Here is a 57,671-nt window from a genome sequence, read left to right as displayed (position 1 = left end):
ACTGAAATAAATGAAGCTAAATAGCTGTTAGCTCTATCATTAGATTTTTGTGATAGAAATCACAGCAATGGTAGATACTTTTGGTTGATGGAGTTTTGATGCGTTTTTGAAGGCTAAAGGCTACACCCTTATTTGCCGATATCCTCATTCCAGAGCTGGGGTTTGGCTTGAATAAAGTCACTCATGAGTTTTTTGCATTCCTCCAGAGCTAAATCGAGAACTTCAACACCCTGGGATTCCATAAATTCTCTGGCACCTGGAAATGTTTTTGACTCACCAGCAACGACCTTTTTGATACCAAATTGAACAACGGCACCCGCACAGAGGTAGCAAGGCATCAAGGTTGAATAAAGAGTCGTATCTTTATAGTTACCGATTCTGCCTGCATTGCGCAGGCAATCTATTTCAGCATGGGTAACGGGGTCGTTATCTTGGACGCGCTTGTTGTATCCCCTACCAACAATTTTACCGTTTTTGACCAGTACTGAACCGATGGGAATCCCACCTTCACGAAGTCCCTGTTGGGCTTGTGCGATCGCTGCTGCCATAAACTCATCCATCGTCAAAAACCCCCCTAGAGACTTGTGCTCAGTACCTCATAAAATAAAGGTAACAGGTGAAGGGTGTGAAGGACTTTTGGGCGGTGGCTAACTTACTGCACAATCTCACGCATATACTGACTCCACAATTGCGCTGCCTGACCGCTACTTCCCCGTGTGGGAGAATTATCATCATTCCCCAACCAGATACCTGTCACAACCTGACGGGCTGGAATATAACCAATAAACCAGAGGTCAACATTCCGGTCAGTCGTACCCGTTTTGCCCGCTTCTCCATAGCCAATTGCAGCCCCACGACCTGTACCACCTTGTACAACACCCCGCAGCATAGTCGTCATGGTTTTAGCAACAGCAGGGGAGACAGCTTGAATGTTCTGTTCCCCATCCTCCTCGAATGTATAGATCACCCGGCAGGTGTTGGGGTCGTTGTTGTCGGCACAATCCCCGCTATCGAGAATCCTGGAAATAGCATGGGGACGGTTCCAGACTCCATTATTAGCGATCGCTCCGTAGGAACCCGTAATTTCCAAGACATTAACTTCACTTTGCCCAATCGCTAAACGCGGCACTGCCCTGAGTTTCGAGTCGATGCCCAGCCGTCGCGCCACTTCAATAACATTATTCAAACCCGCATCTTGCGCCACCCGAACAGCAATGATGTTTTCAGACTGCGCTAAACCTGTGTACATATTCGCCGCACCCCCTGTCCGTTCGCACCCCCGTAACCCATAGGCGGGGGCGCAGGAGTAGGTTTTTCCGGGTGAGATGCCTTGTTGCAAGGCAGCGGTGTAGTCAAAGAGTTTGAACGTCGAACCAGGTTGTCGCTGGGCTTGGGTAGCGCGGTTAAACTGGCTTTGTTGGTAGTCAACACCACCCACCATGGCGCGAATGGCACCGTTGCTGGTGTCGAGGGTAGCGATCGCTCCTTGGGAGAATCTCAATTGAGAGCCAGTTGTGTTGACAAAGTTACGCAGGGCTGATTCTGCCTTGGCTTGCGTCTGAAGATCGAGAGACGTTTCGACGATAAAATTCCCTTCTTGAGCCAGTTCAGTGCCGAGTAAATACCGGAGTTCTTCAAAAACGTAATTGTAGAAATAAGGAGCTTTGGTACTGTTGAGGAATTCACGGGCTTGGGGACTAACTTCAATGCGCGATCGCCTTGCCCGCGCCGCTTCTTGGTCGCTAATCATCCCCAATGCCCGCATCCGATAGATGACACGGTTGCGCAGTTGCAGAGCCGTATCGTAATCCTGAATGGGGTTGTAGCTATTGGGGGCAGGCAAAATTGCCGCCAGTGTCGCGGCTTCTGAGAGGGTTAGATCCTTTGCGGGTTTGTCAAAATAAAACTGGGCGGCATCTTCAAACCCAAACGCCTCAACTCCCAGGTAAATGCGATTCAAATAAGCTTTTAATATTTCATCCTTACTGTAAAGGGTTTCTAATTTCAGGGCGACAACCGCTTCTCTTAGTTTACGAGCGGCACTATTGTCCCTACCGACATACTCAGGAAACAAACTGCGAGCCACCTGTTGGGTAATCGTACTCGCTCCTTCCCGAATCGTTCCACCTTGAATATTCCGGACAAATGCTCGGGCAATCCCATAGGGATCTACTCCAAAGTGCCAGTAGTAGCGGCTGTCTTCTGAGGCAATTAGGGCGTTGGGGAGGTAGGGAGAAAAATCTGAGAGTTGCTTCAGTTCTCGGTGAACTTCTGTACGGGGTTGCCGCAATGCTGTTCCGTCACGGGACTTGACCACAAAAGGTCCTTGGACACCGGTTGGCAAGGGATAAACTGGCACTTTCAGCCATTCAATCCCAATCAATAAGGCGATGAAAGCGGTCACTCCACCGACGCCATAGAGACTGTAACGAAGTGCCAGAATGTACCAAGGCGGTGGATCGACGTATTGAAGCCGCACCGATGCTGCTAATTCTGGAGGTCCAATGGTGAGAATATCGCCGTGGCGCAGTACTAGGGATGAGAGTCGGCGCTTCCCTCGATAAATACCGTTGGTGGAATTTTCGTCTTTAATCAGGAAGGCTCTGCCAGAGCGCCCGTAGCGCTCTAAGGACAAGTGAATCTGGCTGACGACTGGGTTACGCACCACAATATCAGAAGATTTAGAACTTCGTCCCAGTAGATAGCGATCTCCGAGTAAGGGATAAACGTCAGCTTTATTGGCACCGGCATCTTGCACCCAAAGCTCCGGCACTTTTGCATTGGGTTTGAGGGCTAGTGCTTGAAAGTTAACTTTCGCTTGAATTGTCTGAACTGCCTGAGTTAGCTGACCGAGCAGCGTTTTCGGCGGTTGGGGGGGTTGGGGAGAACTCATGTTTTAGAAAACGAGTATCACCTTTGGCGCTCTTGCCTCATTGTACTCACAACCCTTGAGGAGTCGGCGCAACTAAGTGTCGCTCCCGGAAGTGGCATAGGTAAAGCATTTTACCGTCTCAATCTGTCTGGGGCAATTGAATTCGCACTCCTCCTTCTGGTGTAATGATAACGTTGCCACCGAGGGATTCAATTTGATTAATGGCAGTCTGGCGAGTGCGATCGTCAACGGCATTTTGCAGAATCATTGACCAAGCACTGACTTGAGCTGACTTGCTGGTGGGATTGCGGGTGAGAAATTGAGCGGTTTGCCGAGATATTGCAGCTACCTGCTGACTTTCTTCGTCTGGATAGGTACTTGCCCACTCTGCCGCGTTTTCAAAGGATTCTTGTGCTGCTTGGGCATCGCCTAAAAACAATAACTCGTCAATGCCCTTATAACGCCAGATGTAATAAGATTTGGGGGGAACTTCGGGGGAAAGCTGCTTTAGTCCTTCTTCCATTAGAGCGATAGAGCGTTCTGGCATTCCGGCGTATAAGGTCGTACTGCCGGAAAGGAACATATACGCCTGCAAGAATTTGGGGTCTTGCTTTAGGATGATTTCAAAGTACTCCGGACTAAGTTCGTAACCCGTCTCGGTGCGAGCTTGGTCGTCACCAAAGTATTGCAGAAAGTTTAAAAAGACCCAATCGGCTAGCAGATTATTAAAACCAAAGGTTGGGAGTTTTTGGAGCAGTTCGAGGCGGGCTTTTTCTGCCTCAACGTCTCGCTCAATATCGACTGTGGATGGGGTTTTGCCTCTGTCTGTTAGTTGGTTGAGTTGGGGAATTTGCAGCCATCCTACTGCGGCAACGCACAGAAAGGCGGTAAGGGAGGGTAGTAGCCATTGACTGAGGTTTTTAGGAGAGTGGGTAAGCATTTTTCAATGTTGAATACCTTGTTCCCTGGCTTGTTGCCGAGCCGCATCGAGTTGCTACCGATACAGTGGTTTTAATGACATAATTAACTCCCTTTCCGAGAATTCTTAGCCAGAGTTCGTCAGATGAGCGATCGCGAGTGGGGAATTGATGAGAATGAGAACAACCTGCGATCGCAGGTTTAATTTATTTGTTCGGGAAATCGAGTCAGGAGTTCATCACGGGATATCTGAGGAAGTTGTGAGAGTAATTGGATTAACTCTGGAGTCGGTAATTTTAAGAAAGAAGTGACAATTGCGGTAAGTTGAGTGTCCAATTGTCCAAAGTGAATTCTCAGCAAATTTTCGACAATGAAATGCTGTGCCTGTTGGACTGCTTGTTCAGTGTTTTCTAGTTGAGAGAATTGCAGTAGAAATGGGGTTAATTCCTGAGGGGGTAATGCTGATAAGGGAGTGATTAAAGCGGCGAGGGTGGGAGTTAGCTGTCCCAAACGAGTCTGGAGGAGGTTTTCGATAATCAGCCTTTGTCCTTGTTGTAGACCCTGTTGTAGACCCTGTTGCAGACCTTGCTGCAGACCCTGTTCTCTGGCTTGTTGCCGAGCGGCATCGAGTTGCTGCCGATAAAGGGGTGCTAATGCCATAATTAACTCCCTCTCCTCTGTTTCTAAGTTTTGATTGGCTTGTAGGTTAGCTTGCAAGTTATACAATAAATCTAGCGCAGATTCTCGAAGTGGGTGAGCGGCAGGTAATGTGGTTAATTCTTCAATGGCTTGCTGTTGCACTCTGCCTTTTCCGAGAATTCTTAACCACAGGGTTTCTGGGGTATGGGGAAGTTGGTGGATAACGACGATGGATGTTTTGAGAGATTCGAAATAGAGTCCACTTAACCAGTTTTCTTGATCAGGGAAGGCTCCAAATCCTTTGAGTAAGGGCATTGAGGCAGTGGGAGTCAGAATCCATAGTCGGGGGAGTTGAGCGTCGTTAATGGATGTATTTTCCCGTCTTGCTCGTCGTTCTAATTCAGCATAGAGGTCAAAAAGTTTACCCATACAACTGCGGATTTGACTGGGGGTGACGGCGTTGTTACTCGATGACTGGCTCATGCACCACTGTCTCAACTCTTTCAGCCTTGCCACTGTTACTCCACTGCTGCCGCTGACATCTCCCCTTTGACCTTGGCAATTCGTCGAGAAACGTGATTTTCATTCGGTTGAATCCGGCGCTATTTAAGGGTTTAAGCTCATTTAAACTACTAATATTACTATAACCAGTCTAGGAGAGCCTATTTGATATGGCATGATTACCACTGCGACGTAAACCCAAGCAACTCATTTCTTTGACATTAATAAAATTCAGTGCTTAACTTAGCTAACCAAAGCAACTGTAATCAGAAATCTAGAGATTTGGTTCATTAATCAAGAGCGATAATAAAAATCAAAATCTTCTATAAGTGTAGTAACTTTTAATCTTGTAGAATGATAGCCATACTCCATATATTTGACTACTTTATTCATTGCTTTTTTTGAAATTGAACCTTGAGGATTCTCAAGTGCTTTCTGAGCTTCAAAGTACATCTGTTTTGCATTAGAATCTGACTGACCTTTTGATATTCTCACTTTCTCTACTCTATCGTCAAAAAAGTCAATCCCGTTCATCACATCATGCCGGATTGGCAACCCCGCTTTGGCTGCAGCCAATCCAATTGCATAAGCTGGATGTTTGTGATGCCCATGCAATTCAGCATAAAGTGCTAGTTTTCCCCAATACTTCAGAAACTCTATTTCTTTACCTGAATCTCTTGTCACCACGAATAAAAATTCATAAATCCATATGATGGGATCCGTTTTTATATCCAACCCCAACTTTTTCGCCATCCTTTGGTAAAACTCAAACTGTCTAATTAAACTGGGTCTAGGTGGGTTAGTTTTATTTATACGCTGTTTAATGTGTTTGATCATACTAGTACAACTTCTGGCAGTTATTCCTGGTAACCATTGCATATCTTGTTGGACTGAATCGCATATTCGCACATCTGCATCAAGATATATACAAGAGTTAAAAATTGATAAGGCTTTAGCAATAACAAATCTACGTTCATGGTAACACAGAACCCCCTGCCGCTTGTGTCTAAAAACACTAACATTAATATGGTTACTAAAGTCACAAGGAAACGCTGCACATTATTCCTGACAACAGCTAGCTTACGGCGATTTAAAAATGCTTGCCTGCTCCAACTGGATGCTGTATACCAGCGTTCATGTAGTCTTTGGCATATTGTCACGAAACTGATTGTATTGGGGAGAGTAAAAATAAATCGGCGGTATATAGTTGGTCATGATATTTTAGCCATTTTTTAGTTTGTAGGGACTAAAACAAAAATACGAAGAACAAGCTCAAAACATGGCTTTGCTGAAACCCAGCATAAAATAGAAGATGCAGTCCCTGCTGTATCCTACTAAACCATGACCCTAACTTCCCCAGTAGACTTCCAAGACGCCTTCGATGTCATCGTTGTCGGTGCCGGACACGCCGGGTGTGAAGCGGCACTAGCATCAGCACGCCTCGGCTGTCGTACCCTCCTGCTTACTCTCAACCTCGACAAAATCGCGTGGCAACCCTGCAACCCAGCCGTCGGCGCACCCGCTAAGTCCCAACTTGCCCATGAGGTAGATGCCTTAGGGGGCGAAATTGGCAAAATGGCGGATCGCACCTATCTACAGAAACGGGTACTCAACAAATCACGGGGTCCGGCGGTTTGGGCATTGCGGGCGCAAACCGACAAGCGGGAATATGCAGCAGTGATGAAGGGGATTGTTGAGAATCAGGAAAATCTGACAATCCGTGAAGGCATGGTTACGGACTTGGTGCTGGGTGCCAACAATGAAGTTATTGGTGTTGAGACTTATTTTGGTGTGGCGTTCCAAGCACCCGCCGTTGTATTAACCACTGGCACTTTCTTAGGTGGACGCATCTGGGTAGGGAATAAGTCCATGTCAGCCGGACGTGCTGGGGAATTTGCGGCAGTGGGTTTGACAGAAACCCTGAATCGGTTGGGGTTTGAAACGGGACGGCTGAAGACAGGAACCCCGGCACGGGTGGATAAGCGGTCTGTCGATTATAGTAAAATGGAACCTCAGCCAGGGGATGAAGAGGTAAGCTGGTTCAGCTTTGACCCGAAGGTGTGGGTGGAACGGGAACAGATGAATTGCTATATTACCCGCACCACGGCTGAGACTCACCGACTGATTCGGGAAAATTTGCACTTATCCCCCGTGTATGGTGGTTGGGTGGATGCCAAGGGACCGCGTTACTGTCCTAGTATTGAAGATAAGATTGTCCGCTTTGCCGATAAGGACAGCCACCAAATCTTCATTGAACCAGAAGGACGGGAGATTCCTGAACTGTATATCCAGGGATTCTCTACCGGGTTGCCAGAAAATTTGCAATTGCAACTGTTGCGATCGCTACCCGGTCTAGAGAAGTGTACCATGCTGCGTCCAGCTTATGCGGTGGAGTATGATTATCTACCCGCAACCCAGTGTTTTCCCACGTTAATGACAAAAAAAATAGAAGGGCTATTTTGCGCCGGACAAATTAATGGGACAACGGGTTATGAAGAAGCCGCAGCACAAGGAATTGTCGCAGGGATTAATGCAGTACGCTATGTGCGGCATCAAGAGATGATTGTGTTCTCTCGTGAGGAAAGTTATCTCGGTACATTAGTTGATGATCTGTGTACCAAGGATTTGAGAGAACCGTACCGGATGCTAACTAGCCGTTCGGAATATCGGTTACTGCTGCGATCAGATAATGCAGATCGGCGTCTGACTCCCTTAGGGCGGGAAATCGGCTTAATTGATGACCGACGCTGGGAACTTTATACTCAGAAACAAGCCCATATTGCGGCGGAAAAAGAGCGACTCCAGACGGTACGGGTGAAGGAACATGAGGAAGTGGGAATTGCGATCGCATCGGATACCCAGCAGAAAATTAAAGGTTCCCTTACCCTAGCTGATTTGCTGCGCCGTCCCGGATTCCACTACGTCGATTTGAATCGCTACGGATTGGGTAATTCCAATCTTAATCAGGCTGAACGGGAAGGTGCAGAAATTGATATTAAATATGCTGGATATCTCCAGCGCCAGCAAAACCAAATCGACCAAGTTTCTCGCCAAACGCATCGACAACTCCCACCCGATTTGGATTACGATGCGATTGATACCCTGTCCAAAGAATCCCGTGAAAAACTATCGAAAGTAAGACCTTTAACGATTGGTCAAGCCTCTCGTATTGGTGGGGTTAACCCAGCCGATATTAATGCTTTGCTAGTCTATCTAGAAGTGCGATCGCTTAAGCGAAAATCATCAGTAAAATCGGGTGTCTTGACTTGATTAGAACAGCTTACCAAGGATTACCAATGATCGTAAAAGCACTCCAGTAGTAAGGATGGGCAAAGGTGCGATCGCTCAATTGGGCTAACTTGGGGGGTAAAGGGAAACGCTCATCCTCAACCACTAACTGTCCTCCCTCAATGCGCACGTCACCCCGGATCATCGCCACTTGTGCTTGACGCAGTGCCTCGGCTTTGATGGGAACGTCCTTCAATTTCTTATAAAAAGCTGTCATCAGGGCTAGGGTTCCTTCATCGCTGACGTACCACAAGCTGCCCATTGCCGACTTCACACCGGCTTGTACTGCCAATCCTGCAAAACCCAATTCCGCCTCTTCATTCCCTAGGGCTGTACGACAAGCGCTCAATACCAACAACTCCACCGGGGGTTTATCCAACTCCATTTGACGCAGTTGATCGAGTCGCAGCTTCTGCCCTCCCCACAACTCGATATAGGAATTACTGACTTTACCGGGTTGAAATTCTGCATGGGTGGCAAGATGAACTAAGCCGAACGGCTCTCGATTGCGGGCTTGCTTGAGATTTTCTAGGGTAAACTTTTCATTAAGATAGGATTCCCCTGACCAAAGCCGAGCAGCGATCGCTTCCAACTCTACCGGAACGGCGGGTAAAGGGCGTTGATCAGGAAAGTTGTCTGCCCCCATTGCCAACACCTGCGCGTTTCGCAAGTTGCCAGGAGTTGTATCTGTTAGGGCGAGACTGGGCATAATCCCCAGGCTATAGCGTTCTGCCAGAAACCCAGTGCCATCGTGGAGTGCGGCAATTGGCACGGAACGCAAACTCTTATCCATCAAGAAGGTAAGATTATCGATTTTTTGACCTTGGAATGTTTCCTCTAGGGGAGCAACCAACCACTCGTAGAGCTTTTGGGCGGGTTCTAAATACCCCTCCGGATTTCTGACATTAGTCACATTGCGGAAGAATTCTTGGGTCATCTCGCGAATTTGCTCTCGCGTTGCGCCCTCTATTTCCTTCCGAAGGGTTCTACCGTCAGCCGTAATCACCACTAATTCTAGCGGGTCATCCTCTGTTTCTGCTGGGTTCTGGGATTGCGCCTGCTTGTTTGCCGATTTAGAACCGGAAGCCGACGTGTTTGAGCCAAAAAACGAATAGACGATGGCAGGTTCTGCACCTGTAGATTGTTGGATCTGCCGCAAGTCAGAAAGGATGACGGAAAGGGGTTTAATGGGGATGTTGCTAAACCCCAGATACTCTTCAAAGTCATTGGTTAAACCGATCTCCCGTTGCCCCACTTGTTGCAAGGTTTGTAATTCCTCTTGAAAGGCTTCTACACCTGCTCCCATGGAAGGGAGTTCTGGCACTCGCAGTCCTTCTGCCACTGTTTGTTCTAAACGTTGACGTTCGGCTTGCAAGGTTTCGAGTTGAGTCTCTACTATTTGCCGTTCCTCCTGAGCAACCGTTAACTGCTGTTGAGATTGGCTGGCTTCAGCTTGCAGAGTGTCTAGGCGTTTCTCGGCGGCGGCGATTTCTTTTTGAATTGCCGCTAAACGCTGTTGAGATTGACGTAATTCCTCTTGTGTCGTTTGCAGTTGTTCTGTGGCTGCCTGAGTTTCAGCACGAATGTTCATCAGTCGTTCTTCAGCATCACTCAGTAATTGGTTGAGGTTGGCAAATCGTTGTTGTAAGATGCGTAACTCAGCTCTAGAGTCTTGAACAGTTTTGAGAATTTCAAGTAATCCGGCAACTTCGAGATCGTCCGGCTCTAATTGTTCGGCAGTTTCAAAGGATACTATTGCTTCGTCGTAGCGTTCCAAACGATACAGAGTAAACCCCCGCCGTTTCCAAGCCAGGGCATTTGTTTCGTCGAGTTCAATGGCTCGGTCATAATCTGCGATCGCACTTTGATACTGCTCAAGTTGATAGAAGGCGGTGCCTCGGTCTATCCAATGGGTGGCGGTGTCAGACTCTACTAAAAGGATTGGGTTGTAAAGGGCGATCGCTTCTTCATACCGTTGCAAATCATACAGCAACACACTAGCAATTCGCACGGGTAACGTTGTGCGGATGAGTTGTTGTTCGTACTCAGATGTCGATTGCAGAGATAGCACCTGCTGCCAAGCAGCGATTGCCTCCTCGTACTGTTGCAGTTGCTCAAAGGCATTGCCTTGCTCAAACCAGGCTACCAGATAATCGGGTTTAACTTGAACTGCTTCTGTGTAGGAGGCAATTGCTTCTTCGTACTGTCCCAAGCTACTGAAGCTATTACCCCGCCAGTACCAGGCTAAGAAAGAATTGGGTTCAAGTTGAAGAATTTGGTCGAGAATCGCGATCGCCTCCTCATACTGCCCCTGTCCGCGCCTCTCGCTGGCTTGTTGCCACAACTGGTCTAAGGGACTTGCTTGTGCCGTGAGAGTTTCAAGGGACAGAGTACGGCGATTGACATTCCCGCGATCGAGACGGGTTTGAGCATCACTACTGGCTATACCTGCTGTCATCAAAACAATCAGGGCTGTTCCTACTCGTAACAGAATCTTGTTCATTAGTTTAATAAAAAATCCTGCAATTTTGGGAAAGCGTCGGTGGCTTAGTCCCTCAGAAAAACCGCTAGCCGTTTGCGTCTAATCTCACAGGAAGGTGTGTGTGAGATATCTTGAGCTTCAACAATTGACTGGGAAAAGCCGCGAACACTGAAATTTTGGGTGACAAGCCACTATGCCGATTGGCTTTGTCAGCAACTTGTTTTTGAATAAAACTGGCAACCCTGACTGTTTGGTATGAAAGGATAGGATTGAGGCGACTACTCAATCCTGATTCCTATTTGTTATGCCACCGTATGACCCACAGCAACGATCATCTGTCGGATAGATTCTTCAGAAGCCTGACTTTCAACGCTGACTGTCTTGCCTTTTAGGTCAACATCCACCTTTGCTTCTGGCTCATGGGTGAGAATCTCTTCGGTAATGGTCTTAGCACAGCCTTCACAGACAATACTCGGAACATTGAATTGCATTGTTGACATCGTTAAAATCGAATAGGAGCGTTTTAAAGGAATAATTCCAGTTTTAATTGTAGCGAACACTACAGAGAACGCTAAAATTAATTCACAACCCCAATAAGGGGGCTTTTTTTATCAATAAACCTGACCCTTCCAGAGACAGCTCATGTTGCCTGCCCTACGGGGTTGCCATCAAAAATTTCTCGTGAGAAGTTAGGACACCCTCTCTGTCGGCTTCTTTCCCCACTCCCTACTCCCCATTCCCCACTCCCTGTTCCCTAATCCTCAAACTCAAAAGAATCACCGGCACAATCCCCACAACCACAATAGCGAGCGCTGGACCTGCGGCTTCTGCCAACCGTTCATCCGATGCTAAATTGTAAACTCGCACTGCTAGGGTATCAAAGTTAAAGGGGCGAATAATCAGCGTCGCTGAGAGTTCCTTCATAACATCGACAAACAGGAGCATTCCCGCCGTCAGCAACCCTCCCCACATCATGGGGGTATGCACTTTAACTAAGGTACTAGTCGGATTATGACCGAGAGAACGAGCGGCATCATCTAGACTGGGCTTAATTTTGCTCAGACTCGCTTCTACTGTATTAAAGGAAACAGCAAGAAAGCGGACGAGATAAGCAAAAACTAATGCTGTAATTGTGCCACTCAAGAGTAAACCCGTCGATATGCCAAAGGTGGCACGCATCCAAGCGTCGATCGCATTATCGAGCCTGCCAATAGGGATGAGGATGCCAACCGCGATCACTGAACCCGGTACAGCATAGCCCATTGAGGCAATACGGGTAGCAAAGCGCATGAGTGGGTTTGAGCGCAACCGCAGCCCATACGCCATAATAATGGCGATCGCTACTCCCAAACCTGCCGTAATAACTGCCAAGATAAAACTGTGACGGGCATAAGCCCAAAACTCTTTATCAATGATGGTCGTAGCATTTTTGAGGGTCATCTCTAGTAAGATGGCGGCGGGGAGTAAAAAACCAAAACTCAGGGGTAACAAACAAGCCAACCCAGCCCCAAACGCTCGCATTCCCTTTAACGGATAGCTGAAACGTGAACCATAGCGGTTTGTGCTTTGGTAGTATTGGGCACGACGACGGGACCAACGCTCTAGTAAGATTAACCAAAGAATGAATAACAATAAAAAAGCAGCCAGTTGAGCGGCGGCGACGCGATTCCCTAAACCAAACCAAGTGCGATAGATGCCTGTGGTAAAGGTATCAACGCCAAAATACTTGACTGTACCGAAATCATTGAGGGTTTCCATCAGTGCTAGTGCCATCCCTGCCGCTATTGCAGGGCGGGCTAAGGGCAATGCAACGGCAAAAAAACTGCGCCACGGACTACAGCCAAGACTGCGGCTGGCTTCTAGGGTGCAGACGGATTGTTCGAGAAAGGCGACGCGCACGAGTAGGTAAACGTAGGGATACAATACCAGGGTGAGCATAGCGATCGCGCCCCACAATGACCGAATATTAGGAAACCAATAGTCTCCATAGCTCCAGCCAAACAGGTTCCGCAGCGTCGTTTGGACGGGGCCAGAAAAATCTAAGAAGTCTGTATAGGTGTAAGCCAGCACGTAGGCAGGTGCCGCTAAGGGCAGTAATAGCGCCCATTCAAATAGCCGAGAACCGGGAAAACGGCACATCGTTACTAGCCATGCTGTTCCCACACCAATTACCGCTACTCCAAACCCGACGCCCAGCATTAACCAGAAGGAGTTGGCAATGTAGCGCCACAAAACCGTCTCAGCCAGATGCCGCCAAATCTCACCCGCGTCTGCGAAGATATTGCTCAAGACAAACAGTACCGGCGTTGACACCAAAACAGCGATTACCATAACGGCGGCAGTCCAGGCACTCAGACGGATGCGTTTAAATGTCAGTGCTTTTGGGGCAGTCAGGGCAGATCGAGTTGGTTTTTCCATCACGTCTTGAATTTTGTTGTTTGAGTTTGAAGGTTAGTGAACAGCAGGGAAAAACTGACTCCCTGTAAGATAATTAATGTATGAGTCAATGGTCATTTACCGCCGCCGACAGGGGATTCATTCTCTCAGCTTGACTTGAGATGAACATCAGCCAAAAATCCAGGAACCTAAGACTTGCAGTAGAAAGCGTTGAGGAAGCTTTCGAGCCATAAGAATCGGTAGATCAACGGGGTAATCAGACACTACTTTACTGGAAAGCGAGAATTGTTGCTAATTACTAGCAATAATTTTTTCGTCTCTATTTGCAATAACCACGAACATCCTTACGGAAAAAAGACATGATCCGAAAAGTTATCCGCACAGAAAACGCACCTGCACCCGTGGGACCTTACAATCAAGCGATCGCTGCCCAGGGTGAACTGATTTTTGTTGCCGGTCAAATTCCCCTCGATCCTCATACGGGTGAGATTGTGGGTGCCGATGATATTGTCAAGCAAACCGAACAGGTTATGGCAAATCTCGAAGCCGTGCTAGCAGCGGCAGGGGCGACAACTGAGGCGATCGTCAAAACCACAGTATTTCTGGCAAACATGGATGACTTCGCCGCCATGAACCAGGTTTATGCCCGCTACTTTGACGAAGCCTCTGCCCCAGCTCGTGCCTGTGTGGAAGTGTCTCGCCTGCCCAAAAACGTTTTGGTAGAAATTGATTGTATTGCTGTGGTATCTGTAAGTGACACCGATTGAGGCAGGTAAATGTTAGGGTTAAGACAAATACGGGTGCCTCATCAGTTCAAATGGCAATAACGTTCTGGTAGACTGGCATTTTTTCCGACGCATGAATTTAAATAATCAGTTACTAACAACTTTCCTGAAAAAACCATTCAGGAAATTTAACGCTGCACTCGTCTTGTTGATAATAGCAGGATACTTGGGTAACTATTTCAATTTGCCCCTCTTTTTTGGGGTGGATTTTCTGTTTGGCAGCATTGCTATTTTGATAGTGGTGTACTTTTATGGAGTCGTCTGGGGGATTATAGGCGCTGTCATTGCTAGCAGCTATACTTACCTCCTTTGGGGGCATCCTTACACTATTATTATCCTGACCTGCGAAGCCTTGTTTGTGGGGTGGCGATTGCGTCGTCACTCTCAAAACATGGTACTGCTTGACGGGATTTATTGGCTAGTCATTGGTATACCGCTAGTTGGCTTTTTTTATGGTGTAATTTTACAAGTCCCCCCTATTGCTACCTGGTTAATTGTTTTCAAACAGTCGGTTAATGGTATCTTTAATGCCTTAATATCCACACTAATTGTCAGTTATATTCCCATCAACAGACGGTTAGGAAGCCGACGATTGCACCGTCCTGTTTCCCTTCAGCAAACCTTATTTAATCTATTAGTAGCGTTTGTTTTTTTTCCAACATTAGCCCTAACCATTTTCAATGGACAGCAGGCACTGCAAACGATTGAATCTCAGATTCGGACTGAACTGCAAGCCACATCAACCTCTCTAGTTGCTAACCTACAGTTTTGGTATCAGCAACATTTTCAGGCGATTGAAGAACTCGCTCAGGTTGCCGCCCAATCGCCCCCTACTTCATCATCAAGGTTGCAACAAAGTACAGAATTTACGAAGCGAATTGTTCCCGATTTTTCCAAAGTTTACATCACGGATTCTAACGGCACCCTTGTGGCATCTGAACCCTTAACCAATGAACAAGGAGAGTCAGCTATTGGCTTGAGTATCCCTGAAAAATCCTTTCTAAAACAAGCAGCAACAAGTTTGCAGCCCCTCATTACAGAGGTTCACGTCGATCAAGCCTCCCTTGTTCCCCACGTTGGTTTAATTATTCCAGCGATCGCACAAAATAGTTTTCGGGGGATTGCCTATGGTTCTATTGATTTGAATTATATTGCTGAATTTTTAAACCAATCGAGTCTCAAGGAACAAGGGGTAAAAACCACAATCCTTGACAGTCAAAATCGGGTTATTGCCAGTACCCAGCCCGAACTCACCGTTATGGAACCCTTTAATCCGCGTCAGGGGGGAGAAATTCGCTCCCTTGATGCGGGAATTTTTCAGTGGTTGCCCGTTGCACCAGGGACACCAATTATGGTGCGCTGGAAGCGTTCGTTTTATATGCTGGAAATCCCTATTGATAATCGCCTTTCCTGGACATTACTGATCCAGATTCCCACAGCCCCTTATATTAACGACCTAGAAATTCTTTATCTCAAAAGTTTAGCTACTCTGCTGGCGATCGCTGTGCTGGCATCCCTGATTGCCATCCTCCTCAGCCGTCGATTAGTGGCTCCTCTCTCCAAGTTGGCACAAGTAACAACCAATTTACCCCAGAAAATTCTCGATCGCATGGCACCCGTCGATTTTCCTCATAGTCAGGTGAGGGAGTTCCAATCCCTAACCAGTAACTTTCAATCGATGGCGGTGGCTCTCAATCAAAAATTTCAGGAAATTCAACGTGCCAATGCCACCCTGGAAGAACGAGTCGAGGAACGCACTGGGGCATTATTGGCAATTACGGAAGAAGCCGAGCGAGCCAACCGCACCAAAAGTGAATTTCTGGCAACCATGAGCCATGAAATTCGCACGCCAATGAATGCCGTAATTGGTATGACGAGCTTGCTCCTCGATACCAGGCTTACATCCCAGCAGCGCGAGTTTATAGAAATTATTCGCAATAGTGGTGATACATTGCTCACGATTATTAATGACATCCTGGACTTCTCCAAGATGGAGTCTGGCAAGTTGAATTTAGAGAAACACCCCTTCAGCCTCCGAACCTGTATTGAGGAATCTCTTGACTTACTGGCTCCTAAGGCATCCGAGAAGGGCATTGAGCTGGCTTATCTGATGAACCCGCAAACTCCCGAAACCGTTGTGGGAGATATCACAAGAGTCCGCCAAATCTTGGTGAATTTGCTGAGTAATGCGGTGAAGTTTACAGGGGTTGGGGAAGTCGTGGTTTCGGTGAGCGTCCAAAGGATTGTAGAGACGCACCAACAACCCTATGAGTATCCGCCGATGGGAGCGTCGGTTAAGCGTCAGGAGTGGAAAGACAATCCCAATTCTCCAGTCTGTCTGCTATTTTCTGTCAGAGATACGGGAATTGGAATTCCACCCAACCGGATGGATAGCCTGTTTAAACCCTTCACCCAGGTGGATGCATCTACGACTCGCCAGTATGGGGGGACAGGGTTGGGCTTGGTGATTAGTCAGCGATTGACTCAGATGATGGGGGGTAGGATGTGGGTTGAGAGTCAGGTAGGAATTGGCTCCACGTTCTATTTCACGGCACTTTTCACGGCGATGCCTCACTCCTCCTTAGTCGATAGTCCTGTGTCTCACCCGTTACTCGCCCATAAACACCTGTTGATTGTCGATGATAATCTCACGCATCAGCGAGTTTTAACGCTACAAGCGCAGTCATTGGGGATGCGGGTGCGAGCGGCGAAGTCTGGCGCTGAAGCTCTGGCATGGCTCCAGCAGGGGCAGCCCTTTGACTTGGCAATTTTGGATCGGGAGATGTCTGGGATAAATGGCTTGACATTGGCAGAGCAAATTCGCAGGCAACCGAAGGGACAAAACTTACCGTTAGTTATGCTAACGGCTATCGGGCAGGGAGAATTGAGCCAGCCCAACGCCACGGCTAAGGTTACGGCTTATTTGAGCAAACCCATTAAACAATCTCAGCTTTACAATACCTTGATGGCGATTTTTGACAAGGAGGTTATCCCAGATACAGTCTTCCAGAATTCATCGGTATCTGATTCAGGGTTTGCCGAACAGCTCCCCCTCAAGATTCTGCTGGCGGAGGACAATGTGGTAAATCAGAAAGTGGCGGTTAATCTACTGAAACGGTTGGGGTATCGGGTTGATATTGCGGCGAATGGGTTAGAGGTATTGGCAGCCTTGCATCGTCAATCCTATGATGTGGTGTTGATGGATGTGCAAATGCCAGAAATGGACGGATTAACGGCGACTCGTCAGGTTTGTACCCAATGGTGTGCCTCTGAGCGTCCCCGGATTATTGCCATGACTGCCAATGCCATGCAGGGCGATCGCGAAGAGTGTCTAGAAGCAGGTATGGATGATTATATCAGTAAGCCAATTCGCATTGAGGTACTCAAGAGCGCATTGAGTCAGTGCAAATCCCCTTTGGTTTCCAAGGGCGAAGGGGCTCTCAATACGGTACATCATTCTATAGACTTGCAAGAGTTGAAGGATCGGGTGGGTGATGGGAGTGATGAGTTTGTTATTGAAATTATTGATAGTTATTTGGCAGAAACGCCAGAGCTTTTGCGATCGCTTCAGACAGCCATTGAGCAAGATGATGCTCGATTACTACAACGAACTGCTCATAGTTTGAAATCGAGTAGTGCGTTACTGCAAGCGCATACCCTGGCGCAACTGAGTTGGGAATTGGAGGCAATGGGAAAGGCGAGTAGTATGGGGGATGCCGTTGTGATTGTTTCCCAGGTGGTAGAGGAGTATCAACGGGTAGAGGTAGCCTTGCAGTTAGAGCGTCAATCTCTTTTACAGTTTGGGGAGAAACAGCGCTAAGACGGGGTAGAGCGACTTCTGGTGATATTGATCGTAATGGTGCCCCCAAAGTCGGGAATAGGGGCGGCGGGTTTGCTTAACTGCACCTGAACTTGCTGCACTTGCTCAAATTGGAGGATAGAATTAGCGATCGCTGTCGCTAATTTTTCCACGAGGGCAAATTTTGAGGTTTTCACAAGTTGCTTAACAGTTTCAATGGCTTGACGGTAATCCAGAGTATCGGTAATGTCATCGCTTTGTCCGGCGGGTGCTAAATCTAGCCATAGGGTTAAGTCAATTTCAAACCATTGTCCCAGTACCTGTTCTTCGGGTAAGTAGCCGGTATAGCCGTAGCAGCGAATTCCTGTTAAGTGAATACAATCCATGGGCTGTTTTAGAACACGGGTTAGGGTAAAAGCACTCAGTACCAAGATTGTAGTAGAAACCCGGTTTCTGAAACCCATTTATTCAGCAAATTTATCAACCAACCTATCTGGAGTCAGAATTTCTATGGATTGAAAAGGATTTAACACCAATAAATCCAAATCGCCCGTAATTATGATATTAGCATTACCACTAACAGCCAATTCTAAAAATTTATTGTCTTTTTCATCTCGACAAACAGGGATTGTTTCTGTAATCTTGACGAATTGGATCGATGACAAATCTATTCGTCATTGTCATCCGCTAAAATATCTTGTAAAATCTCTGGTGTTAAGCCTCGTTGTTGTGCTTTGTCTGAAATTTATGCCATCACCTCAGTTAAACGCTTGTCGTATAACTTTTCTCGTAAAAATAACTGAATAATATTACTTAACTGTTTCTGAATTTCAGGGTTAGCCTGTTCAAATGCTGATTTAATCTCTTCATCAACTTGAACAATAATACTAGCCATAGTTTTATTTTTACTTGGCAATTTATGGTTTGACCAAATTATAGCACCACATCACCCCCCCAAGGTTTTGATATTACGGACACAAATTTAGATAAGTCATGGCATTTTGTGATGAAGTAACGGTTTTGCGCAAGGGGCAATTTTCGGGTCATGGCTTAGTGAAAAATTTAGAAGTTTATAGAGCAACCCGAACTCAGATGTATAAACATAAGGTTTTTGCCTTGCCGGAAGAACCCCTGCGTAATGCTTGTGTCTCTCATATGAGTGTGGCAGAAAACATGGCGCTGCGAACCTTTGATCGTCCACCTCAAGTCAAATCAGGCTTTTTACTTATCCTTCAGGCAATTCGACAGATGGCAGAAGGGTTAATTCATGAGTTTTCTGTGAAAACCCCTTCACCAGACACGCCAGTTGGCAATCTTTCTGGGGGCAACGTACAGCACACGGTACTAGCGCGGGAACTTTCTGGCGATCGCATCAACCTACTGATTGCTGCCAATCCCTGTTTTGGTCTAGATTTTGCCGCTGTGGAGTTCATTCACGGACAAATCTTAGAAGCCCGAAACCAAGGCGTAATAGAAAAGGCTTAAGCATTTATGCCTAAGCCTTTCTAGATTAATACGAGTCACTAAGACTGATTGAAATCACTCGTTAACTACCCTGCATTTGTCACCAAAGCAAGACTAACTTCTATCGGTTTAGCCGAAGAGCTTAGTAACGGCGAGAGAAGTTATTGTTTCTCCGACCACCATTAGTGGAACCTCTGTCTTCCCGGGGCTTTGCCTTGTTAACTTTCATGTCACGACCCATCCATTCAGCACCATCAAGTGCATCGATGGCAGCCGCTTCTTCAGCCTCTGAACCCATTTCTACAAAACCAAAACCACGCAAGCGACCTGTTTCGCGGTCAGTGGGTAGCTGAATTCGCTTTACAGAACCATATTCTGCAAAAACCTCGCTGAGGTCTTCTTGTGTGACCTCATAAGATAAGTTGCCAACATAAATTGACATAGATCGTCTCCAAAATCAGGGGTGTATAGAGATTTAGATTTCGGAGAGAAGCCTGTACTGACCAAAAGGAAAAAACCTATCAAGACTAGAAACAAACGCCGCAACCGAATTTACTCTCTCTTGTTAGAGTAGCACAGGCAATTGCTTTCAACCAGCCGCCGTTAATGAAAAACCCCGGTGGGTAGAGCAGGGTAATGCCAACCGGGGGAGACTTCCAATGTCCAAAGCTCACTTATTCCTCTATCATCTAGCCTTCTGGCGTGGCTAGCCTCAGCAAAATCTCGGAATTTACGAGTAACGGCTTTTAGCCAATTCCGTAATTTCCACACTACAAAAAAGTCCCTACTTGTGCAGGAGATAAAGGAGCTTTGAATAAGTTAACCAAAACGTTGGCTACTATACTTCATCATGACTGTCAGTAGACTGGGGGAAGATACACTCCCTCTATACCTCTTCTGAAAAATAATAGCTCTTTAGTATTAAGAAAAATTTCTATTTTTTAAGATAAAAAATGGTTCCAGCCATTGGAAATAAAGGAACTGTAGGTAATACTGTAGGTAATATGGTGTCCGTCTATACAGTACTCATTCCTTATCCCCTCTGCTTTCTGGCTCATTTTCACCAAAGTGCAAGCAATCAATCGGACTTGATAGCAGGAACGACGACAGATACCTAGAGCGCAACAACTGCCTAGGGTTGTGCCAAAACATTCAAGTAACGATTAAACTCACGATTTCAGCTCTGCGACATTCAAAAGTGGAGTTTGGGCAGCCAAAATCTCGTAAAGGTCAAGGGCTTGCTGTTTACCACGGGGAGTTACCCGATCAATCCACCGACTCTCAAAGGATTGGGAGGGTGGAGTATTTTTAACGTGATCAACAGTTGCATGACTGACAAGAATAGTGCAGTGGTAGAACTTTGTGAGTTCTTCCAATCGAGCAGCCGTGTTGACTACATCGCCAATAACGGTAGAGTCCATGCGCTGATCGGAGCCAACTGTACCAATTAAACCCTGACCGGTGTGAATGCCAATACCAACATTAATCGGCGAGTCCAATTTGTACGGGTAGCGATCGCTATTAAACTCATTTAAGCGCTGCTGCATAGTCAACGCCGCATCGATGGCGTCGGCAGCGTGGCAGTCTGGGCGATCGAAGATGGCTAAAATAGCGTCTCCTAAGAATTTATCGACAAAGCCATGATGATCGGCAATTGCCTGACTCATTTGGGTAAAGAAGGCATTGAGCCACTTAAAGGTATCCATGGCAGATTGAGACTCGGCAATCGATGTAAACCCCCGAATATCACAGAACAAGACTGTCATTTCTTCTTCCCTGGCATTTCCGAGTTGAATAGATTCAACCCCTTTGGGCGCAATGCGATTGAGATATTGCTCAGGTACGAACAGCCGAAACTTTTCTGAGATATAGTCATTAACCTCCCAAGCGGCAATGACTTGCTGTCGGGATTGCTGCGATCGCAAACGCGCCAAGCGCAAGAGGCTAGCAATCTTTGCCAACACCAGTTGGCTGTTAATTGGCTTGGTGAGATAATCATCTCCCATCATTTCCAGTCCTCGTAAGCGGGACTGATCATCATCCAAAGCCGTCAGAAAAATCACCGGCACTGTTTGCAGTTTAGAATCGTCACGCAATTGCTGACAAACTTCAAAGCCGTCCATATCTGGCATCATCACATCCAGTACAATCAGGTCAGGAACCGACTGGGCGGCAATTTCCAGCGCTTCTGCTCCTGATTCTGCCTTGAGTGGGATGTAACCTTCACTCAGCAAAAGTTCTTCAAGGAGAAATAAATTATTGGGTTCATCGTCAACCAACAGGATACGGGGCGTAGGGTTTGGCATGGATTTAAGTAGAAATCGATAACAAAAGTGGTACAGTCAGTTTAAAAATGACGTTTTTGAGATATAATCCGAACAATGAATACCGAGGTTTAGCTCCCTAAGAAAATCCTCCAGTTTAGCTAGCTTCACTTAATCAAGAACAAATCTCTGCTTCAGAATCCCTATTAAAGCGAGAAAGTCAGCAGGAAAAGTCTTTCTTCCTGCCTCGCCTTTTTACATTGATATATAGATACCCCCTGATTGGCTTCTACCGTGTTTAATTTTCTTGAAGACGGCAAAAACGTAAGGTTTTACGGTTGGTTCCTGTGCAACTCAAAAAATAAATATTTCTTAACACAATTGAAGCACACAATCTCAGTGATGACAATCAGGCGATCGAGGTATTTCGATCAGCGCCTATTCTCTCTGCTCCGAGAAAAAGGGAACTCAACCTTCAGAATAAGGCAAACTTACAGTAAAGGTTGTACCCACATCAACCTCGCTCTCAAAAGAAATATTGCCTCCCTGCAACTCTACCCATTCTTTCACCATAACTAAATTCCCGTCCGACACCCAGAGTCACACCAATATTACTCCAATCGTGCGATCTCGATCCTCTGGGTGAACCTTTGCCAGAAAGATTTCGGAAGTCCCATGAGAGGTTAGGCTTCTCCTCCCTTTCAGAGATTCGCATTTTATAAGGTTACACGCTCAGATTTGTGCTAAAGTCCGTGGCATTCGTCTCTAAGATAAGGGTTTTAGTAAATCCTCAGGTGTCACTTCGCACCAAAACGGGTGAGAGTCGCTGTTTACCTGATAGTACCAAGTCATGTCAATCAAAAAGCGATTAGCGATCGTGCCTGTAGTGCTACCTCCAGGTGGTAGGGGATCATTAGAAGTACAAACACCAAGACGAAAGGTTCCCATCACTCTTGTCAGAGACTCTGTTAGAGGTTGAACTTGGTCAACTAGTTTTCGGTAAACTTCGCTTGAAGGTGTAAAGATACCGATGTACCAACCATGGGGTGTTTTTGCCAGACGGGTTTCGCTAGCAGCTAGTAACTCTTGGATTGATCGCGCTAGGGAAGAGTAGGCTCGATTGATGGCGGTTTGGATGAGTTCTTCTTCCATCTTCGGTGATGCCTCTGGTCTTTGCTTTAATGATAGCGGCAGTTTCTGTAGCAGTTTTCAGCTTTAACAGGACTTACGCACAGACGCTACATCTGGTAGGGACACTATATATCGTGTCCCTACAATTAGCGGTTTACAGGCTTTCTTTGCGTAAGTCCTGTTTAAGAGGTATTCTTCTTTGGGTACAAGAGTGAAGTTTCTCTTCAATTGTGATTACTGGAGTGGCGCTCTATTCCTGCACTATTTGAATTACTGGCGGTAAGTGACTGACTGGAGCCGGAAGCATTTCGCCCCGGAAGTCTAAAAGCTGAACGAGAAGTAGATAAGCGATCGCTAAAATCAACGAGATCGCACCGGTCACAATTGCAACAACTTTTGAACGATTCATTTTAACTGGAACTTACGCATTGACCAAAACGCGAAACATATGAATAAATCAAACTGCATCCTTAAATAATTATACATTTTTTAAAAGTAGAGACGTTGCATGCAACGTCTCTACAATCGTAGGGAACGTCTCCACGTTGTATGGAGTGTCTCTACATCAATCTCCTTATACCTTCTTGGAGTCAATGGCAGTCTGCTTGTCTAGCCGCGCTTTAACATTGTAAGAGGAGGCATCGAGGTTATCGACTTGCTCGGCGGGACCTTCGGTAGGACCTGCAATTGCTTTCCAAGCATCAATTCCGCCTTTTAGGAAGGTTACGGATTCAAATCCAGCCTCGCGCAGTTTGTTGGCTGCCTGAGTACTTTGTTCGTCGTTTTCACCGTAGACATAAATCTCGCGTCTGCGGTCGAGACTATCTATTGCTCGAGCAGGTAATTCATCTATGGGCATTGGCATTGCTCCTCTGATGTGACCGTGATTGAACACTGTACGTTCGCGGACATCGAGAATAGTCAAAGCTGGTTCGCCCCATTGAAGACGAGATTTGAGTGCTTGAGCGCTCGATTGAGGCTTTTGCTGGGACGGTGGGGTGGGAGTCACCTCAGGAAGATTGTCCTTTGCGTTCAGAATACCCTTTTCAACGTCTGGCATAAAAAAATTGATTTCCTAATTCCGTTTACTTCTTGCAATCTACAAAAAGGACTCGAACTGAACCTTCCTTCTCAAGACGTAGGGTTTCGAGAATCTTCCTTTCGCTAGACGGGAATGGCAATTTTTATACGTCCAGGTACAGAGCTGCTTATCTATAATCTCCATCCCTAGATAGATGCTTCAGTTTTAAATATCTGTACTTCTGGCTAAAATGTTAAGTAAACTGAAATTAAGTTTCATTTGTTTACATTCATTGCGGAAATCAATATAACACTTCGTCAAATCGAGCTATGAGTGTAGAGTAATCAATAAGCGTTGGCAAGCGATCGCTATGCTTCTAACGCCTTGTGTTGAGCCAATCCATACACTAATTGTGCAGATTGAATGGCGTGGCTCCAAGTAGAAACCCAAATTAAATAGCAATAGCGTCCGATGAACATTAGCCAGCAGCTAGGCAGGCTGAAAAGAGGCTTCCCACGAATCAACCGATTCCCTCGTTTCTTAATCTTACTGGTTGCCTCTATAGCAGCGATTCAGCTTTTTATCCTGCCAGCCCTGACCCAGCAACCTGTCACGGTCAGATTTTTAGTGCAAGCCCTCGAAGGTGCTCAGTGGCAACCCTTTGTCGAGAAATTTAATGCCAAAAATCCAGACATTAATCTAGAAATCGTCGCCGGACCCAACGATACCAACCTAGTCGAAGACCTCTATACGTCAGCGTTCTTATTGGGAGATTCTCCCTACGACTTGGTATATATGGACATTGTTTGGGTTCCCAAGTTCGCCGCAGCCGGATGGTTAAGAGCCCTATCTGACCGAGTTTCTCAAGACAAATTATCAGAATTTCTTCAAGGTGACGTGGATGGAGGAACCTACGATGGAGAACTCTATCGGATGCCCTTGCGATCGGATGGGGGAATGCTTTACTACCGCACCGATTTGTTAAACCAAGCAGGATATGAACCCCCCGAAACCTTTACGGATTTGGTAAAAATTTCAAAAGATTTGCAGAAACAGGGAATAGTAGATTGGGGTTATGTTTGGCAGGGCAAACAGTATGAAGGACTCTCTGCTATGTTTGTCGAGATTCTGGAAGGGTTCGGTGCCTTTTGGGTGAACCCAGATACCCTCGAAGTCGGACTCGACCAACCTGAAGCCATACAAGCCGTTGAGTTTTTGCGCAGCACCATTGAAGAGAGAGTGTCTCCCCCCGGCGTCACTACCTATGCCGAAGAAGAAACCCGTCGTCTATTCCAAAGTGGCAAGACTGTTTTCTTACGCAATTGGCCCTACGTCTACAGTTTGGCATCCGACTCGGAAATTGCAGGTCAGTTTGCTATCAAACCCATGGTTCACACGCCAGATACCAAGAGTGGCGCTTGTCTAGGTGGATGGGGATTCGGCATTTCTAAAAGCTCCAAGCACCCCGATGAAGCGTGGCGCGTCATCGAGTATTTCAGTACTCCTGAAGCCCAAAAAGAATACCTGCTCTCTACTGGTTATGTTCCCAGTCGGCGATCGCTTTTCACAGATCCAGAACTGGTTGCCAAATACAGCTATTTACCAGAATTGCTAGAAGTGATTGAACAATCTGTCTTGCGTCCGCCGATTGCCCAATACGCTCAAGCTTCAGATATTTTACAGCGCTATCTCAGCGCTGCTTTGACTGATAGGATGAGTCCTGAAGAAGCAATGCAGGCAGCAGCTAAGGAGACTCGCAGTTTGCTGGGAAGAACAGGGTAGTAAGGATGCAGAGGAGCAGGGGAGCAGGGGAGCAGAGGAGCAGAGGAGCAGAGGAGCAGGGGAGAGAAAGTTACCTCTTTGAATACAGATTGGTCTTACATAACACTCCTACTCTGATTCTTAGTTATGAGCAACTAATAGTTATGACACAAGACACAATTGAAGCGAGAGAACGACAAATCGGCTGGCTGCTAATTGTGCCAGCCCTGCTAATACTGATACTAGTATTTGCCTACCCCATTGGACGCGCTTTCTGGTTAAGTTTATTCACCCAAAACTTGGGGACTGAGTTGCAGCCCGAGTTCTCTTTTTTGGCAAACTACGGGCGCATGATTAACGACGGGCGCTTCTGGCAGAGTATGTGGAACACTACCGTCTTTACGATGGTATCCATTTTGCTGGAATTAGTCCTAGGAATGGCGATCGCTCTTGTCCTCGATAAAGCATTCCGAGGGCGGGGATTTGTCCGCACCGTTGCCCTGGTTCCATGGGCGCTGCCAACGGCTGTCATGGGACTGGCTTGGGCATGGATTTTTAACGACCAGTTCGGTATTGTTAATGACATTCTCCTGCGTTTGGGATTGATTGACACAGGAATTACCTGGTTAGGCGATCCGGTTCGGGCAATGCTGGCATTGATTCTTGCCGATGTCTGGAAAACGACACCCTTTATTGCCATCATTTTGCTAGCAGGCTTGCAATCGATTTCCTCTGACCTTTACGAAGCCCACTCGATTGATGGTGCCAATCCTGTCCAAAGCTTTCAGAAAATTACCCTACCCCTACTCGCCCCCCAAATCCTAATTGCCTTGTTGTTTCGCTTTGCCCAAGCCTTCGGTATTTTCGACTTAGTGCAAGTGATGACAGGTGGTGGACCGGCGGGGGCAACGGAAACCGTTTCAATTTACATCTACGCCACCGTCAGGCGCTATCTAGATTTTGGTTACGGTGCCGCTTTAGTCGTCATAACATTTTTGTTGCTAGTTGGAGCCGTAGCAATTGTCGCGTTCTTCCTTTCAAAAACCCGGATTAATGTAACAGGAGGTCGATAAAAAAATGGCAGTCGCTCAAAAACCAACAGCCACAGAGAAGGGTTCAGGTATTAGCCTTCAGAGAATTGGACTGTGGGTGGGTGTGGTTCTGATTGTGGTTTTTTGCCTCGCCCCCGTCCTCTGGCAGCTCCTTACCTCTTTTAAGGTCAATGAGGCTATTTCTGCGGTTCCGAATATCTACTTTCCCAGTCCCAACCAACTCACGACTGAACACTACACCGACTTGGGTTGGAAATTTTTTCGCTATGTCTTCAATAGTGCCTTTGTTTCCTTTACTTCTACCCTTCTCTGTCTGGCAGTGGGAGCGCCGGCGGCTTACACCTTAGCTCGGTTGCGAATTCCCGGTGAACAAATTATTTTAGCTTGTGTCCTCATTATCAGTCTATTTCCCTACGTGCTACTATTTCTCGGGCTGTTAGAAGTTGTAAAAGCAGTAGGATTGGGCAATAACTACCTGGCACTGATTATTCCCTATACGGCAATAAACTTACCTCTAACTATTCTAGTTTTGCGAAGTTTCTTCCAACAGCTACCCAAAGATTTAGAAGATTCGGCAAAGGTAGATGGTTACAACACTATTCAAATGCTGTTGAAAATAGTGTTACCCATGACCGTACCCGCTTTAGTAACCACTGGAATCCTGACATTTATCTTCGCATGGAATGAGTTTATCTTTGCCCTAACATTTATTACTCGCGACAGCATGAAAACTATTCCTGTGGCAGTAGCTCAAATCGGTGGGGCTTCAGCATTTGAAATTCCCTACGGTCCGATTGCTGCTGCCACAATTGCCGGAACATTTCCCTTGATAGTGCTTGTGCTGCTTTTCCAACGTCGGATTGTTCAAGGGATTACCGCTGGTGCTGTTAAGGGGTAAAACATTGTAGAGACGTTACAACGTCTTTCTACAGTAATTTTTGTTTCTAAAACCTAAAAATCATGGCAAAGCTGGAATTAGAAAATCTACGCAAGCAATTCGGTCCCAAAATTGTTCCCGTTAAAGATATCAGTCTTGATGTTGAAGATGGGGAGTTTCTCACCTTTGTCGGACCATCAGGATGCGGTAAATCAACGACGCTGCGAATGATTGCCGGATTGGATCAACCCAGTCACGGCAAGGTACTCATTGGTGGACACAATGTTAATCCCATCCCACCTGGCAAGCGCAATATTGCTATGGTTTTTCAGAGTTATGCTCTCTATCCTCATATGACCGTAGCCGAAAACATTGCGGCGAGCCTGAAGCTACGGAAAACACCTAAAGATGAAATTAAACGTCGGGTGAATGAGGTTTCTCACAAGTTAGGTTTGGAACACTTACTCGATCGCAAACCGGGAAAACTTTCTGGCGGACAGCGGCAGCGGGTTGCCCTTGCCCGTGCGTTGGTTAGGGAACCGGATGTATTTTTGTTGGATGAACCTCTTAGTAATTTGGATGCCCTATTGCGAGAACAGGTACGGGCAGAACTCAAACAACTCTTTGAGTCCCAAAATAAACCTGTGGTTTACGTTACCCATGACCAAACAGAAGCGATGACCCTATCGACTAAAATCGCTGTACTTTATGATGGGGTCTTGCAACAACTTGACCCGCCCCACCGAATTTATTCCCGCCCAGCTAACCAGTTTGTTGCAGGTTTTATGGGCAGTCCCCAGATGAACTTACTGACTCTGAACTGTCAGGGGAATTGCGCTGTTTTAGGTGACTTTAAAATTAATTTGCCAGAATTATCCACTGTACCCTCTCAAATCGTGCTAGGCATCCGTCCCGAGGATGTTCGTCTCGATACATCAGACGATTTCCAAACGATTCAGGGTCAAGTGTATTTACAGGAAGACTTAGGAAAAGAAAAGCTGATTAGCGTGCGGGTTGATGGGTCGGATCAGGCGGTGCGTGCGTTGCTACCCGCCGATCAACACTGGGAAGGAGAAGCGATAACCCTTGCTATATCTGCCAAAGCGACTCACTGGTTTGATGTCAACTCAGGCGATCGCCTAGGCAATCACTAACTAATTCTAAAAAATTAATCGTGCGATAGTCTAGGGGCATGGCAATGTCATGTCCTATGCTTTATTTTAGATGGGTGAATACGTGAATTTGCAAAAATGGATTTACTGGCACTCGATCCCAGCCAAGTTGATATTATTCTGAAATACCAACCTCAGCTAGAGACGCTAGGGGTTAACCTTGAGGACGAAAGCCTGCAAGAGACTATCAACGGCTATCCGTACAATTTAGAAAGTGCGATTCAAGCGTTTATTGAGTTTTCAGCTAAGGGGAAACTGGAGAAACCTAACCTTTATCTTATCAAAGCCTTAAGAAATGGATGGAAACCTCGAAACTCTTCAACAGCCCCCCATCTACCTGTTCGCACTGTTGCTGATTTTGACACAGGGCAGAGTCTGGAGGAACGCATTGAGAATTATCGGCAATTGTGCGAAATAGTCAAGAATCATTGCCATCGTTCTAAAAAAATCACTCGTCCGTCTAAACCCCGGCGTAATAGGAGTCTATCCTCTCAAAGACCTGATGCTGCTACGGTGGAAGAGTTCATGGCAGATTCAATCCTTCGACCTGAAATGGAAAAGGCTATTTTGCAACATCCTGAGTGGGGTTACGAGATTACGGCTGATGGCGTTCGAGAAATTGAGTTTTGATCTTAAGTACTTCGGTACAAATAAAACTCATCAATTTCGTTGTCAGGAAAGGGGAGTTTTTCCGTTTTACAATTATCTAAATCAGCAATAATCTCAACGCCATCGATAGGCATTTTATCGAGATTCATCCAGCCTGGTAAAGTATTTTTCCCACATCCCAGGTGAAGGCGTTTAATATCTGTTATCATTAAGGTCTTACTTGACTTTGACAGCTAAAAGTGTATGTCTCTGTCTAGAAAAAATAGGGTCATCTAATTGTTACTAATTGTTAAGAATAGTACCCCCGGAGGGTTCCCATGGTAGCACCTATTTCTATCGTCATCACGACCTATAACCGAGAGCGTTACCTGGGCGCGGCGATTGAAAGCGTTCTCTGGCAAACAATGGGTGATTTTGAGCTGTTGGTTTGGGATGACGGCTCAACGGATGGCTCTGTTGAAATTATCCACGAGTACGCTAAACGCGATCGCCGAGTTCGGGTAGTGGCAGCAGAACATCAAGGACGGGTGTTGGCGCTCAAAGCTGCGATCACGCAAACTACGGGAACCTATATCGGTTGGGTAGATAGTGATGATATTTTAGCTCCGGCAGCTCTTCAGGAAACAGCGGCTGTACTTGACGCTCAGACTGCTGTGGGCATGGTTTACACCGACTATTTAACCATGGAGGAAAGCGGTAAAGTTAGAGGTTACGGCAATCGTTGCCACATTCCCTACTCTAAAGACCGACTCCTGCTGGATTTCATGACCTTTCACTTCCGGTTGATTCGCCGCTCCGTTTATAACCAAGTGGGAGGGATTAACGAGTCGTTTCACTATGTTGAAGATTACGATCTGTGCCTGCGCCTCTCTGAGATGACTGAGGTACGCCACATCCAGAAGCCTCTCTACTATTACCGCAATCACTCAGATAATATATGCCACCAACATCAAGCGGAGCAAATCCTCCAGGCTCACAAGGCAGTTGCTAGGGCGATCGCGCGTCGTAGTTTGGTTAACCGCTCAGGGACAACCTCTAAACCACTACAGCCTAGTTTAATCCGAGTAGCAGCAAGCGGGATACTCTCCCTAGCCGCACTTCCTCTGATGGCTACCTTCGCCATTAACCCAGCGCAGGCGCAAATTACCTCGGCGGGAGATAGCGCTAATACTATTGTCTCACCCCATGGCGATCGCATTGATATTACGGGCGGTCAAATGTCTGGAGATGGCGCGAATCTCTTCCAGAGTTTTAATCAATTTGGACTCAACGAAAATCAGATTGCTAATTTTATTTCTCAACCCTCGATTCAGAATATTTTGGGGCGTGTTATCGGTGGCGATCCTTCTATTATTAATGGTCTAATTCAAGTCAGTGGCGGTAACTCTAACCTTTTTCTGATGAACCCCTCTGGCATTATCTTCGGTTCACAAGCCAGCCTGAATGTTCCAGCAAATTTTACAGTGACTACTGCCACAGGTATTGGTTTTGAAGGTGGTTGGTTTAGCGCCGTTGGCTCCAATGAGTATACCAATCTCATAGGAAATCCCAACGCCTTTCAGTTTGATATATTGCAACCCGGAGCCATTATTAATGCAGCTAATCTAGCTGTACCAGCAGGACATAATCTTTCTCTTCTTGGGGGAGAAGTGATTAACACTGGCACAATACAATCTGTCGGTGGCACGATTACTCTAGCAGCCGTTCCTGGCACGAGTCGAGTTAATCTTAGCCAACAGGGGCATATCCTGACCTTAGAGTTGCAACCCAGTAATAATCAGTCATTCATCACACCTCTCATGTTGCCAGAATTGCTCACGGGTAGCAACGTAGAGACGGGTTTAGTGAATAACAATAACGCGGTTCAAACTGCCGCAGGCACTGTAATTCCCACTCAAACCGGAACGGCAATTGTCTCTGGAACGTTAGATGCTGCGGCGTCCCCCAACGGACAGGGAGGTAATGTGGATGTCTTTGGTTCACAAGTTGGTTTCGTGGATCAAGCTCAAGTTAATGTTTCTGGTGATACGGGTGGGGGGACAGTCCGAATTGGGGGAGAGTATATGGGACAAGGAACAGTCCCCAATGCTCAGATGACGGTGGTGGATAGTGATGTGGTCATTGATGCCGACGCTGAAGTCAATGGGAATGGCGGAAGGGTTATTGTCTGGTCAGATGATTTTACTCGTTTCTGGGGAACGATCACAGCGCGTGGTGGAACTCAAGCAGGTGATGGTGGCTTTGTTGAAACATCCGGTGAAAACCTGTTAGAAGCAATAGGTGGGTCAGTGGATGCTAGTGCGACCAATGGATTACCCGGTTTATGGTTACTTGATCCTCGCAATGTGACCATTACAACTGCTGCGACTAGTGGGAGTCCTTTTACTGGCGGAATTTTTACACCACCTGTTGATGACGCTATCATCAGTGTCGATGAGATTCTAGCGGCTCTTGATGCGGGAACAAGTGTCACGATTACAACAGGAACGACAGGAACTCAAGATGGTAACATTACCGTCGCTGCTGCCATAGATGGTCTAACATTAAGTCCTGACAATGTGACGTTAACCCTGAGTGCAGCAAATGATATTTTTGTCAATGCCCCAATCACGAATGCTAGTACTATTCATGTTCTCAATCTTGAGTTTTTAGCTGGGGGTAATATTGATGTCAATGCTGATATTACAACAGCAGGTGGCAGTATTAATTTCATGAGCAGCAGCGGTTTAATTGATACGGCTGGAGGAACGTTAAACTCTAGCTCAACTTTTACGGATGGTGGTGCGATTACTCTTGAGGCTCTGGTTAGTATTACCACAGGGGATATTAATTCTAGTTCTACTGTTTTTTCTGGGACAGATAGAGGTGGAGCGGTCACTTTAATGTCTGATGGTGACATTACAACAGGAGAAATCAACTCCTCTTATAATGCGAGGAACCCTTATGGCTCTGAAGGCGGTGCAGTCAGCGTAATTAGCTCTGGAGGAAGTATTGAAACAGGAGAAATTAATTCGTCGTCTACGAATGACTCTACTTTTGGGATAGGAGGTGCCAATTCCCAAGGTGGTTCAGTAGAATTGGATGCCGCAGGATCTATCACAACTGATGGAATTAATTCTTCTGGTAGTAGCAATGGCGACCTAGACAGCATCGGTAGCTCAGTCATCATCAAAGCACGAAATGATATCAACGTATCAAATACAATTAACTCTTCAGCCTCTTCCTCAGATTTTGCTTTTGAAGGATCTTCTGCTTCGGGTTCTGCAACGGGTGGGCAAGTTCAGTTAAATTCTACAGCAGGGGGTATTACTACACAGGAAATCAATTCTTCAGCATTTTCTTCGGCTTTTAGTTCTGGAGGTTCTACTAGTTCGGATTCTGCCACAAGTGGTCTAGTTAACTTAACCAGTCAAAATACTATTACAACAACAGGTGAAATCAATTCGTCAGCGTTTTCATCAGCGTCAGATTCTACAGGAACGGCAACAGCTAACTCAGTGACTTTAGAGGGAAGCAGTATTATATTTGACAGCATTGACACCTCAGCTTTTTCTGAGTTAGCAGATGGTAGGGGTGGTGATGTTAGCATTACTGCAAATGGAATTCCTGACGGCGTGATTCAGGGAGTGGGGACACTGACAGAGACAAGTATTACGATCCTCACAGAAGGAAATACTCAGTCTGGCACGGTAGGAATTACTCACAATGGTGGAATCGACAATGAGTTATTTACTGTGGGAGATGCGAGTATCAATGGGACAGTAGGTGCAATTAATGCTGGCGAAAGTAATACCATTGAACCCACTCAGCAATTTCCAGATTCGGGGACGGAAATTCCAGATGACATTACTTCGGCTCAAGGTAATATCAGTATTACTTTTATCAACCAATCTCCAACCCTGACAGCAGAGTCATTAGTGTTACCGACTCTAGAGGTTAATGAATCGATTACCTTTAAGTTATCCGATTTAGGACTGGATATAGAGGATTTAAACGGCGACAATACCACCCTCCAAATTACAGACATTACCAGCGGAACTTTAACCCTAGAAGATGGGACTCCAGTAACCTCGGAAACCGAACTCTCTATTGATGACATTTTGGTCTACACGCCACCAACAGATGAGACAGGTGAGCTTCCAGCATTCACGATTATTAGTAGCGATCGCGTTTCGGTTTCAGAGGAGTTAAAGGTTAGTGTGAATATAGCTGAACTCCCTGAAGAAATGCCACCGGAGGAAATGCCACCGGAAGAAATACCATCGGAAGAAATACCAGATGATGATGGCACACCATTAAACTGCACAACTGATAACCAGCCACCCCTCGCCTGTACAGTCCTTCCAGAGGAGAAACCGATAGAAGCTCTGCCAGTACCAGAAACGCTTTCACCCAGTACACCCATTAAAACTGAAAGTGAAGCGCGGGAAATTTTAGCGGAAATCGAAAGGGCAACGGGAGCGAAACCCGCACTTATTTATGTCACTTTTGTACCGACAGAAATTTCCATAAATTCTGGTTTTACTGGATTTGAAACCAGCAATACTGAGGCGTTTGATGATTATCTAAACCGTTCGCAACCGAATATCACTATCGAACCCCAAGATAGCGATCAGTTAGAACTTTTAATTTTGACATCGAAGAGTCCCCCTATCCGGAAACGAATAGCGGGAGTAACACGAGGTCAAGTCTTGCGCGAGGCTGAAACCTTCCGTCGTAATATTACCAGTGTTCAAATTCCCCGCGACTATCGAACCCCTGGTCGGCAACTCTATCAGTGGATACTAGCCCCATTGGAAGAGTACTTGCAAGCTCAAGAAATTGATAACCTGACGTTCATTATGGATGCGGGTTTGCGATCGCTCCCCATGGCGGCATTGCATGATGGTAATGGGTTTATTGTAGAACGTTACAGTGTCGGCTTCATGCCGAGTTTATCGCTGACCGATACTCGTTACGTGGATATCCGGGATGTTCAAATCTTGGCGATGGGTGCTAGTACTTTTACAGAACTGAATCCCTTGCCAGCAGTACCCTTGGAATTAGGGGCGATAGCCGGTCCCCTGTGGCAGGGTAAGGCGTTTCTCAACGAGGAGTTTACCTTAGAAAATATCCAGAAAGTGCGATCGTCTCAACCGTTTGGAATTGTCCATTTGGCTACCCACGGGGAATTTAAACCGGGTAATCCTTCTAATTCCTTCATCCAGTTATGGAATAAAAAGCTGGGACTTGACCAATTGCGGCAGTTAGGATTAAATAATCCACCTACAGAACTCTTGGTGCTGAGTGCCTGTCGTACAGCATTGGGAGATAGAGAGGCAGAGTTAGGTTTTGCAGGATTGGCGATAGAAGCTGGGGTGAAGTCAGCTTTAGGAAGTCTGTGGTATGTTAGCGATGCTGGCACACTGGGATTTATGACCAGCTTTTACGAGCAGTTAAAAAAAGCCCCCATCAAAGCCGAGGCACTGCGACAAGCACAGCTAGCCATGCTCAAGGGTGAGGTGCGACTTGAGGGAGGGGAGTTAGTCGCTGGGGATCTGCGGGTTCCTTTAACGCCAGAACTCGCTCAGTTGGGAGACAAAGACTTCACCCATCCTTACTACTGGAGTGCCTTAACCCTAGTTGGCAGTCCCTGGTGAAGGAAATGGCAAGAAGCCAAACGGGTAAATAATACCCATTAAACGTGACGTGGGCAGTGTTCACCAAAACTCTGTACTACAAGCTTATGCATTACCCCTACAGGATTTCATCAGATGTGGGTAATACCTAGAGAGGTCAGTTGTCAAAATGTTTAGGCTATACTGTAGGTCATCTCACATCTTGCACCATTGTCAGTAAACCCGAAAACCCGCCCAGAGTTAAAACTCCGGGCTAATAGCTTAAGTCCATTGAAATCGACTACAACTTTTATCCAGTCGTCTTTATTTTATTTTGTATAAAAATTAACTCTCAAAACTAGAGAATTACGAGATAGCATGGGCAGAAAAATTGTCGGAATGATTAGCAGCTATACAGGGGTAAGCAAGACTGATTGGTTGTGGCAACAAACACCACATCCTTTTGGAGTCTGGGGTAACATCCAAATGCTGGCAACTGCCAAAAATCCTGACTTTTTATTGCTGTACAATTTCCACAATTTTCCAGAGTTAAATTCTAAAAAACACCAAAATAGAAGTTTTTTAAGTCGATTCCGAAAGCCATTTGGGGAGAAAGACATCGATATGCCCGCTCTTTTGCGGGGAGTTCCCAGAGAGCGGATCGTTTCTCTAGTAAGAGAGCCTCCTTTTGAAAAAATGCGTAGGAAAAGACTTGCCGAATACCAATGTGCCCAGGCTTATTGTGGGTATGTATCGGGTCCCGATAACTTTGCTCCTGTTCCTAACTATATGCCTGCCATCTGGTATCATGCCAATTCGTTTCGAGAACTCAATGAGATGGCATCACCAGAAAAGGAGAAACCCTGCTGTTGGATGACTTCTGGTATCGATCGCACGGCTGAACATCGCAGGCGTTTGAGTTTTTTGAAGCGATTAAGAGAGAGTGAGCTAGACTTTGACTTGTATGGTCGCAGGCTACCCGATTGGGCGGGTGGGTATGGACAATTTGATAATAAGTGGAATGTAATGGCTCCCTACTACTATAACTTAGCAATCGAAAACTATGCAGAGAATGAGTGGTATGTCAGCGAAAAGCTTTGGGATGCTTTGCTAGCATGGTGTTTGCCTATTTATTACGGGAGTTCTGCGGCTGATAAATTGCTGCCACCAGGAAGCTTCTTGCGATTACCCAGCCTGGATGAAAAAGGTGTTGCTTATATTCAGGAGGTGACAGCTACACTGGATGTGTGGCACGAACGTCGGGCAGCGATAGCGGAAGCCCGTCAGGTAATTCTTCACGAATTGAATTTGCTCAACTTCTTATCTAATTTAGTAGAAAAGCTGGGGTAAACCTGATGACAGAAGGAATTTATACACTCGCTAACGATGTTGTTTACGATCAACTTGTAGCGCTACTCAATAGTATTGAAACGAACATAGGAACAGCATTACCTGTCTATGTAATTGCCTACGACGATCGGATCGATAGGGTTCGCGAAGCAGTTAAGACGAGGAAAAATGTAGAACTTTTTGAAGATAAAAAAATATTTGCTCGATGGGAAAATTTTTCCCTTCAAGTTTGGCAAGCACATCCCTATGCTCTAAAATCGTGGCAAGAAAAAGGCATAGATGGAGTTTATCGAATAGGGATGAACCGACGTTACTGTGCATTTGATCCGAGCAGTCCCTTTGAAAAGTTTGCTTACTTTGATGCTGATGTTTTAGTTTTAAACTCTTTAGATACAATCTTTGATACGTTAAATCAACATGATTTTGTCGTTTACGATTTCCAATATAACGATATTTCTCATATTTACAATCAAAATTCACCTAACTTATTAAATGTTTTTGATCAAAATCAACTGAATTCGGAAATTTTCTGTGCGGGATTTTACGCCTCTAAGCGAGGTTTATTGCCTCCAGAGCAAAGAAAATGGTTAGTTTCTCAACTCGAGTCGGGAGAAGCAGAAGTATTATACCCATCGGCTCCTAATCAATCAGTTCTCAACTACCTCGTCATGCGCTCTGGTATTTCCGTTTATAACTTAGCTTTACATTTACCAGAAAATCAGCGAACTGGAAATTCTGTAACATCATCACATTTTGAAAAGCGCAATCATCTTTTGTATGACAAAGAGACACGCTTGACTTATCTTCACTATATTGGTGTTTCCTCTAAATTGATTCAAAGAGTGTGTGCTGGAGAAAACTTAGATTTCCCTTACCGCGATATCTTTTTGCATTATCGCTATCTTCATGAACCAGAGCAGAAACCACAGTTTAAAACGAAACCCCAACCTTACAACAAACCCCCTAGTTTAGGAGCTCGCATTTTACGCAAACTAAAATTAACCTGATGAGGATATTTTAATGAGTCGTGGCATTTATATTACGGCAAATGACAAGGTTCTTGATCAGGCGATCGCACTCCTCAAGAGTATTCGCTTGCACGATCCGGATACCCCAATCGTTTTAATTCCCTACGATGATAATTATCAAGCGATCGCCAAAATTCTCCAAGATTCCTATGGAGTGGAGATTTATCAAGATTTAGAATTTATAGACCGCCTTTCCAATCAGTTGTACCAGATTTTTGGCAAGGGCTTTTTTGCAAGACCTAATCAATTTCGGAAACAAGCGTGTTGGTTTGGAGCCTTTGATCAATTTATTTACATAGATACTGATATTGTTGTCTTTGATAAAATAATAGATACGACTGACTTTCTAGATGATTATGATTTTATTTGCTACGACTACCAACATAGCGGTGGCATAAGAAACGTTTTTACCCCTAAGATAATCGAAGATGGGGTATTGGATGAGCGTGATATCAAAGATATTTTTAATGGTGGATTTTGGGGTGCTAAGAAAAATCTAATTTCCGAAGAAATTTTATATAAAACCTTTGCCGAATGTGCCGCTCATCCCGAATATTTTGACTTTTCTCAGAAGACTTCCGACCAACCCATCATCAACTATATGATATTAAAACAGGTGCCGCGCCGATTTAATATTGTCCGCAGAGCGGGTGGTGCGCCAGGAAGTTGGGCAGGCAGCAAACATTTCCAAATTCAAGGACATCAAGTCATTGATCCCAATGTTAATCAACCCCTGCAATACTTACATTGGGCAGGCATTCGTATCCAAGCTGGATGTCCTTATTGGGATATCTGGAAATATTACCGCTATTTAGGGGAACAGATGCCAGAGGATGAGTCTTTGCCCCCTGAAGCCCAAAGTAATTTCTGGAAAAAAATTCTAGAAAAAATGAAGCTCAGATTTTGATTAACTCTATCTCATTAACCTTATAGAGGAATTTTTAAATCTTTCATCAACTTTTTAACCAGTGTGATAAATCTCTATCAATTAGCTCTTGAAGATTCAAAATATCACTTCGATAAATCTCAATTAATTTATTTCTTGCTTCTGGAGAAAGTTGGGCTTTGTAGGTGTTTTTCTTAACCATATCATTTCTAATTTTTTGCCGAAATTGTAGTGGTACAATTAATTTCATAACAGAGGCAATAGAACTTCTCAATGGATTGGGTTTGATCAACAGATCGTTTAAAGTTTTATTTTTAGGAAGTCCTCCTTCTCTTCCCCTTTGACTCATATTTGGAACAAAACTATCATCGACTTCCACAAATCTAAATAAATCTTGCATAAAGCTAACAGAATCTTTACACAGGTCGTCGTATAAGCAAATCTTAATTTTTTGATGCGCGAAGGGTTTAAAATAACGTTTCTTTTTGAGGAGAAATATAAACTTGAGGATGTTGATCGAGATAGCTATGCAATGAAGTTGTGCCGCATTTCCCCGCACCGATAATGATAAAGTCTGGCAATTTACCCATAATCCTGCTTGTTCAAATCCGTTGCTGGATAAATTATATACGCTATCAAGAAATCCAGGCTGCCTGAAAGAAGTCTCGCTCGCAGACCATAGCGTAGCGATAGATAGATTTTACAGATGACAATAGGGTTGTTGCATATCGTTCAGTCAAACTCTCTAGCTGCTCAGCCAATTGCTCAAATTCCGGACTGCTATAGGTGCGAATCCAGTTAGCGTAGAGGTGGTTGGGAATCCCATCCTTTGCTAATTGTTGACCCAAGAATGCATACAATTGCATACAGGGTGTCATCGCTACAGTAACTAAACCGATATCATTTCCCCAGGCAGTTGCCAGTAAAAAATCCGTGTAGCGGCGCGTAGCGGTGGCGGGTTCGACTTGCTGCAAATCTACTCCCCACTCGGTTGCATAACCTTGGTGGAGGCGAAGTTCTTCAAGAACACCACCAGCAAGATAGTGAAAGGTATTAAATCCCTCCCAGTCTGGACATTTAGCTGCTGCCAGACTGTAAGCACGAGCGAAAGCTTCTAGAAAAAAGGCATCTTGACCCACATAGTAGGCAAATTTGACCCGTTCGAGGGTGCCAGTGGCGATGCCTTGTACAAACGGGTTTTCTAAACAAGCTTGTGCCAAGTCTTGGTTTGACTGCCATAAGTCTGTGCTAATCGTCATGACTGCTGTGGCTATTGGTATTTAAGCAGGGTAACGGGTAATTGAGAATCACTCATTACCCATTACTCCAAGGGTTTTGTGTTATTGTCACTGACCTAAGCTGCGCTCCGGTGTTGCTGGCAGTTGCTGCAGTACTGAAGACATAGGTGTTTTGTAAAAGCCACTTTCTACAGATATATACACCGAGAAAGTAACCGCGATCGCTAATAGTAGTCTTTCAAGCATCGCCCAATCCTCATAGTCGCAGCTCAGTGACTGGTAAACTGCCAGTATAGATCTCACTATCAAAAATTTCTTCTCAACCACAGGTGATCGTGAGCTGGCAAGATTAGTGATGATTGACTTTGATTGAGGTGATAGGAATCATAGGCATAAAGATTCTTGCATCTTATCAGTCATGAGCCGAATTATTTATAAACTAAAATTGAGTTGGAACACTACCAGAGCCTATTGCATCCTGTCATAAGTCATCATTCCTAGATAAATCAGTCCTTGATTCCTCCTCCCGCCTGTTCGGGTTGGCTTGATAAATGACATTTCAAGGAAGTCCTATGCAATCACACCTCTTTGTCACTGCCACCCTCCTAACTTCTCTGTGTCTGCAAAACCCTGTGACAGCCCTGAACCCCGTACACCTCGAACAGTTGCGACAAACAGGAAGCTGTGTGGAGTGCGATCTCAGTAGTGCTCAACTTTCAGATGCACTCTTGAGCAATACTGATTTGAGGCGTGCTAATCTCTCGGGAGCTAATCTCAGCCGTGCCGATTTGAGGCGTGCTAACCTTGAAGAAGCCAATCTGAGTGGTGCTAGCTTGATTTATGCCAATCTCACCAAGGCGAATTTGACTGGAGCCAATCTCATTGTTGCGGGTTTAATTGGTGCCAATTTGACGAATACAAACCTGGCGGGAGCTGGGTTAAATTTGGCAAAGCTAGCGAGTGCTAATCTAACAGGTGCAGATTTGAGATTTGCCGATCTCAGGGCGGCTGATTTGAGCAACGCAAACTTGAACTCTGCTGACTTGAGAGGCGCTGATTTGCGAAATGCTGACTTGAAAAATACCCGACTAGAGTACGCCAAGTTGAACAGCGCTCTCATGCCAGATGGGATGTTCCATCCTTAGGAAGGTTAAGGCGCAAAAAAGAAAAGAAAATGTATCGTTACTATCTACTTCCATCACTGCGTTCCCTTCTGGGTATAGCTGCACTCATCGGTGCTTTACTGTTTAGTTCTCCAGCAGATGCTGCTGAGTCAGTCGTACTCAAATATCGTTTCTTGAGAGAAACCGTGTCAGTTGCAGAATTATCCACCTTTGCCGAAACCGGTGAACTGTCATCCTCTCTACGAGCTTATTTAAAGTTAGCGGGAAAAGAACCTGAAGCGTTGCGGAATGCATTGACGCAAGAGACTCAAGTCAATGGTATCCTGCTGTCTCGAATTCTCAATAGTCCGGTTGGAGAAGTAATGCTTGATCGCGCCAGTGAGGTAATTCATACTCCTAGTGATCGCGCCAATCGAGAATCACTGCGCTCTGCCTTGGTGTTGTCAGCACTGCCTGATAATAGCCTTACATTAATAGAAGTCTTAGAAAACTATCCCACTCCAGACGTAGAGGTTGAAGCCGATCGCTTGCTTGAGATTGTTAAATACATCAGGCGAGTCATCGGCAATCTACCGTCATTGCCATTATTTTAAAGTGAAGAAGGAGAAAAAGAAATCCTTTTTCCCCTTTCTTGATGGAATAACTAATTTATGATTACCCGCTCAGTATGCCAAAGTCTCTAGAGTTTCACGTAGATATCGGCGCACTCGACCCTCTAGGTTGTCAGGTGGAAGTTGGTCGTTAACCGAATGTTCCACTTGCCAGCGCTGAAACCCGGAACTTTTAGCGATCGCTTGCTTGAGACTGTCCCAGATTTGGCTGTCTTGATAGAATTGGCTCGATTCAGAAGTTGCAGTTCTTTTCATAAAACCTTAAAAAATTTCCTCAAAATCATCAAACCTGGATTTTTAAATGCATCTTTAGCCTTACATTTAACATAACCTAATCCTCGTTTTCAGATTGTGTGCTTTGCAACATCTTGTTGCAATTTCACATAAATTTGATATATGGCAGTTCTCACTTACATGAGGTAAATTCCCTACTCCCTACCTTCATCAGGGTGTACCTCACCAGATAGAGAAACCCTATAGACCGATGGGAGGCAGGAAAAAATCATCCTTTACCCTTTCCCAGTTCTTATCCTTGGATGTAAGCCAACTTCACTCACTCACAGGGGTTGAGAGGATGACTCTGAAGAGGGGGATGTTATCACATTAGCTGTCTCTTGTTGGACTGTGACGGGCAAAATTCGATTAACTCGCAAACCCGGTACTGTAAAATCTTTAGGCGTTTTTTCTAGGGGATAAGGTTTAGTCGTTGCCCATTCTGCTTCGCTGGTGAACAAGACTTGGACAACACTCAGCGGCACTTGCAAAAATAAATTGCTGGACAGAAACGCCAATCCTGCTCCCAACAATCCAACCACGCGCCATCTGGGTGCTAGAGGAACAACCCCTGCTGCCATAGGTGCTACTTGGTAAATTTGCCATAGTACCCACGCCATGAAAGCCGCCGCCGCAATTGCCCAGAACTTGCTTGTCTTCCGCTTAAATAAGCTCAAGAGGCGTTGCTGCTCCTCGCTAAGGCGTTCTGGCTTGAGTGCTAGAAACAGTAGACTGAAAATATCAAAAGGGCGAGTTAACTGCATCCCCAACACGGGGACAATACCGATAGTGGCTACTATCAGCAGTTCTAATCCCATTGGCAATAGGGGTTCACCAAATGCCAGTCCCAGCCATAGCAGCTCTAAGGTTAGGGGTACTGCCGCCAAACCAGCCAGATGAATCCATAAGAACGGTTCAGTCCAGAAGGAGCGCATACTTTTGTCCTTTGTCATTTGTCCTTCATCTGTTGTTGATTGGTATTGGTTGTTGAGTAGAGATGCTTTGACCAACAACCAATCACCAACAACCAATCACCACCGACTAAGAGGCTGATAAGGTTCGGCGCTTAGTTACCATCTTGAAGGTTTCGATGATGTCACCTTCAGTCCAGTCATTGAATCGATCAATGCGAATTCCGCATTCGTAACCAGCGTTCACTTCCTTGGCATCATCCTTCATCCGCTTAAGGGAATCTAGAACACCTTCGTAGATGACTTTGCCACCTCGTCGGACTCGGATATGGCAATTGCGAATAGCTTTGCCAGACTGGACGTAGCAACCTGCAACGGCACCGCGACCGACTGGGAAGACAGCTCGCACTTCAACTTGACCGAGCGGTTCTTCGACCTGCTCCGGTTCCAAGAGACCTTCCATCGCGCCTTGAATATCATCTAAGAGATTGTAGATGATGCTGTATTCGCGCACGTCAACCCCTTCTTGTTCAGCCGCTTGTCGAGCGCCATGAGCCAGGGCGGTATTGAAGCCAATAATCACAGCGCCACTAGCAGCGGCTAAATCAACGTCCGTTTCGGTGATTTCACCAGCAGCAGTTAGCAGAACTCGGATTTGCACTTCATTCTGCGGTAGCTGTTGGAGGGAACCGAGAATTGCTTCAACCGAACCTTGCACATCCGCCTTCAAAATCAAGTTGAGTTCTTTGAGTTCCCCTTCTTTCGCTTTAGCAGACAGGCTGTTGAGGGTAACGCGGCGTGATGCCATTACCTGTTCCAGGCGAGACAGCCGTTGCTCATCTGATCTGTCTGAAGCAACTGAGCGGGCTTCTTTTTCGTTTTCAAAGACCTCAAACTCATCACCCGCCTCTGGGACATCATTTAATCCGAGTATCTCAACGGCAAAGGAAGGACTAGCCGCTTCCACTCGCGCTGCCCGGTCATCGATCATGGCTCGTACCTTACCCAAGACGGAACCCGCTACCAGGGTATCGCCCACTCGCAAGGTGCCATTTTGAACTAAGAGCGTGGCAACTGGACCTCTGGTTTTATCGAGGTTAGCTTCAATGACTGTACCTCTGGCAGGTCGATTCGGGTTTGCCTTGAGGTCTTCGATTTCGGCTACCAACAGAATCATTTCCAGCAACGTATCCAGGTTTTCTTTTTGGATAGCGCTCACGGGGACTACAATCGTGTCGCCGCCCCACTCTTCTGGCACCAAACCGTGTTCCATCAATTCTTGCTTAACTCGGTCGGGTTGAGCCTCGGCTTTATCAATTTTGTTGACAGCAATAACGATGGGAACTTTAGCCGCTCTTGCGTGACTGATTGCTTCAATGGTTTGGGGTTGAACCCCATCATCGGCGGCAACGACCAGAATAGCAATGTCTGTCACTCGCGCTCCCCGTGCCCGCATAGCCGTGAAAGCTTCGTGACCTGGGGTATCGAGGAAGACAACCTGTTGGGTTTGCTCCTCGTGTTCGACATCGACGTGGTAAGCGCCAATGTGCTGAGTAATCCCACCTGCTTCTCCCTGCGCTACTTTGGTTTCGCGGATCGCATCAAGCAGCGTGGTTTTGCCGTGATCGACGTGACCCATAATCGTGACAACAGGCGGACGCCGAATCAGGTTTTCCATGTCTTCGGTACCCATTGTTCCTGTTTTGGTGGCAGGAGATTCTTTAATGGGTGTTTCTACTTCAACATCCAACTCCTCAGCAATCATTCTGGCAGTAGGAAGATCCAGGCTTTGAGTGATATTGACCGCCATTCCTTTGAAGAACAGCTTTTTGATAATTTCAGTTTCAGCCAGATTTAACTTGCTAGCAAATTCTCGGACGGTTAGAGAATCGGTTAAAACAATTTTTTCTGGGCGTTCTGGTACAGCTTTCTTCTCTCGCTGGCGATTGCGACTCTCCTGTTTTCCGCCACTGCCTTTTGCCGTCGGTCTTTTCCGCTGGCTAGCTGTCGCTGCAACTGGCATTGCTCCCGCCTGTCCAGGTCGAGATTTAGGTTTAGGAGGACGAGCGATTGAAAGGCTGACTGAGACTGGAGCATTCAGTTGATTTTGCTCAGATTCAAAGTCCTCGTCCTCCTCTTCTTCCAGAATTTGAGGTCGCCGCTTGAGCTTCGCACCTGCTTTTCCAGACTTGAGCTTTTCTTGGTCTTCTTCCTCATCCTCCCATTCTTTCTTTTTGATTTGACGAGGAGGAGTCGGTCGCCTGACCTTTGTTTCCATCAAATCTGGCGTTTCGAGGACGTTGTCGTCCGACTCTTCGGCTTCGGAACCCACTGCTGCTATGTCATGGTCGCTTTGACGATTGGGGCGACTTCGTTTTGGCGGTTCTTGCAGTTTGGGAATCGATGGTGTGGGCGCACTCGGACGTGCTGGTGAGGAAGGTTTAGAGGGAGTTGGCGTTTGAGTTGGAGTGGTCGCTCTCGCCGCCGTTGGAGAACCTTCCGCCTCTGAAGGTGCTGTTTCCGAGCGATCGCGTTTCAGAATTGGTCGCTCAACTTGAAGCGCTTGAGCTTTGGGTGACGATGGTCTAACAGGCGGTTGGATGAGTTGAGGTTTTTCTTCCACCGTCTGGTCTGAGGTAGCTTCTTCCTGAAAATCCTGAAATTCCGGTTTATCTACCAACTCAGGTGTAGACTCTTGTTCCGGCTCACTCACTCGTTGGGGTCGATTGAGTTGGAGCGATGGATGGGGTGAATTAGCTGAAGGCTTGACGGGGGGAGTGGGAGGGCTTGCCAATTGAGGAACTCCCTGTTGAGAGCTAGAACTGTTAGGAGACTTAGGCTTGAGGCTCAAGATTTGATTCTTCCGCTGCTGAGGATTAGGACGTCCGCTCTTATTAGATGGGAACTTGGAACTGCCTTCACTTGATACAGTTCGGTCACGGCTTTTGAGCGCTGTGGTACTCTCAGCGTATTTTTCCGCCGCTGCCCGAATGCGTTCCGCTTCCGATTCTGTAATTGTGCTACTGTGGCTCTTAACTGCAATATGAAGTCCTTCGCAGATATTCAAAATGTCTTTATTATCCAAATTTAATTCCCGTGATAGTTCGTAAATTCTGACTTTGCCGTTGTTCATCCAGTATTCCCCCGTCGTACATAATTGCTGTTACACCATAGCTAAATGCTCGAATGACTGCTTTCTCATTGACTTTGCGCCTAATGGGTAAAATCGAGAGCTTTCATGAAGGTGCTTTGCCCGAACGCTCAACAACCTAAATCTTACAGAAAAGTTGATTAACTCTTTGATTATTAGTTGAGTTAAGACTTTCTACACTCTTATCCAACCCTTACTTTCTAATTTTCCACAAATCTTAACAAAACAAAAGGGTCTTTTGCACAGTGCTAAGTTGAACGTGACTTGTGAATGGCTTGCTGTTTCGGTTTTAGACTCACCTCCAAGACAGAAAATTGATGGTTTGGGCGATCGCTCCTCTACTATCCTAACGATTGCTTAGGTTTCATCGATACCCTTGGCAACTATTTTTGTGGGGGAATCTTACTACCGCTTGCCGACTGGGAGTCGGCGGATGTGGCTTCTAAACGCAGCCACAAGGTTTGGTAGACTTTTTCCGGCACCAATGTTCGCAACACTCGCCCTAGTCGGTTTTTTTTCTGAGCTGCTGCCAGACAACTGACTTGAGGGCAAAGGTAGGCAGAGCGTCCCATCCCTTCATCTAATTGTACTTGCCGCGATGGATAAACTCGGACAACCCGCCAGAACGCCTGTTTAGGTGCCACTTTACGACAACTCAAGCAGCGTCGGTAGTTCGGTTTCATAGGTCGGGTGCGAGCGTAGGTGTTCTCTACTAAGGAAGGAGTGTGGTAGGAGAGTGATAGGGTTTAATTGGCTTTGCTCCCCTTGCCACTTCAGTACCCCTAACTAAAAATCAAGCTAAAACGTCTTCTTCTTCTTCAACGTCTTCTTCCTGTAGTGGTTCGGAATTTTCGACATCTGCCTGAGACTCTTCGGCAGTCAGGGGTTCTAGTTCTTCTTCCTCATCCTCCGGTTCTATTTCAACATCAGCCGCCGTTGCTTGCATGATCTTGCGATGCTCGGCTTCGTGGTCGTACTTGGCACCATCTTTAATGTCAATTTTCCAACCGGTGAGACGGGCAGCAAGACGGACATTCTGCCCTTCTTTGCCAATCGCCAAACTTAACTGGTCTTCTGCGACTAAAACGTGAGCCTGACGATTCTCTGGATTTACAAGCAGCACTTGATCGACTCGTGCCGGACTGAGGGCGTTGGCAATATAGGTTGCCGGATCAGGAGACCAGCGAATCACGTCAATTTTTTCGCCACGCAATTCATTGACGACCACTTGAATGCGCGAACCTCTAGCACCGATACAAGCACCTACTGGGTCTACATCTCGCTCTAAGGTATCGACAGCAATTTTAGTTCTTGGTCCTACATGACGAGAAGGAGGATTGGCTTCCCGTGCTACGGCGACAATGCGTACTACCTCGTCTTCAATTTCGGGGACTTCGTTCGCAAATAGGTAGACCACCAAACCAGCAGTGGCTCTAGAGACGATCAATTGAGGTCCTCGGTGAGGACCTTCGCGCACCTTTTTGAGAAAGACCTTAAACGTGCTATTAATGCGATAGTTGTCGTTGGGAAGCTGTTCCCGCTTGGGTAGTTCTGCTTCTACCTCGGGCTGACCGAAGCCGCTAGTGATCGCCAGAATCACCGATTGCCGTTCAAACCGCAGGACTCTTGCTTGAAGTACCGTGCCTTCGAGTTCTTCAAATTCCTCCTGGATGAGCTTGCGTTGTTGGTCTCGCAGTTTTTGTGCCAAAACTTGTTTGGTTTGAATGGCAGCCATACGACCGAATTCACTTTGGTCTGGAGTGACATCGGAAACAACTGAGTCACCTACTTGCGCCTCAGGTGCCACTTCCTGCACTTCTTTGAGGGAGATGTGATGGTCGGTGTTGCTGACTTCCTCAACTATGGTTTTGGTGGAGAGGACACGGAAGCCTTCTTCTTCGACATCAAGATCGACTTCAAAGTTGTCAAAGTAGATTTCGTCAAAATGATGACGATCGAGGCGTTGCGCCCGACGATAGCGTTCGTAGCCTTTGAGAAGCGCTTCTCGCAGCGCCTGTTGAACAGCGGACTTGGGTAGGTTATGACTTTGAGAGATCTCTTCGATCATCCGTTTGAGTCCGGGCAAATTAACTATTGACATAGGCGAATCTCCTTTACGTGCAATGCACGTTGTGTTAGTTGTTGATGGTTGGTTGTTTGTCTCGTCCGCCCAACCAACGACAAAACTCGGCTCAATCCTTATCGTCTAGCTGCACGCGGGTCACGAGCTGACGGGGAATTGCGATCGCTCGACCTTTTTGGTTGAGGTAAACTCCGCTTTCATCTCGCCGAATCAATTGCCCTCGCCACTCTTGATGGTTCTCGTAAGGTTCTGACGTTTTGACAATGACGGGAAACCCTTTGAAGGAAATGAACTCTCGGTCTGTGGTTAGCTCTTGCGGAATTCCGGGACTCGAAATTTCCAAGACGTAGGCGTCTGGAATCAGATCAACGGCATCTAACTCTTCTTCTAAAGCCCGACTCATACGTTCGCACTCATCGACGCCGATGTCGCCGTGATGGTTGCGGATATCCACCCGCAGCACGGGTGGGTGTCTGTTGGTTTGAAAAACTGCCCCAACTACCTCCAATCCCAATTTTTCAGCGACTGGGGTGGCTAAATCAATTAGTTGTGGAATCAGGGGATGAGTCATAGAAAAACTTCAACAAAAAAAGTGGGTTAAACCCACCTCCAGGCAAAATTTTGCCAAAAAGCCTAGCGACGATTGGCACTCTCACCGTTATAATCTTTTTAGAATTATAATGGTGAGATTCTTGAGCTGAAATCGCCCCTTTTGGGTTCCCCCTACTTGAGGTCTTATATCTCATGTCCCGCCCGAGCTGTAGTCTTTCTTAGTCTTATAACCACTGCCCACTTACGGACGGCTCTCCAAGCGTACTAGGATAGTTTACCTAGCGTTCGGGTATGCCCTACCCTACGGGAGTTTTTTCCCATTTCTCTAGCTATGTTTGAGTTTAGCGCAATCTGCTCTATTTGTGGCAACGCTGCTTCTGAAATGAGCTACCGTTGAGCAATTTGACGAAGGGCGCGGGTTTGTTCTAAGATTTCTTCTAAATCTTCTTCAGATAGGCGCTCAACGTAATTAATCTTAACTTCTTCCAACAGATCGGTAAGCAAGGACTGAATTTCGGTTAGTGTTTTTGCTGCCTGTATTTGAGTGCCATAGGCTTCGCCTAAGTGCTTGATTAGTTGTTGCAGGAGTTGGTCACCAGCAGGGTCTTCTTCAAATGCCTTGTGAAGTCCATCGTAGAGGGCTTGGGTGATTTCTTTGACTAATCGCTCGGTGAGTTGGTTTCCGAAGGCTCCCAAACCGGGGAGTTGCTCTAATCTCTGGTAGGCTGGGGATTGATTGAGAATTTTTTGCAGGTTGTGTTCGAGCAAGGCTTCGACATCGGGGCGAATTTTGGGGAGAACCTCATAAACCGTCATCTGCATCACGAGTTTGGTTAGTGTCGCTACTTCATCGGTATTATTAATATCGATATAGGGTCGAACCTCCCGTTGTGTGAGCCAATTGGCAAACTCCCCTTGGCGAATTGACCGCTGAACTTCGCTAATGACTTGAATCACGACGACTTGAGTCATTTCTCCGGCGATTTCAGCAACAAATCCCTGACGGGCTTGTTTTTGAATGGCGCTGAGATCGATTAACTTAGCTTGGTCGAGGCGAATAGTGACAGGAATAATTCGCAACCAGCGCCAGAGGGGAATCAACAAAAAGATGTCATACCAACGCCACAGCATCGCATCAAGCCAACTGACACCCGTGCGGCGGCGACTGATAAACCAGGTTCGAGCTAAAAACTCTGTAGCAAATAAAGCGAAAAATGGGAAATCAATCACGCCAAAATAGTTTACAAAATCCCCAGTTTCTCCAATGGGACGGTAGTAATTAGTTTCTAGTAGAGGTTTAATTTCTTCGTTAAAAAAGTTAAGTTTTTGGAGAGGGTTTTCAGCGAGGTAATCTTCGCTCCAGAATTGCAGAAAGGCTTCTTTGGCAGAATCTTCTTCATTGGGAACCTCTGCACGTATCCTATTTTTAATTCTTTCTAGGGTGCCAGTTTTCTCAGCAACCTGAAATGGGTTGGTATCAATCATGTCTTCAGAGCGATCGCGCAGCTCGGCAAGGAGGACTTCGACTTCTGGCGATCGCAAGTCTTCTCGTAGCTTAACAAGAAGTTGTTGCTCAACCTCTGGTGAGCGTAAGCCGCCAGTGATCAACTCTTGTGGCAGCTTAAGCTCTTGTTGCAACTCATTAACGGTTTCCAAATACAGTTGAGTATCTCGGTAGGGTTCAATACCTTTGATGGGATCATACAGGGGGGTTATATCGGGAATCGGAATCGGCACGGGAAACCCTTCAGACTCAAAAGGACCGATTTCAAAGCTAAAAACTTGTATTCTGCGGTGTAGCCAGAAATTTCGCAGGGGAACGTAAGTCAAGTCGAAGAACACTAAAATTAGGTTGAGCAGTGCCAGAATCGCCATGATTCGTTCAAACCAAAGGGTTCGACTGATTTTGCGTTGGCTTTTTGTGTCGATTAGTCGTTGCAGAGAGGACATGGTTGAGCCTACTGGAGTCTAGAGAATTACACTGTACAACAGCTTGCCTCCCCATTCCCCATCACCACGTATTACCAACCACTGATCGTAAAATTGGCTCATGAGCGCTAGGGTGCCTTCATCGCTAACGTACCACAGGCTAGCGATCGCAGACTTCACTCCCGCCTGCACTGCCAACCCTGCAAAGGTGATACAGACATAACCTTGATTTATCCTTGGGACAAAGCGTGCCGGAAGCGATCGCCTCCTTTATCGCAAACTTTGAAGTCAGTGCCATTCATCCCAAATAAGTGATGCAATCAAACTCTAAGAGTGATGTATTATTTTATCATTAGAATAAACACGATAATCCTCAGGGGCTCTACTAAGTCATTCGTCAAGGGTGTAGCTGATGCCAAACGGCAAGCTACGCAGTGTGAGGGCAACTTGACTGTTAAGACAGAGTGACTTGGCTGTTGGTGGCAAGAAAGCAACAGAGGTAAGCAATAATGACTCCTGAGGAACTCTTGGAGCAGTATGCAAGGGGAGAACGGGATTTTTATCAAGTTGACCTGAATGGAGCAAATTTCAATCAAGCCAACCTCAAGAAAGCAGATTTCTCCCAGGCAATTCTGAGTCAAGCTAATCTAGTGCAGGCTAACTTAAACCGCACCACCTTTGCAACGGCTAACCTGCAAGAAGCCGACTTAGAAAGAGCTGACTTGCGGGGAGCTGACTTAAGCAGCGCTGACTTGATGGGCGCTAATCTGATTGGAGCCAACCTGAGTTTCGCTAGTCTGACTGGTGGAGATTTGAGTCAAGCGAATCTAATGAGGGCTAGATTGGTTGGTACGGATCTCAACGGAGCCAATCTCTACAGGGCTAACTTAATTGCCGTAGATTTGCGAGGAGCTAACTTAAACGGAACCAATCTCAGCGAGAGCAATCTCAGTGGCACGTACTTGTATGAGTTGGATTTGAGCGAAGCCAACCTGAAGGGGGTCAACTTACAACGCGCTCTCTATAACGAGCAAACCCAATTTCCCCTAGAATTCGATCCCAGTCATGCTGGAGCCTACTTAATCGCTCCCAAAGTCTCCCTAGCGGGAATAGACTTAAGCGGCATTAACTTCCCTGGAGTCAACCTCCAAGGATCTAACCTGAGTCAGGTAGACTTGAGCAACTCCAATTTGATTTGGGCAGACTTGAGTGGAGCCAATCTCAGTGGAGCTAATCTCAGTGGAGCCAATCTCAGTGGAGCCAATCTCAGTGGAGCCAATCTCGACGGAGCTAATCTCGACGGAGCCAACCTCAGCGGCACGACTATGCCGGATGGACAGTTACACAATTGTCAAAGAATCTCGCTGAATGCGAGAGAGGTAGGATGAGGGGGCAAAATATGAGTTAAGATTAGGGTCTGTCAGTACATTCCGGTCTGTTGCTGACACATTGGAACGCGAGCTTATTCAAGCCATCCAACTCAACTACAAATTTCCTGCTCTTAGACTGGTCCCAGGTATTGAATTTGGGGTAGGGGCACCACTAGGAGCAATCACATTCATGACATTTCGTAACCTCGGTCTTTCGACCGAACTGCTTCGTGCAGTTGCTAACCAGGGCTATACTGAGCCAACCCCCATCCAGCAACAGGCAATTCCCGCCATTCTACAAGGGCAGGACGTTTTTGCCAGCGCCCAAACTGGAACGGGAAAGACGGCTGGCTTTACCCTGCCTCTACTGCAACTCTTGAGCACCACCAACCCCAACAGGGGGTATCGCACGCCCCGCGCCCTCATCCTCACCCCTACCCGCGAACTGGCAGCCCAAGTCAGCGATAGCGTCCAAACCTATGGCAAATACCTGACTTTGCGCTCGGCAGTGGTTTATGGCGGCGTCGGAATTAAACCACAAATTCAAGCCCTGCGCCGGGGGGTTGATATTCTAGTTGCTACGCCTGGTCGCTTGCTCGATCACCTTGGACAAAAGACCCTTGATCTCTCCGAGATAGAGATACTGGTGCTGGATGAATGTGATCGAATGTTAGACATGGGCTTCATCCACGACATCCGCAAAATTTTGGCGAAGCTACCCCCATCCCGGCAAACGCTGATGTTTTCTGCTACCTTCTCGAAAGCAATTCAGAAACTTGCCAACACCTTGCTAAAGTCTCCAACCTTGATCGAAGTAGCGTCCCGCAATACTGCTGCTGAACAAGTAGAACAGGTTGTTCATCCTGTCGATCACGAGCGCAAGCGAGAACTGCTTTCTCATATGATCGGATTCCACAACTGGCAACAGGTGCTAGTCTTTACCCGCACCAAACATGGAGCCAACCGTCTCGCCGAGCAGTTGGCTAAAGATGGGCTGAAAACAACTGCAATTCATGGCAACAAAAGTCAGGCAGCCCGCACCCGTGCCCTGCAAGAGTTTAAGAAGGGGAAAGTGCGGGTATTAGTTGCCACCGATGTGGCATCTCGGGGTCTAGATATCGAGATGCTCCCTCACGTAGTCAACTTTGAACTACCCGATGTACCAGAAGACTACGTGCATCGTATTGGTCGTACAGGTCGTGCTGGAAATGTTGGACGAGCTGTTTCCCTAGTCTGTAGCGATGAATACCCACTCTTAAAGAACATTGAACGATTGCTCAATCAAACCCTTGCCAAAGATGTGATTCCAGGATACGAGCCAACATCAATTGCCCAGCCTGGGGCAGCTCAACCGAAGCGTCAGCGATCAAAACAAGGTCGCAGTAACCGGGCAAAGTCCCAAACACAATCCACACCCAAGAACACCCACAAGCCAACAAAAGCAGGGACTCGTCCTCGAAAACGGCTTCACACTGCCTAAGCTCCGACTACAACACCTCCGTTAGGATGCAATACTTGACCTGCCATGTAAGAGGCATCCTCTGAGGCTAGGAAAACGAAGCTAGTTGCGACTTCTACGGGTTGACCTGGACGCTGCATTGGCACTTGTTTGCCAAAGCTTTCGACTTGTTCGGCGGGGAAAGTATCGGGAATAAAAGGTGTCCAAATCGGACCCGGAGCAACGCCATTGACGCGAATGCCTTTTTCTAGAAGGGTTTGAGAGATAGAACGGGTAAAGGCAAGAATGGCTCCTTTCGTGGTTGAATAGCTGATTAAGCTAGAGTTGCCTTTATAGGCATTAATCGAGGTGGTGTTGATGATAGAGCTTCCTTCTTTGAGATGGGGAAGGGCTGCTTTGGTAAAGTAAAACATTGAGAAAATGTTGGTGCTGAAGATACTTCCTAATCGTTCAGCATCGATATCCTCAAGGGTATTTTCCAGATACTGTTCGGCAGCGTTGTTGACCAGAATATCCAGTTTTCCAAACTCGTCAACCGTTTTCTGTACAGCTTCCTGGCAAAACTTTTCGCCACTAATATCCCCAGGGATAAGTAGGCATTTTTGACCCTGTTCTTCCACTAAACGCTTGGTTTCTTGCGCGTCTTCGTGTTCGTTGAGGTAGACAATAGCAACATCGGCTTCTTCTTTGGCATAAAGAACAGCAACGGCACGACCAATACCACTGTCTCCGCCAGTAATTAAAGCCACTTTGCCACGTAGCTTACCGCTTCCCTGATAATTCGGGTTATCGTACATGGGTTGGGGTGTCATTTCTGATTCCAAACCCGGTTTTTTTTCTTGCGACTGGGGAGGAATACGATTAGGTGTAATTGTCATGGGACTCTCCTTATCTTGATCAGTTTATTGGGATAGTTTCGCCTTTTTTTTGACAGTTATTGAGTTCTGAACACTTAATAAACTGCAAAATTGTACTGTGCGCAAACACTATCAATGCTCTAAGATAATTGAGTTTATGCCCTCTCTACAAAGAGAGATTTGGGAGATAACTGATGTTGCTAGCGATACAATGAGGTTCAATGGGCTATAGGGGGTAGAGTGTGGGGCTGATTGACTGACACAAGTCTTTTGCCCTCACCCTAAATCCCTCTCCCGCTCTATCGAGAGGGACTTTGAGGGGCTTCAACTATTGCGGTTCCCCTTGCCCCATACAGGGAGAAGGGGTTGGAGGATGAGGGGGTTAAGTTTTGTCAGTCAACCAGGATATGGGATATCTTGGGCGTGAGCCAGATGAAAAGCTACTGCATTAAAGTCCTAAATCTACACCTAAACGCCGACTTCCGCAAAAGCTAGTTTTAGCCATTCCCTAGATAGAGTACGGAGTTAAGAAGAATAGTCCTTACGATGGAGGTTCTTCACCTAGCAATCTAAGATAATAAAGTTAAATTTAGTGTGAGCAAACGAAACAATAGAGGCATAATATGAAGCTACTCAGAATAATCTTAGGCATACTACTTCCTCCTCTAGGAGTTTTCTTGACGACCGGAATTAGCACGGCATTTTTAATTAATATCATGCTAACGGTCTTGGGTTGGATTCCTGGTTCTATTCATGCTGTTTGGGTTATTACCAAGTATGGAGAACAAACGGCTGAAGGAACGTATTAAACTGCTCGCCATTGCAGAGAAGAAGTTTTAGTACAGCCGGGGAAGAATGACGCTGTTTTAGCAAAAGACAGAAGGTTTATTAGTGCTAGGTGGTTGTTTGAGCCGTTAAATCTTTCTTAACCTTTATGACGACAGCTATACCATTCGTTTCGTCAAAGGGTTGGCTGACAGAAATAAGAAATAAGGAGTCAGAACTAATCTGACTCCTGTTGTGTATCTTGTCTTATTCTCCTAGAAAGCTACTTCTCGTCAGAGACTTCAGTTACTGAGTGCCACAATTCTTTCAGCAACTGTCGAACCCGCTGTTCTTTTTTAGCCAAGGCTGTACCAGCTTCACCTAGTTTAGTCTCAAAGTCCGTTCGCTTTTGCTTAACTTGATCGGCGACAACTTCTGCTTTTGGTTGAGTTTTTTCATACCAATTTTTTGCATCATCTAGATACTTTTTCACCTCTCCATAGCGTTCTCCGTAGCGTGCCGACAAGTTAGCTTGGATAATGGCGAGTTGAGTTTGCAGTTGGGCATAGCGCTTTCGCAGGAGAAAGACTTCTTCACTGTCTTTGATAGTGTTGATAGCCGATTCAATCGAAGCTTTAGTCTCAGCCGAGGTATCCTTTCCAGTTTCTTCGATATCCATTAGGACGGTATCAAGCTCAGTTTGCAGTTCAGTTTCTTCAGCATCTATTTGAGCTTGCAGCTTTTTAACTTCGTCCTGCGTTTTAGCAATAGATTGCCGTCTTGCACTGCTAATCGCTTCAATTGCTCCCTCAATTGAGGCAGTCACCTCTTCTTTAATCTCTCCTCCTCTTTCTTTCAAATTTTCAATAACTGCCGATACAGCATCTTTGGCAATTGTCCGAATTTCGACTGAGCCTTCCTTAAATTCCGCTGCGGCTTTAGATACGGCAGCATTGACGATTTCCTTAACTCGCTCTGAGCGGAGTTGACCTTCTTCTTTTGCTTTTTGAATATCAGCCGTAACTTGATTTTTAATAGAATCAGCCATGATTAATTAGAGTTTTATCGGAGTAGGTCAATAGTTTGCAATTTGGGTACTTTAAAACCTAGCATCTATATAATGGCGCAGTTTTTCTGGAATGAGTTCTGCCTAAAGGAGGAAAGGACATGGGGAGATGGGGAGATGAGTAAAACCTCAAAAATCCCCTTGTCCCCTTGTCTCTTCCCCTACACTAGACAGCAACCATCTCTTAATGCTCGATTTTCGTTCCCAACAGTTTGAGGAATTCTGACAACCAAGCTGGATGGGCGGGCCATGCTGGAGCTGTTACTAAATTTCCGTCTACCATGGCTTCATGGGCTGGAATGTTGCTATAGAGTCCCCCAGCACGGGTTACATCGGGACCGCAAGCAGGGTATGCGGTGCAGCTTTTGCCTTCCAATACACCAGCGGCGGCTAAAACCTGCAAGCCGTGGCAAATCGAAGCAATGGGCTTATTCGCTTGGGCGAAGTGGCGGGTAATCTCTAATACTTTTTCATTGAGGCGAATGTATTCTGGTGCTCGTCCACCGGGAATAACTAGGGCGTCGTAGTCTTGGGCTTTTACTTCATCGAAGGTAGCGTTGAGTTGGAAGTTATGACCGGGTTTTTCGCTATAGGTTTGATCCCCCTCAAAGTCGTGGACGGCTGTTTTGATTGTTTCTCCAGCTTTCTTGTCTGGACATACAGCATGAACGGTATGCCCAACCATTTGCAGTGCTTGGAACGGCACCATCACTTCGTAATCTTCTACGAAATCACCAACGAGCATCAAAATTTTTTTGCCACTCATTGTTGTCACTTGTCACTCTTCCTTTCGTTTTTGTTAATAGCGCAGTGGTTACGCTGCCGTTTTCCCCAGAAGCTGTGCAGACATAGAAGGGTTTTTGCGCTTCTCGCCACGCTTCAAGGTTATTTTGGGCTTCCCTATAAAGTTTGGCGTGTTGGGCTTCCGCCTCTACTGCATAGGTTAGCGTTTGAACCGCGTCTTTATTCCCCTCTGCCTCTGCCTGCTTGATGAACTCCGGGTACATTTCATCCCGTTCGTAAGATTCCCCTTTGATTGCCTGTTCTAAATTTTCTTTCTTTGTAGATTTTCAAGGGTCTTTGACTCCGGTTTAGATGCTTCTTGTGTAGTGGGTTGTGATGGCTCAACTGTAGCGGATGGTTGTTGTTGGGAACAACCAACTAGGGCAAAGATGCCTAGAACAGTAGCCGACAAAAAAACGGCCGTTTTTTTAACCGCAGGACGGACTATCAATGTAGGATTCATCGGGGTACTCTCCTGTATTAAAATTTATTACAAAAATTGAAGGAGTGGACTGAAGTAAGTTAGTGAAGATCTGCTTTTTTCGACTGGGAGCGTTTTTTAAACAAACCCGTCATGCTCAAACCCGTGACTAGCAAGCCAATCAATCCTAAACCGTTCAAAATTGGAAAAATTGTTTCTAGTCCTAAGATTTTGAAAGTGTGAACTCCTATCAGAAACTCCGCTATCTCGTCTTGGTGGAACCACTCATCGAAAATGGTGTAGCCCATGCCGGTGATTACCGTCAGAAGTAAAGGTAAACAGACAGCGATCGCAATGAGGCGATGGTATTTACGAAAGGCACGAACCATAGGAATTTCCTCCGGAAATCTTAATCAAACTCTGACTTTAGTAATCACATGGGCAGGCTCTAGTTAAGAACATAAATGGAAAAGGTAAAGAACTCGGGTGGATCGAGTAATGTTTAGCACTTTTCAGACATCCTCTCAACACTCAGCACTTTGCTATAGATGCTTCCTAAACCATCGGCAGAAGGACCTTAAAGCAGCTACCGACACCCAACTCACTACTGACAGTAATTTCTCCCCCATGACGCTGGGCAATGGCTTGAGCGATCGCTAAACCCAGTCCCGAACCCTCCTCCCGGTAAGTTCGCGCCCGATCTTCCCGCCAAAGGCGATCAAAAATGAAGGATAGGTGTTCTGGGGCAATACCGATGCCAGTATCCTCAACAGTAGCTATCGCAAAGGTGTCACCCTTACTCATAGAAAGGAGAACAGTTCCCCCGGATGGCGTGTATTGCAGGGCATTCTCCAGCAAGTTACTAAACAAACGCCTGAGCTGGGATGCATCCCCCTTCACAAAAACACCTGATTCTAAATTAGACTTGAGAGCAATATTCTTCGCTTCAGCCTCCCATTCCAAAAATTCTACCCCATCCTCTAACAGTTCTTGTAAGGGAATGGCTGTCCATTCAGTTTTGGGTGCTGTGGTAGTATCAGTTCGAGCCAATAACAGTAAGAGTATTCCAAGAAAAAGATGATCCAAAACCAGGGATACTGAGAGAGTAATTAGTGTGCAATCTGCTGTATGTCTTCAGAATCGTTAATCAAACTAAGTGATAGTCTTCGGTCGTTGTACATCAAG

At 46.2% G+C, this 57,671-nt stretch carries 55 protein-coding genes and 1 pseudogene; 19 read left to right on the top strand and 37 right to left on the bottom strand.

Translation table 11 applies throughout. The annotated features are described in order from the left end of the window. Window positions 1-128: 128 nt before the first annotated feature. The 5 genes from IQ257_RS04275 to IQ257_RS04255 all read right to left on the bottom strand — a co-directional run bounded on the left by IQ257_RS04275 (window position 129) and on the right by IQ257_RS04255 (window position 5,683). The gene (locus tag IQ257_RS04275; RefSeq protein ID WP_193872458.1) at window positions 129-560 is read right to left on the bottom strand and encodes a nucleoside deaminase; all 432 of its coding nucleotides are present in this window, start codon (window positions 558-560) and stop codon (window positions 129-131) included. Window positions 561-652: 92 nt separating this feature from the next. After that, a complete protein-coding gene (locus IQ257_RS04270) occupies window positions 653-2,893 on the bottom strand; it encodes a PBP1A family penicillin-binding protein (RefSeq protein ID WP_193872457.1) in 2,241 nt (746 codons plus the stop codon). 118 nt (window positions 2,894-3,011) lie between these two features. Next, entirely contained in the window at window positions 3,012-3,812 is an 801-nt protein-coding gene (locus IQ257_RS04265; protein ID WP_193872456.1) for a hypothetical protein, read from the bottom strand. A gap of 179 nt (window positions 3,813-3,991) precedes the next feature. After that, window positions 3,992-4,945: a flagellar assembly protein H gene (locus IQ257_RS04260; RefSeq protein ID WP_322744177.1), complete on the bottom strand. Its 954-nt coding sequence runs from the start codon at window positions 4,943-4,945 to the stop codon at window positions 3,992-3,994. Window positions 4,946-5,224: 279 nt separating this feature from the next. After that, the gene (locus IQ257_RS04255; RefSeq protein ID WP_193932936.1) at window positions 5,225-5,683 is read right to left on the bottom strand and encodes a hypothetical protein; all 459 of its coding nucleotides are present in this window, start codon (window positions 5,681-5,683) and stop codon (window positions 5,225-5,227) included. Window positions 5,684-6,271: 588 nt separating this feature from the next. Between IQ257_RS04255 and mnmG the strand changes: the two genes are divergently transcribed. Beyond that, on the top strand, window positions 6,272-8,200 hold the full coding sequence (mnmG, locus tag IQ257_RS04250) for a tRNA uridine-5-carboxymethylaminomethyl(34) synthesis enzyme MnmG (protein ID WP_193872454.1): 1,929 nt from the start codon (window positions 6,272-6,274) through the stop codon (window positions 8,198-8,200). Between the two features lie 10 nt (window positions 8,201-8,210). Here mnmG and IQ257_RS04245 read toward each other — a convergent pair whose 3' ends face one another. The 3 genes from IQ257_RS04245 to IQ257_RS04235 all read right to left on the bottom strand — a co-directional run bounded on the left by IQ257_RS04245 (window position 8,211) and on the right by IQ257_RS04235 (window position 13,118). Then, window positions 8,211-10,721, bottom strand: a complete 2,511-nt coding sequence (locus IQ257_RS04245; protein ID WP_193872453.1) for a CHAT domain-containing protein — start codon at window positions 10,719-10,721, stop codon at window positions 8,211-8,213. Between the two features lie 281 nt (window positions 10,722-11,002). Then, window positions 11,003-11,191, bottom strand: a complete 189-nt coding sequence (locus IQ257_RS04240) for a heavy-metal-associated domain-containing protein (protein ID WP_193872489.1) — start codon at window positions 11,189-11,191, stop codon at window positions 11,003-11,005. 235 nt (window positions 11,192-11,426) lie between these two features. Then, window positions 11,427-13,118 (bottom strand): ABC transporter permease, encoded by a 1,692-nt coding sequence (locus IQ257_RS04235; protein ID WP_193872452.1) that lies wholly within the window; start codon window positions 13,116-13,118, stop codon window positions 11,427-11,429. Between the two features lie 338 nt (window positions 13,119-13,456). Between IQ257_RS04235 and IQ257_RS04230 the strand changes: the two genes are divergently transcribed. Then, the gene (locus tag IQ257_RS04230) at window positions 13,457-13,864 is read left to right on the top strand and encodes a RidA family protein (RefSeq protein ID WP_228060421.1); all 408 of its coding nucleotides are present in this window, start codon (window positions 13,457-13,459) and stop codon (window positions 13,862-13,864) included. Window positions 13,865-14,066: 202 nt separating this feature from the next. Continuing rightward, window positions 14,067-17,702, top strand: coding sequence for a hybrid sensor histidine kinase/response regulator (locus IQ257_RS04225; RefSeq protein ID WP_228060420.1), 3,636 nt, complete (start codon window positions 14,067-14,069; stop codon window positions 17,700-17,702). Here the strand turns inward: IQ257_RS04225 and folB are convergent. The 3 genes from folB to IQ257_RS04210 form a co-directional block, all read right to left on the bottom strand. Then, window positions 17,699-18,067 carry a dihydroneopterin aldolase gene (folB, locus tag IQ257_RS04220; protein ID WP_193872487.1) on the bottom strand — a complete coding sequence of 123 codons (369 nt, stop codon included), beginning with the start codon at window positions 18,065-18,067 and terminating at the stop codon, window positions 17,699-17,701. The two genes, IQ257_RS04225 and folB, sit on opposite strands and share 4 nt — an antisense overlap. A 78-nt stretch (window positions 18,068-18,145) precedes the next feature. Further along, window positions 18,146-18,346: a putative toxin-antitoxin system toxin component, PIN family gene (locus IQ257_RS04215; RefSeq protein WP_228060419.1), complete on the bottom strand. Its 201-nt coding sequence runs from the start codon at window positions 18,344-18,346 to the stop codon at window positions 18,146-18,148. An 80-nt stretch (window positions 18,347-18,426) separates the two neighbouring features. After that, on the bottom strand, window positions 18,427-18,576 hold the full coding sequence (locus tag IQ257_RS04210; RefSeq protein WP_193872450.1) for a hypothetical protein: 150 nt from the start codon (window positions 18,574-18,576) through the stop codon (window positions 18,427-18,429). Window positions 18,577-18,740: 164 nt separating this feature from the next. Between IQ257_RS04210 and IQ257_RS04205 the strand changes: the two are divergent. Further along, window positions 18,741-19,151, top strand: a pseudogene (locus IQ257_RS04205) (ABC transporter ATP-binding protein); the annotation flags it as partial. A gap of 136 nt (window positions 19,152-19,287) precedes the next feature. On the opposite strand, the gene IQ257_RS04200 reads toward IQ257_RS04205, so the two are convergent. Then, window positions 19,288-19,587, bottom strand: a complete 300-nt coding sequence (locus IQ257_RS04200; RefSeq protein WP_193872449.1) for an RNA recognition motif domain-containing protein — start codon at window positions 19,585-19,587, stop codon at window positions 19,288-19,290. A 511-nt stretch (window positions 19,588-20,098) separates the two neighbouring features. Here IQ257_RS04200 and IQ257_RS04195 point away from each other — a divergent pair. Beyond that, window positions 20,099-20,263, top strand: a complete 165-nt coding sequence (locus tag IQ257_RS04195; protein ID WP_193872448.1) for a hypothetical protein — start codon at window positions 20,099-20,101, stop codon at window positions 20,261-20,263. 51 nt (window positions 20,264-20,314) lie between these two features. On the opposite strand, the gene IQ257_RS04190 is transcribed toward IQ257_RS04195, so the two are convergent. The 4 genes from IQ257_RS04190 to IQ257_RS04175 all read right to left on the bottom strand — a co-directional run bounded on the left by IQ257_RS04190 (window position 20,315) and on the right by IQ257_RS04175 (window position 23,600). Beyond that, the gene (locus tag IQ257_RS04190; RefSeq protein ID WP_193872447.1) at window positions 20,315-21,451 is read right to left on the bottom strand and encodes a response regulator; all 1,137 of its coding nucleotides are present in this window, start codon (window positions 21,449-21,451) and stop codon (window positions 20,315-20,317) included. Window positions 21,452-22,174: 723 nt separating this feature from the next. Then, complete coding sequence (locus IQ257_RS04185) at window positions 22,175-22,561, bottom strand: hypothetical protein (protein ID WP_193872446.1); 387 nt, start codon at window positions 22,559-22,561, stop codon at window positions 22,175-22,177. A gap of 229 nt (window positions 22,562-22,790) precedes the next feature. Beyond that, window positions 22,791-22,949, bottom strand: a complete 159-nt coding sequence (locus IQ257_RS04180; RefSeq protein ID WP_193872445.1) for a hypothetical protein — start codon at window positions 22,947-22,949, stop codon at window positions 22,791-22,793. A 165-nt stretch (window positions 22,950-23,114) separates the two neighbouring features. Next, window positions 23,115-23,600, bottom strand: a complete 486-nt coding sequence (locus IQ257_RS04175; protein ID WP_193872444.1) for a rhodanese-like domain-containing protein — start codon at window positions 23,598-23,600, stop codon at window positions 23,115-23,117. A 432-nt stretch (window positions 23,601-24,032) separates the two neighbouring features. Here IQ257_RS04175 and IQ257_RS04170 point away from each other — a divergent pair, with 432 nt between their 5' ends. The 5 genes from IQ257_RS04170 to IQ257_RS04150 all read left to right on the top strand — a co-directional run bounded on the left by IQ257_RS04170 (window position 24,033) and on the right by IQ257_RS04150 (window position 29,053). After that, window positions 24,033-25,343, top strand: coding sequence for an ABC transporter substrate-binding protein (locus tag IQ257_RS04170; RefSeq protein WP_193872443.1), 1,311 nt, complete (start codon window positions 24,033-24,035; stop codon window positions 25,341-25,343). A 143-nt stretch (window positions 25,344-25,486) separates the two neighbouring features. Next, complete coding sequence (locus IQ257_RS04165; RefSeq protein WP_193872442.1) at window positions 25,487-26,395, top strand: carbohydrate ABC transporter permease; 909 nt, start codon at window positions 25,487-25,489, stop codon at window positions 26,393-26,395. Window positions 26,396-26,399: 4 nt separating this feature from the next. Next, complete coding sequence (locus IQ257_RS04160; RefSeq protein WP_193872441.1) at window positions 26,400-27,272, top strand: carbohydrate ABC transporter permease; 873 nt, start codon at window positions 26,400-26,402, stop codon at window positions 27,270-27,272. Window positions 27,273-27,334: 62 nt separating this feature from the next. Beyond that, a complete protein-coding gene (locus IQ257_RS04155) occupies window positions 27,335-28,405 on the top strand; it encodes an ABC transporter ATP-binding protein (RefSeq protein ID WP_193872440.1) in 1,071 nt (356 codons plus the stop codon). A gap of 96 nt (window positions 28,406-28,501) precedes the next feature. Continuing rightward, window positions 28,502-29,053, top strand: a complete 552-nt coding sequence (locus IQ257_RS04150) for a hypothetical protein (protein WP_193872439.1) — start codon at window positions 28,502-28,504, stop codon at window positions 29,051-29,053. A gap of 2 nt (window positions 29,054-29,055) precedes the next feature. Here IQ257_RS04150 and IQ257_RS04145 read toward each other — a convergent pair whose 3' ends face one another. Next, the gene (locus IQ257_RS04145; protein WP_193872438.1) at window positions 29,056-29,241 is read right to left on the bottom strand and encodes a hypothetical protein; all 186 of its coding nucleotides are present in this window, start codon (window positions 29,239-29,241) and stop codon (window positions 29,056-29,058) included. 108 nt (window positions 29,242-29,349) lie between these two features. Between IQ257_RS04145 and IQ257_RS04140 the strand changes: the two genes are divergently transcribed. The 4 genes from IQ257_RS04140 (at window position 29,350) to IQ257_RS04125 (ending at window position 37,914) form a co-directional block, all read left to right on the top strand. Continuing rightward, the gene (locus IQ257_RS04140; protein ID WP_193872437.1) at window positions 29,350-34,671 is read left to right on the top strand and encodes a CHAT domain-containing protein; all 5,322 of its coding nucleotides are present in this window, start codon (window positions 29,350-29,352) and stop codon (window positions 34,669-34,671) included. A gap of 336 nt (window positions 34,672-35,007) precedes the next feature. Then, window positions 35,008-35,979, top strand: a complete 972-nt coding sequence (locus IQ257_RS04135; protein WP_193872436.1) for a glycosyltransferase family 10 domain-containing protein — start codon at window positions 35,008-35,010, stop codon at window positions 35,977-35,979. 5 nt (window positions 35,980-35,984) lie between these two features. Beyond that, window positions 35,985-36,986 (top strand): Npun_R2821/Npun_R2822 family protein, encoded by a 1,002-nt coding sequence (locus tag IQ257_RS04130; protein WP_193872435.1) that lies wholly within the window; start codon window positions 35,985-35,987, stop codon window positions 36,984-36,986. A gap of 13 nt (window positions 36,987-36,999) precedes the next feature. Next, window positions 37,000-37,914, top strand: a complete 915-nt coding sequence (locus IQ257_RS04125) for an Npun_R2821/Npun_R2822 family protein (RefSeq protein ID WP_193872434.1) — start codon at window positions 37,000-37,002, stop codon at window positions 37,912-37,914. A 46-nt stretch (window positions 37,915-37,960) separates the two neighbouring features. Here the strand turns inward: IQ257_RS04125 and IQ257_RS04120 are convergent, their stop codons facing one another. The 4 genes from IQ257_RS04120 to IQ257_RS04105 form a co-directional block, all read right to left on the bottom strand. Further along, window positions 37,961-38,293 carry a hypothetical protein gene (locus tag IQ257_RS04120; RefSeq protein WP_193872433.1) on the bottom strand — a complete coding sequence of 111 codons (333 nt, stop codon included), beginning with the start codon at window positions 38,291-38,293 and terminating at the stop codon, window positions 37,961-37,963. Between the two features lie 67 nt (window positions 38,294-38,360). Next, window positions 38,361-38,483, bottom strand: a complete 123-nt coding sequence (locus tag IQ257_RS04115; RefSeq protein WP_193872432.1) for a sulfotransferase — start codon at window positions 38,481-38,483, stop codon at window positions 38,361-38,363. A gap of 45 nt (window positions 38,484-38,528) precedes the next feature. After that, window positions 38,529-39,152 (bottom strand): TenA family protein, encoded by a 624-nt coding sequence (locus tag IQ257_RS04110; RefSeq protein WP_193872431.1) that lies wholly within the window; start codon window positions 39,150-39,152, stop codon window positions 38,529-38,531. An 87-nt stretch (window positions 39,153-39,239) separates the two neighbouring features. After that, the gene (locus IQ257_RS04105) at window positions 39,240-39,377 is read right to left on the bottom strand and encodes a hypothetical protein (RefSeq protein WP_193872430.1); all 138 of its coding nucleotides are present in this window, start codon (window positions 39,375-39,377) and stop codon (window positions 39,240-39,242) included. Window positions 39,378-39,703: 326 nt separating this feature from the next. On the opposite strand from IQ257_RS04105, the gene IQ257_RS04100 reads away from it, so the two are divergent. Next, window positions 39,704-40,276, top strand: coding sequence for a pentapeptide repeat-containing protein (locus tag IQ257_RS04100; protein ID WP_193872429.1), 573 nt, complete (start codon window positions 39,704-39,706; stop codon window positions 40,274-40,276). Window positions 40,277-40,305: 29 nt separating this feature from the next. Beyond that, window positions 40,306-40,848 (top strand): alpha/beta hydrolase, encoded by a 543-nt coding sequence (locus IQ257_RS04095; protein WP_193872428.1) that lies wholly within the window; start codon window positions 40,306-40,308, stop codon window positions 40,846-40,848. A gap of 69 nt (window positions 40,849-40,917) precedes the next feature. Here IQ257_RS04095 and IQ257_RS04090 read toward each other — a convergent pair whose 3' ends face one another. From IQ257_RS04090 to IQ257_RS04050, 9 genes are all read right to left on the bottom strand, one after another. After that, window positions 40,918-41,121, bottom strand: coding sequence for a hypothetical protein (locus IQ257_RS04090; protein ID WP_193872427.1), 204 nt, complete (start codon window positions 41,119-41,121; stop codon window positions 40,918-40,920). 302 nt (window positions 41,122-41,423) lie between these two features. Beyond that, the gene (locus IQ257_RS04085; RefSeq protein ID WP_228060417.1) at window positions 41,424-42,092 is read right to left on the bottom strand and encodes a low-complexity tail membrane protein; all 669 of its coding nucleotides are present in this window, start codon (window positions 42,090-42,092) and stop codon (window positions 41,424-41,426) included. An 88-nt stretch (window positions 42,093-42,180) separates the two neighbouring features. Next, on the bottom strand, window positions 42,181-45,183 hold the full coding sequence (gene infB / locus IQ257_RS04080) for a translation initiation factor IF-2 (RefSeq protein WP_193872425.1): 3,003 nt from the start codon (window positions 45,181-45,183) through the stop codon (window positions 42,181-42,183). A 401-nt stretch (window positions 45,184-45,584) separates the two neighbouring features. After that, window positions 45,585-45,884: a YlxR family protein gene (locus IQ257_RS04075; RefSeq protein ID WP_193872423.1), complete on the bottom strand. Its 300-nt coding sequence runs from the start codon at window positions 45,882-45,884 to the stop codon at window positions 45,585-45,587. Between the two features lie 110 nt (window positions 45,885-45,994). Beyond that, entirely contained in the window at window positions 45,995-47,302 is a 1,308-nt protein-coding gene (gene nusA / locus IQ257_RS04070; RefSeq protein ID WP_193872421.1) for a transcription termination factor NusA, read from the bottom strand. Window positions 47,303-47,393: 91 nt separating this feature from the next. After that, entirely contained in the window at window positions 47,394-47,855 is a 462-nt protein-coding gene (gene rimP, locus IQ257_RS04065; RefSeq protein WP_193872419.1) for a ribosome maturation factor RimP, read from the bottom strand. A 368-nt stretch (window positions 47,856-48,223) separates the two neighbouring features. Beyond that, window positions 48,224-49,786 carry a hypothetical protein gene (locus tag IQ257_RS04060; RefSeq protein ID WP_193872417.1) on the bottom strand — a complete coding sequence of 521 codons (1,563 nt, stop codon included), beginning with the start codon at window positions 49,784-49,786 and terminating at the stop codon, window positions 48,224-48,226. Window positions 49,787-49,804: 18 nt separating this feature from the next. Continuing rightward, window positions 49,805-49,945: a CHAT domain-containing protein gene (locus tag IQ257_RS04055; RefSeq protein ID WP_322744174.1), complete on the bottom strand. Its 141-nt coding sequence runs from the start codon at window positions 49,943-49,945 to the stop codon at window positions 49,805-49,807. Beyond that, on the bottom strand, window positions 49,926-50,063 hold the full coding sequence (locus tag IQ257_RS04050) for a hypothetical protein (RefSeq protein WP_193872415.1): 138 nt from the start codon (window positions 50,061-50,063) through the stop codon (window positions 49,926-49,928). Before IQ257_RS04050 ends, IQ257_RS04055 begins: the two co-directional genes overlap by 20 nt. A gap of 211 nt (window positions 50,064-50,274) precedes the next feature. On the opposite strand from IQ257_RS04050, the gene IQ257_RS04045 reads away from it, so the two are divergent. Both IQ257_RS04045 and IQ257_RS04040 read left to right on the top strand, forming a co-directional pair. Next, window positions 50,275-51,153 (top strand): pentapeptide repeat-containing protein, encoded by an 879-nt coding sequence (locus IQ257_RS04045; RefSeq protein WP_193872413.1) that lies wholly within the window; start codon window positions 50,275-50,277, stop codon window positions 51,151-51,153. Window positions 51,154-51,325: 172 nt separating this feature from the next. After that, window positions 51,326-52,615, top strand: coding sequence for a DEAD/DEAH box helicase (locus IQ257_RS04040; RefSeq protein ID WP_193872411.1), 1,290 nt, complete (start codon window positions 51,326-51,328; stop codon window positions 52,613-52,615). Here the strand turns inward: IQ257_RS04040 and IQ257_RS04035 are convergent. Continuing rightward, a complete protein-coding gene (locus IQ257_RS04035; protein WP_193872409.1) occupies window positions 52,612-53,472 on the bottom strand; it encodes an SDR family oxidoreductase in 861 nt (286 codons plus the stop codon). The genes IQ257_RS04040 and IQ257_RS04035 overlap by 4 nt on opposite strands. A 602-nt stretch (window positions 53,473-54,074) precedes the next feature. On the opposite strand from IQ257_RS04035, the gene IQ257_RS04030 reads away from it, so the two are divergent. Then, on the top strand, window positions 54,075-54,260 hold the full coding sequence (locus IQ257_RS04030; protein WP_193872407.1) for a YqaE/Pmp3 family membrane protein: 186 nt from the start codon (window positions 54,075-54,077) through the stop codon (window positions 54,258-54,260). A 239-nt stretch (window positions 54,261-54,499) separates the two neighbouring features. Here the strand turns inward: IQ257_RS04030 and IQ257_RS04025 are convergent, their stop codons facing one another. The 6 genes from IQ257_RS04025 to IQ257_RS04000 all read right to left on the bottom strand — a co-directional run bounded on the left by IQ257_RS04025 (window position 54,500) and on the right by IQ257_RS04000 (window position 57,536). Next, entirely contained in the window at window positions 54,500-55,264 is a 765-nt protein-coding gene (locus tag IQ257_RS04025; RefSeq protein WP_193872405.1) for a histidine kinase, read from the bottom strand. Between the two features lie 202 nt (window positions 55,265-55,466). After that, entirely contained in the window at window positions 55,467-56,048 is a 582-nt protein-coding gene (locus IQ257_RS04020) for a DJ-1/PfpI family protein (RefSeq protein WP_193872403.1), read from the bottom strand. After that, window positions 56,014-56,289, bottom strand: coding sequence for a hypothetical protein (locus IQ257_RS04015; protein ID WP_193872401.1), 276 nt, complete (start codon window positions 56,287-56,289; stop codon window positions 56,014-56,016). Before IQ257_RS04015 ends, IQ257_RS04020 begins: the two co-directional genes overlap by 35 nt. A 38-nt stretch (window positions 56,290-56,327) precedes the next feature. Next, entirely contained in the window at window positions 56,328-56,528 is a 201-nt protein-coding gene (locus tag IQ257_RS04010) for a hypothetical protein (protein ID WP_193872399.1), read from the bottom strand. 59 nt (window positions 56,529-56,587) lie between these two features. Beyond that, entirely contained in the window at window positions 56,588-56,875 is a 288-nt protein-coding gene (locus IQ257_RS04005; protein WP_193872397.1) for a peptidase, read from the bottom strand. Window positions 56,876-57,041: 166 nt separating this feature from the next. After that, window positions 57,042-57,536, bottom strand: a complete 495-nt coding sequence (locus tag IQ257_RS04000) for a sensor histidine kinase (RefSeq protein WP_228060415.1) — start codon at window positions 57,534-57,536, stop codon at window positions 57,042-57,044. Window positions 57,537-57,671 lie beyond the last annotated feature (135 nt).

Origin of the sequence: Coleofasciculus sp. LEGE 07092, assembly GCF_015207375.1 — a bacterium.
GTDB lineage: Bacteria > Cyanobacteriota > Cyanobacteriia > Cyanobacteriales > Coleofasciculaceae > LEGE-07092.
This window is presented reverse-complemented; position numbering and strand designations above follow the sequence as displayed.

Coding starts and splice junctions, on each gene's coding strand:
- IQ257_RS04275 (WP_193872458.1), bottom strand. CDS start 560: ATGGATGAGTTTATGGCAGCAGCGATCGCACAAGCCCAACAGGGACTT.
- IQ257_RS04270 (WP_193872457.1), bottom strand. CDS start 2,893: ATGAGTTCTCCCCAACCCCCCCAACCGCCGAAAACGCTGCTCGGTCAG.
- IQ257_RS04265 (WP_193872456.1), bottom strand. CDS start 3,812: ATGCTTACCCACTCTCCTAAAAACCTCAGTCAATGGCTACTACCCTCC.
- IQ257_RS04255 (WP_193932936.1), bottom strand. CDS start 5,683: ATGGCGAAAAAGTTGGGGTTGGATATAAAAACGGATCCCATCATATGG.
- mnmG (WP_193872454.1), top strand. CDS start 6,272: ATGACCCTAACTTCCCCAGTAGACTTCCAAGACGCCTTCGATGTCATC.
- IQ257_RS04245 (WP_193872453.1), bottom strand. CDS start 10,721: ATGAACAAGATTCTGTTACGAGTAGGAACAGCCCTGATTGTTTTGATG.
- IQ257_RS04240 (WP_193872489.1), bottom strand. CDS start 11,191: ATGCAATTCAATGTTCCGAGTATTGTCTGTGAAGGCTGTGCTAAGACC.
- IQ257_RS04235 (WP_193872452.1), bottom strand. CDS start 13,118: ATGGAAAAACCAACTCGATCTGCCCTGACTGCCCCAAAAGCACTGACA.
- IQ257_RS04230 (WP_228060421.1), top strand. CDS start 13,457: ATGATCCGAAAAGTTATCCGCACAGAAAACGCACCTGCACCCGTGGGA.
- folB (WP_193872487.1), bottom strand. CDS start 18,067: ATGGATTGTATTCACTTAACAGGAATTCGCTGCTACGGCTATACCGGC.
- IQ257_RS04210 (WP_193872450.1), bottom strand. CDS start 18,576: ATGGCTAGTATTATTGTTCAAGTTGATGAAGAGATTAAATCAGCATTT.
- IQ257_RS04200 (WP_193872449.1), bottom strand. CDS start 19,587: ATGTCAATTTATGTTGGCAACTTATCTTATGAGGTCACACAAGAAGAC.
- IQ257_RS04195 (WP_193872448.1), top strand. CDS start 20,099: ATGGTTCCAGCCATTGGAAATAAAGGAACTGTAGGTAATACTGTAGGT.
- IQ257_RS04190 (WP_193872447.1), bottom strand. CDS start 21,451: ATGCCAAACCCTACGCCCCGTATCCTGTTGGTTGACGATGAACCCAAT.
- IQ257_RS04185 (WP_193872446.1), bottom strand. CDS start 22,561: ATGGAAGAAGAACTCATCCAAACCGCCATCAATCGAGCCTACTCTTCC.
- IQ257_RS04180 (WP_193872445.1), bottom strand. CDS start 22,949: ATGAATCGTTCAAAAGTTGTTGCAATTGTGACCGGTGCGATCTCGTTG.
- IQ257_RS04175 (WP_193872444.1), bottom strand. CDS start 23,600: ATGCCAGACGTTGAAAAGGGTATTCTGAACGCAAAGGACAATCTTCCT.
- IQ257_RS04170 (WP_193872443.1), top strand. CDS start 24,033: ATGAACATTAGCCAGCAGCTAGGCAGGCTGAAAAGAGGCTTCCCACGA.
- IQ257_RS04165 (WP_193872442.1), top strand. CDS start 25,487: ATGACACAAGACACAATTGAAGCGAGAGAACGACAAATCGGCTGGCTG.
- IQ257_RS04160 (WP_193872441.1), top strand. CDS start 26,400: ATGGCAGTCGCTCAAAAACCAACAGCCACAGAGAAGGGTTCAGGTATT.
- IQ257_RS04155 (WP_193872440.1), top strand. CDS start 27,335: ATGGCAAAGCTGGAATTAGAAAATCTACGCAAGCAATTCGGTCCCAAA.
- IQ257_RS04150 (WP_193872439.1), top strand. CDS start 28,502: ATGGATTTACTGGCACTCGATCCCAGCCAAGTTGATATTATTCTGAAA.
- IQ257_RS04145 (WP_193872438.1), bottom strand. CDS start 29,241: ATGATAACAGATATTAAACGCCTTCACCTGGGATGTGGGAAAAATACT.
- IQ257_RS04140 (WP_193872437.1), top strand. CDS start 29,350: ATGGTAGCACCTATTTCTATCGTCATCACGACCTATAACCGAGAGCGT.
- IQ257_RS04135 (WP_193872436.1), top strand. CDS start 35,008: ATGGGCAGAAAAATTGTCGGAATGATTAGCAGCTATACAGGGGTAAGC.
- IQ257_RS04130 (WP_193872435.1), top strand. CDS start 35,985: ATGACAGAAGGAATTTATACACTCGCTAACGATGTTGTTTACGATCAA.
- IQ257_RS04125 (WP_193872434.1), top strand. CDS start 37,000: ATGAGTCGTGGCATTTATATTACGGCAAATGACAAGGTTCTTGATCAG.
- IQ257_RS04120 (WP_193872433.1), bottom strand. CDS start 38,293: ATGCAAGATTTATTTAGATTTGTGGAAGTCGATGATAGTTTTGTTCCA.
- IQ257_RS04115 (WP_193872432.1), bottom strand. CDS start 38,483: ATGGGTAAATTGCCAGACTTTATCATTATCGGTGCGGGGAAATGCGGC.
- IQ257_RS04110 (WP_193872431.1), bottom strand. CDS start 39,152: ATGACGATTAGCACAGACTTATGGCAGTCAAACCAAGACTTGGCACAA.
- IQ257_RS04105 (WP_193872430.1), bottom strand. CDS start 39,377: ATGCTTGAAAGACTACTATTAGCGATCGCGGTTACTTTCTCGGTGTAT.
- IQ257_RS04100 (WP_193872429.1), top strand. CDS start 39,704: ATGCAATCACACCTCTTTGTCACTGCCACCCTCCTAACTTCTCTGTGT.
- IQ257_RS04095 (WP_193872428.1), top strand. CDS start 40,306: ATGTATCGTTACTATCTACTTCCATCACTGCGTTCCCTTCTGGGTATA.
- IQ257_RS04090 (WP_193872427.1), bottom strand. CDS start 41,121: ATGAAAAGAACTGCAACTTCTGAATCGAGCCAATTCTATCAAGACAGC.
- IQ257_RS04085 (WP_228060417.1), bottom strand. CDS start 42,092: ATGACAAAGGACAAAAGTATGCGCTCCTTCTGGACTGAACCGTTCTTA.
- infB (WP_193872425.1), bottom strand. CDS start 45,183: ATGAACAACGGCAAAGTCAGAATTTACGAACTATCACGGGAATTAAAT.
- IQ257_RS04075 (WP_193872423.1), bottom strand. CDS start 45,884: ATGAAACCGAACTACCGACGCTGCTTGAGTTGTCGTAAAGTGGCACCT.
- nusA (WP_193872421.1), bottom strand. CDS start 47,302: ATGTCAATAGTTAATTTGCCCGGACTCAAACGGATGATCGAAGAGATC.
- rimP (WP_193872419.1), bottom strand. CDS start 47,855: ATGACTCATCCCCTGATTCCACAACTAATTGATTTAGCCACCCCAGTC.
- IQ257_RS04060 (WP_193872417.1), bottom strand. CDS start 49,786: ATGTCCTCTCTGCAACGACTAATCGACACAAAAAGCCAACGCAAAATC.
- IQ257_RS04050 (WP_193872415.1), bottom strand. CDS start 50,063: ATGGCACTGACTTCAAAGTTTGCGATAAAGGAGGCGATCGCTTCCGGC.
- IQ257_RS04045 (WP_193872413.1), top strand. CDS start 50,275: ATGACTCCTGAGGAACTCTTGGAGCAGTATGCAAGGGGAGAACGGGAT.
- IQ257_RS04040 (WP_193872411.1), top strand. CDS start 51,326: ATGACATTTCGTAACCTCGGTCTTTCGACCGAACTGCTTCGTGCAGTT.
- IQ257_RS04035 (WP_193872409.1), bottom strand. CDS start 53,472: ATGACAATTACACCTAATCGTATTCCTCCCCAGTCGCAAGAAAAAAAA.
- IQ257_RS04030 (WP_193872407.1), top strand. CDS start 54,075: ATGAAGCTACTCAGAATAATCTTAGGCATACTACTTCCTCCTCTAGGA.
- IQ257_RS04025 (WP_193872405.1), bottom strand. CDS start 55,264: ATGGCTGATTCTATTAAAAATCAAGTTACGGCTGATATTCAAAAAGCA.
- IQ257_RS04020 (WP_193872403.1), bottom strand. CDS start 56,048: ATGAGTGGCAAAAAAATTTTGATGCTCGTTGGTGATTTCGTAGAAGAT.
- IQ257_RS04015 (WP_193872401.1), bottom strand. CDS start 56,289: ATGTACCCGGAGTTCATCAAGCAGGCAGAGGCAGAGGGGAATAAAGAC.
- IQ257_RS04010 (WP_193872399.1), bottom strand. CDS start 56,528: ATGAATCCTACATTGATAGTCCGTCCTGCGGTTAAAAAAACGGCCGTT.
- IQ257_RS04005 (WP_193872397.1), bottom strand. CDS start 56,875: ATGGTTCGTGCCTTTCGTAAATACCATCGCCTCATTGCGATCGCTGTC.